51 protein-coding genes and 1 riboswitch (1 of these 52 only partly in view) are annotated in these 56,528 nt (G+C 59.9%); of the genes, 24 read left to right on the top strand and 27 right to left on the bottom strand.

Features of this window, described 5'->3' with window-relative positions:
* Positions 1–70: 70 nt before the first annotated feature.
* On the bottom strand, positions 71–289 hold the full coding sequence (locus GWQ31_RS14290) for a DUF6500 family protein (RefSeq protein ID WP_005315999.1): 219 nt from the start codon (positions 287–289) through the stop codon (positions 71–73).
* A gap of 109 nt (positions 290–398) precedes the next feature.
* Positions 399–1,304: a 1,4-dihydroxy-2-naphthoate polyprenyltransferase gene (locus GWQ31_RS14285; RefSeq protein ID WP_275909649.1), complete on the bottom strand. Its 906-nt coding sequence runs from the start codon at positions 1,302–1,304 to the stop codon at positions 399–401.
* Between the two features lie 208 nt (positions 1,305–1,512).
* On the opposite strand from GWQ31_RS14285, the gene GWQ31_RS14280 reads away from it, so the two are divergent.
* The 7 genes from GWQ31_RS14280 to GWQ31_RS14250 all read left to right on the top strand — a co-directional run bounded on the left by GWQ31_RS14280 (position 1,513) and on the right by GWQ31_RS14250 (position 10,286).
* Positions 1,513–2,868: an isochorismate synthase gene (locus tag GWQ31_RS14280; protein WP_275909648.1), complete on the top strand. Its 1,356-nt coding sequence runs from the start codon at positions 1,513–1,515 to the stop codon at positions 2,866–2,868.
* Positions 2,869–2,904: 36 nt separating this feature from the next.
* The gene (menD, locus tag GWQ31_RS14275; RefSeq protein ID WP_275909647.1) at positions 2,905–4,623 is read left to right on the top strand and encodes a 2-succinyl-5-enolpyruvyl-6-hydroxy-3-cyclohexene-1-carboxylic-acid synthase; all 1,719 of its coding nucleotides are present in this window, start codon (positions 2,905–2,907) and stop codon (positions 4,621–4,623) included.
* Positions 4,613–5,371: a 2-succinyl-6-hydroxy-2,4-cyclohexadiene-1-carboxylate synthase gene (menH, locus tag GWQ31_RS14270; RefSeq protein ID WP_275909646.1), complete on the top strand. Its 759-nt coding sequence runs from the start codon at positions 4,613–4,615 to the stop codon at positions 5,369–5,371. Before menD ends, menH begins: the two co-directional genes overlap by 11 nt.
* A 187-nt stretch (positions 5,372–5,558) precedes the next feature.
* Complete coding sequence (menB, locus tag GWQ31_RS14265; RefSeq protein ID WP_197667351.1) at positions 5,559–6,407, top strand: 1,4-dihydroxy-2-naphthoyl-CoA synthase; 849 nt, start codon at positions 5,559–5,561, stop codon at positions 6,405–6,407.
* Complete coding sequence (menC, locus tag GWQ31_RS14260; RefSeq protein WP_275909645.1) at positions 6,407–7,336, top strand: o-succinylbenzoate synthase; 930 nt, start codon at positions 6,407–6,409, stop codon at positions 7,334–7,336. Before menB ends, menC begins: the two co-directional genes overlap by 1 nt.
* Positions 7,337–7,346: 10 nt before the next feature.
* Positions 7,347–8,753 carry an AMP-binding protein gene (locus GWQ31_RS14255; RefSeq protein WP_275909644.1) on the top strand — a complete coding sequence of 469 codons (1,407 nt, stop codon included), beginning with the start codon at positions 7,347–7,349 and terminating at the stop codon, positions 8,751–8,753.
* Positions 8,754–9,053: 300 nt separating this feature from the next.
* Positions 9,054–10,286, top strand: coding sequence for a winged helix-turn-helix domain-containing protein (locus GWQ31_RS14250; protein ID WP_265420690.1), 1,233 nt, complete (start codon positions 9,054–9,056; stop codon positions 10,284–10,286).
* A gap of 1 nt (position 10,287) precedes the next feature.
* On the opposite strand, the gene GWQ31_RS14245 is transcribed toward GWQ31_RS14250, so the two are convergent.
* The 6 genes from GWQ31_RS14245 to GWQ31_RS14220 all read right to left on the bottom strand — a co-directional run bounded on the left by GWQ31_RS14245 (position 10,288) and on the right by GWQ31_RS14220 (position 16,255).
* Positions 10,288–10,839: a fimbrial protein gene (locus tag GWQ31_RS14245; RefSeq protein WP_265420691.1), complete on the bottom strand. Its 552-nt coding sequence runs from the start codon at positions 10,837–10,839 to the stop codon at positions 10,288–10,290.
* Between the two features lie 11 nt (positions 10,840–10,850).
* Complete coding sequence (locus GWQ31_RS14240) at positions 10,851–11,879, bottom strand: fimbrial protein (protein ID WP_058394851.1); 1,029 nt, start codon at positions 11,877–11,879, stop codon at positions 10,851–10,853.
* Positions 11,880–11,883: 4 nt separating this feature from the next.
* The gene (locus tag GWQ31_RS14235; protein ID WP_058394850.1) at positions 11,884–12,615 is read right to left on the bottom strand and encodes a molecular chaperone; all 732 of its coding nucleotides are present in this window, start codon (positions 12,613–12,615) and stop codon (positions 11,884–11,886) included.
* A 10-nt stretch (positions 12,616–12,625) separates the two neighbouring features.
* Positions 12,626–15,157 (bottom strand): fimbria/pilus outer membrane usher protein, encoded by a 2,532-nt coding sequence (locus GWQ31_RS14230; RefSeq protein ID WP_345893588.1) that lies wholly within the window; start codon positions 15,155–15,157, stop codon positions 12,626–12,628.
* 67 nt (positions 15,158–15,224) lie between these two features.
* The gene (locus GWQ31_RS14225) at positions 15,225–15,614 is read right to left on the bottom strand and encodes a hypothetical protein (protein ID WP_275909656.1); all 390 of its coding nucleotides are present in this window, start codon (positions 15,612–15,614) and stop codon (positions 15,225–15,227) included.
* Between the two features lie 98 nt (positions 15,615–15,712).
* On the bottom strand, positions 15,713–16,255 hold the full coding sequence (locus tag GWQ31_RS14220) for a fimbrial protein (protein ID WP_034523670.1): 543 nt from the start codon (positions 16,253–16,255) through the stop codon (positions 15,713–15,715).
* Positions 16,256–17,143: 888 nt separating this feature from the next.
* A riboswitch (cyclic di-GMP riboswitch) is annotated at positions 17,144–17,230 on the top strand.
* A gap of 88 nt (positions 17,231–17,318) precedes the next feature.
* Here GWQ31_RS14220 and GWQ31_RS14215 point away from each other — a divergent pair.
* The 3 genes from GWQ31_RS14215 to GWQ31_RS14205 all read left to right on the top strand — a co-directional run bounded on the left by GWQ31_RS14215 (position 17,319) and on the right by GWQ31_RS14205 (position 22,077).
* Positions 17,319–17,651 (top strand): hypothetical protein, encoded by a 333-nt coding sequence (locus tag GWQ31_RS14215; protein ID WP_005316030.1) that lies wholly within the window; start codon positions 17,319–17,321, stop codon positions 17,649–17,651.
* Positions 17,652–18,159: 508 nt separating this feature from the next.
* Positions 18,160–20,907, top strand: a complete 2,748-nt coding sequence (locus GWQ31_RS14210; RefSeq protein WP_275909642.1) for a collagenase — start codon at positions 18,160–18,162, stop codon at positions 20,905–20,907.
* 171 nt (positions 20,908–21,078) lie between these two features.
* Positions 21,079–22,077: an ElyC/SanA/YdcF family protein gene (locus GWQ31_RS14205; RefSeq protein WP_275909641.1), complete on the top strand. Its 999-nt coding sequence runs from the start codon at positions 21,079–21,081 to the stop codon at positions 22,075–22,077.
* A 65-nt stretch (positions 22,078–22,142) separates the two neighbouring features.
* On the opposite strand, the gene GWQ31_RS14200 is transcribed toward GWQ31_RS14205, so the two are convergent.
* Both GWQ31_RS14200 and GWQ31_RS14195 read right to left on the bottom strand, forming a co-directional pair.
* The gene (locus GWQ31_RS14200; RefSeq protein ID WP_275909640.1) at positions 22,143–22,757 is read right to left on the bottom strand and encodes a superoxide dismutase; all 615 of its coding nucleotides are present in this window, start codon (positions 22,755–22,757) and stop codon (positions 22,143–22,145) included.
* A gap of 21 nt (positions 22,758–22,778) precedes the next feature.
* Positions 22,779–23,204, bottom strand: a complete 426-nt coding sequence (locus GWQ31_RS14195) for a hypothetical protein (protein ID WP_034523673.1) — start codon at positions 23,202–23,204, stop codon at positions 22,779–22,781.
* A 299-nt stretch (positions 23,205–23,503) separates the two neighbouring features.
* Between GWQ31_RS14195 and GWQ31_RS14190 the strand changes: the two genes are divergently transcribed.
* A complete protein-coding gene (locus tag GWQ31_RS14190) occupies positions 23,504–24,415 on the top strand; it encodes a triacylglycerol lipase (protein WP_162626240.1) in 912 nt (303 codons plus the stop codon).
* Positions 24,412–25,164, top strand: coding sequence for a lipase secretion chaperone (locus GWQ31_RS14185; protein ID WP_275909639.1), 753 nt, complete (start codon positions 24,412–24,414; stop codon positions 25,162–25,164). Before GWQ31_RS14190 ends, GWQ31_RS14185 begins: the two co-directional genes overlap by 4 nt.
* 258 nt (positions 25,165–25,422) lie before the next feature.
* Here GWQ31_RS14185 and GWQ31_RS14180 read toward each other — a convergent pair whose 3' ends face one another.
* From GWQ31_RS14180 to sgrR, 4 genes are all read right to left on the bottom strand, one after another.
* Positions 25,423–26,124 carry a hypothetical protein gene (locus tag GWQ31_RS14180; RefSeq protein WP_275909655.1) on the bottom strand — a complete coding sequence of 234 codons (702 nt, stop codon included), beginning with the start codon at positions 26,122–26,124 and terminating at the stop codon, positions 25,423–25,425.
* A gap of 46 nt (positions 26,125–26,170) precedes the next feature.
* Positions 26,171–26,566 (bottom strand): thioesterase family protein, encoded by a 396-nt coding sequence (locus GWQ31_RS14175; protein WP_005316053.1) that lies wholly within the window; start codon positions 26,564–26,566, stop codon positions 26,171–26,173.
* A 197-nt stretch (positions 26,567–26,763) separates the two neighbouring features.
* Entirely contained in the window at positions 26,764–28,941 is a 2,178-nt protein-coding gene (gene katG / locus GWQ31_RS14170; RefSeq protein WP_275909638.1) for a catalase/peroxidase HPI, read from the bottom strand.
* A gap of 192 nt (positions 28,942–29,133) precedes the next feature.
* Entirely contained in the window at positions 29,134–30,810 is a 1,677-nt protein-coding gene (sgrR, locus tag GWQ31_RS14165) for an HTH-type transcriptional regulator SgrR (RefSeq protein ID WP_275909637.1), read from the bottom strand.
* Positions 30,811–30,910: 100 nt separating this feature from the next.
* Here sgrR and GWQ31_RS14160 point away from each other — a divergent pair, with 100 nt between their 5' ends.
* The 3 genes from GWQ31_RS14160 to GWQ31_RS14150 all read left to right on the top strand — a co-directional run bounded on the left by GWQ31_RS14160 (position 30,911) and on the right by GWQ31_RS14150 (position 33,257).
* On the top strand, positions 30,911–31,087 hold the full coding sequence (locus tag GWQ31_RS14160) for a hypothetical protein (RefSeq protein ID WP_005316058.1): 177 nt from the start codon (positions 30,911–30,913) through the stop codon (positions 31,085–31,087).
* 164 nt (positions 31,088–31,251) lie between these two features.
* On the top strand, positions 31,252–32,520 hold the full coding sequence (locus GWQ31_RS14155) for an aminotransferase class I/II-fold pyridoxal phosphate-dependent enzyme (protein WP_125597458.1): 1,269 nt from the start codon (positions 31,252–31,254) through the stop codon (positions 32,518–32,520).
* 110 nt (positions 32,521–32,630) lie between these two features.
* The gene (locus GWQ31_RS14150) at positions 32,631–33,257 is read left to right on the top strand and encodes a glutathione S-transferase family protein (protein WP_275909636.1); all 627 of its coding nucleotides are present in this window, start codon (positions 32,631–32,633) and stop codon (positions 33,255–33,257) included.
* A gap of 142 nt (positions 33,258–33,399) precedes the next feature.
* Here the strand turns inward: GWQ31_RS14150 and GWQ31_RS14145 are convergent, their stop codons facing one another.
* A complete protein-coding gene (locus tag GWQ31_RS14145; RefSeq protein WP_275909635.1) occupies positions 33,400–34,575 on the bottom strand; it encodes an iron-containing alcohol dehydrogenase in 1,176 nt (391 codons plus the stop codon).
* 196 nt (positions 34,576–34,771) lie between these two features.
* Between GWQ31_RS14145 and GWQ31_RS14140 the strand changes: the two genes are divergently transcribed.
* Positions 34,772–35,353 (top strand): hypothetical protein, encoded by a 582-nt coding sequence (locus GWQ31_RS14140; RefSeq protein ID WP_111589188.1) that lies wholly within the window; start codon positions 34,772–34,774, stop codon positions 35,351–35,353.
* 206 nt (positions 35,354–35,559) lie between these two features.
* Here the strand turns inward: GWQ31_RS14140 and GWQ31_RS14135 are convergent, their stop codons facing one another.
* The gene (locus GWQ31_RS14135; RefSeq protein ID WP_005316072.1) at positions 35,560–36,012 is read right to left on the bottom strand and encodes a hypothetical protein; all 453 of its coding nucleotides are present in this window, start codon (positions 36,010–36,012) and stop codon (positions 35,560–35,562) included.
* A gap of 472 nt (positions 36,013–36,484) precedes the next feature.
* On the opposite strand from GWQ31_RS14135, the gene GWQ31_RS14130 reads away from it, so the two are divergent.
* Positions 36,485–37,957: a C69 family dipeptidase gene (locus GWQ31_RS14130; protein ID WP_275909634.1), complete on the top strand. Its 1,473-nt coding sequence runs from the start codon at positions 36,485–36,487 to the stop codon at positions 37,955–37,957.
* Between the two features lie 62 nt (positions 37,958–38,019).
* Here the strand turns inward: GWQ31_RS14130 and GWQ31_RS14125 are convergent, their stop codons facing one another.
* Genes GWQ31_RS14125 through GWQ31_RS14115 form a run of 3 tightly spaced genes read right to left on the bottom strand, consistent with a single transcriptional unit; the run spans position 38,020 to position 39,596 of the window.
* A complete protein-coding gene (locus tag GWQ31_RS14125) occupies positions 38,020–38,766 on the bottom strand; it encodes an SDR family oxidoreductase (RefSeq protein ID WP_113720784.1) in 747 nt (248 codons plus the stop codon).
* A gap of 42 nt (positions 38,767–38,808) precedes the next feature.
* Positions 38,809–39,054 (bottom strand): DUF3624 domain-containing protein, encoded by a 246-nt coding sequence (locus GWQ31_RS14120; protein WP_275909633.1) that lies wholly within the window; start codon positions 39,052–39,054, stop codon positions 38,809–38,811.
* Positions 39,051–39,596, bottom strand: coding sequence for an N-acetyltransferase (locus GWQ31_RS14115; protein WP_011899119.1), 546 nt, complete (start codon positions 39,594–39,596; stop codon positions 39,051–39,053). The genes GWQ31_RS14120 and GWQ31_RS14115 overlap by 4 nt, the downstream gene beginning before the upstream one ends.
* Before the next feature lie 188 nt (positions 39,597–39,784).
* On the opposite strand from GWQ31_RS14115, the gene GWQ31_RS14110 reads away from it, so the two are divergent.
* A complete protein-coding gene (locus tag GWQ31_RS14110; protein WP_005316090.1) occupies positions 39,785–41,227 on the top strand; it encodes a RimK family alpha-L-glutamate ligase in 1,443 nt (480 codons plus the stop codon).
* Positions 41,228–41,251: 24 nt separating this feature from the next.
* The gene (locus GWQ31_RS14105) at positions 41,252–41,788 is read left to right on the top strand and encodes an MgtC/SapB family protein (RefSeq protein ID WP_275909632.1); all 537 of its coding nucleotides are present in this window, start codon (positions 41,252–41,254) and stop codon (positions 41,786–41,788) included.
* Between the two features lie 55 nt (positions 41,789–41,843).
* On the opposite strand, the gene GWQ31_RS14100 is transcribed toward GWQ31_RS14105, so the two are convergent.
* From GWQ31_RS14100 to GWQ31_RS14090, 3 genes are all read right to left on the bottom strand, one after another.
* On the bottom strand, positions 41,844–43,460 hold the full coding sequence (locus tag GWQ31_RS14100) for an alpha-amylase family protein (protein ID WP_275909631.1): 1,617 nt from the start codon (positions 43,458–43,460) through the stop codon (positions 41,844–41,846).
* Between the two features lie 149 nt (positions 43,461–43,609).
* Positions 43,610–45,577: a TonB-dependent copper receptor gene (locus GWQ31_RS14095; protein ID WP_096117789.1), complete on the bottom strand. Its 1,968-nt coding sequence runs from the start codon at positions 45,575–45,577 to the stop codon at positions 43,610–43,612.
* A 244-nt stretch (positions 45,578–45,821) separates the two neighbouring features.
* Positions 45,822–46,079 (bottom strand): DUF2442 domain-containing protein, encoded by a 258-nt coding sequence (locus tag GWQ31_RS14090; protein WP_005316103.1) that lies wholly within the window; start codon positions 46,077–46,079, stop codon positions 45,822–45,824.
* 258 nt (positions 46,080–46,337) lie between these two features.
* Between GWQ31_RS14090 and GWQ31_RS14085 the strand changes: the two genes are divergently transcribed.
* On the top strand, positions 46,338–48,302 hold the full coding sequence (locus GWQ31_RS14085) for an LTA synthase family protein (RefSeq protein ID WP_275909630.1): 1,965 nt from the start codon (positions 46,338–46,340) through the stop codon (positions 48,300–48,302).
* A gap of 64 nt (positions 48,303–48,366) precedes the next feature.
* Here GWQ31_RS14085 and GWQ31_RS14080 read toward each other — a convergent pair whose 3' ends face one another.
* Complete coding sequence (locus tag GWQ31_RS14080) at positions 48,367–48,837, bottom strand: Lrp/AsnC family transcriptional regulator (protein WP_021138960.1); 471 nt, start codon at positions 48,835–48,837, stop codon at positions 48,367–48,369.
* Positions 48,838–48,996: 159 nt separating this feature from the next.
* Between GWQ31_RS14080 and GWQ31_RS14075 the strand changes: the two genes are divergently transcribed.
* On the top strand, positions 48,997–49,515 hold the full coding sequence (locus GWQ31_RS14075; RefSeq protein ID WP_275909629.1) for a cyclin-dependent kinase inhibitor 3 family protein: 519 nt from the start codon (positions 48,997–48,999) through the stop codon (positions 49,513–49,515).
* A 15-nt stretch (positions 49,516–49,530) separates the two neighbouring features.
* Here the strand turns inward: GWQ31_RS14075 and metA are convergent, their stop codons facing one another.
* Positions 49,531–50,475, bottom strand: a complete 945-nt coding sequence (gene metA, locus GWQ31_RS14070) for a homoserine O-succinyltransferase (protein ID WP_021138958.1) — start codon at positions 50,473–50,475, stop codon at positions 49,531–49,533.
* A gap of 145 nt (positions 50,476–50,620) precedes the next feature.
* Here metA and GWQ31_RS14065 point away from each other — a divergent pair, with 145 nt between their 5' ends.
* A complete protein-coding gene (locus tag GWQ31_RS14065) occupies positions 50,621–51,859 on the top strand; it encodes a DUF3391 domain-containing protein (protein ID WP_021138957.1) in 1,239 nt (412 codons plus the stop codon).
* 58 nt (positions 51,860–51,917) lie between these two features.
* A complete protein-coding gene (locus GWQ31_RS14060) occupies positions 51,918–53,081 on the top strand; it encodes a CinA family nicotinamide mononucleotide deamidase-related protein (protein WP_275909628.1) in 1,164 nt (387 codons plus the stop codon).
* A gap of 44 nt (positions 53,082–53,125) precedes the next feature.
* Here the strand turns inward: GWQ31_RS14060 and GWQ31_RS14055 are convergent, their stop codons facing one another.
* The 3 genes from GWQ31_RS14055 to GWQ31_RS14045 are packed head-to-tail and all read right to left on the bottom strand — an operon-like array spanning position 53,126 to position 56,113.
* Positions 53,126–54,220, bottom strand: a complete 1,095-nt coding sequence (locus GWQ31_RS14055) for an ABC transporter permease (protein WP_099991514.1) — start codon at positions 54,218–54,220, stop codon at positions 53,126–53,128.
* Positions 54,217–55,146: an ABC transporter ATP-binding protein gene (locus GWQ31_RS14050; protein WP_021138954.1), complete on the bottom strand. Its 930-nt coding sequence runs from the start codon at positions 55,144–55,146 to the stop codon at positions 54,217–54,219. The genes GWQ31_RS14055 and GWQ31_RS14050 overlap by 4 nt, the downstream gene beginning before the upstream one ends.
* Entirely contained in the window at positions 55,139–56,113 is a 975-nt protein-coding gene (locus GWQ31_RS14045) for an HlyD family efflux transporter periplasmic adaptor subunit (RefSeq protein ID WP_275909627.1), read from the bottom strand. Before GWQ31_RS14045 ends, GWQ31_RS14050 begins: the two co-directional genes overlap by 8 nt.
* A 288-nt stretch (positions 56,114–56,401) precedes the next feature.
* Here GWQ31_RS14045 and GWQ31_RS14040 point away from each other — a divergent pair, with 288 nt between their 5' ends.
* Positions 56,402–56,528, top strand: partial view of a FapA family protein gene (locus tag GWQ31_RS14040; protein WP_338144690.1) — the 5' end (the start) only. Its footprint extends 1,541 nt past the window's final position; the window shows 127 of its 1,668 coding nt (coding positions 1–127); the start codon lies at positions 56,402–56,404; its stop codon lies beyond the right edge, outside the window.

Raw genomic sequence — 56,528 nt, 5'->3', positions numbered from 1 at the left:
GAACGACGGGGTGACAACGCCATATGCAGGCAGGGCTCCTTCTTGGAGCCCTGCTTGTTTCATCCCTGCCCTACTTGCTCCCCTCGACCAGCTGGAGGATCTTTCTGGCCTTCTCGAAATGGTCGAGTCTGTGAGTCTGGATCCACCAGGTCGCCGCCTCCATCAGCAAGTCGGGGTCATCATTTCTGTTGGCGAAAAACGCATAAAAAGAGAGCCCGACCGTCTCCCCCTTCTGCGCTATTTTCTGGCGGCAAACCTGGATGATTTTCTGTTTGAGTGACTCGCGCATAAGCCGTTCTCCTGTCTGACTGGTGACGTGCCAACAAGTCGCGTCAGCACACAAAAAGGGCTCCCGCATCGGGAGCCCTTTTCACATAAAAAAACAAGCAAGCATCCCATCAGGAGAGCGCCAACCCGATGGAGAGCAGCAGACTGAACAGGAAGGCGCTGATGGCGGTCTTCTTGAGGGCACCGGTCAGCACCTCGCCATCGTAGCTTTCACGCAGGGTGCGCGCAGCATCGGTGAGGGGCTTCATGGCAGGCAGGAAGATCCAGGGCCAGAAACTGGCGGGCTGGGTCAGCAGGAAGGCGATGGTGCTGACCAGCGCCGCCCCCAGCAACAGCCAGTGGTAGGCGATGGCACGGTTGCGACCCAGCCGCACCGCCAGGGTGATCTTGCCGCTGACCGCATCCGTCTCTATATCCCGCACATTGTTGATGTTGAGCACGGCGGTCGCCAGCAGGCCGCAGGCAGTGGCCGGCAGCAGCAGATCCCACGCCAGTGTCTTGGTAAACAGATAGTAGGAGCCGAGTACCCCCAGCAGACCGAAGAAGAGGAACACCGAGATATCCCCGAACCCGCGATAGCCGTAAGGAGTCTTGCCCACCGTGTAGGTGATGGCCGCGACTATGGCTACGCCACCCAGCACCACGAAAGTGAGGATCTGCAGCCACTGATCGCCAAAGGCGCAACCCAGCAGAGAGAGGCCGCTCATCACGGCAGCCAGGGCGGTCAGCCCCATGGCCACGCACATCTGCTTTTGGGTGATGAGACCCGAGACCACGGCACGCTGGGGGCCAATCCGCTCGCCATTGTCCGCACCGGATACCGCATCCCCGTAATCGTTGGCCAGATTGGAGAGGATCTGCAGCAGTATGGCGGTCAGCAGGGAGAGCGCCATTATGGTGCCATCGAAGGCCCCACGACTGGCCGCCAGCCCCGAGCCCAGCAAAATGGAGGAGCACGCGAGCGGCAAGGTTCGCAAACGCGCCGCCAGCAACCAGATAGAGAAGGTATTTGTCATATTGTGATGGCCAAACAATCAGATATTGATCGTGTTAAGGGTTATCGAACTGGATTTCGGTATACTTGGCACCTCGGGAGGTAAGCTCCCCGGGCGATTTACATGGACGAATGGGCAGATAATATATAGGAATAATCGCTCCTTTGGCATAAACCAACGGCATCCTTCTGCAGGATTGACCGTCACTATCGGCTCATAGACGAAATCCATGTTGGCTCAGACCCATATCAAGCAACAACTGGACGCCCTGCGTCACAGCAACGCCAGCGGCTTCGTCCGGCTGCGCGTAGCGATCGAGGTCGGCTCCTTTCTGGGCTGGCTCGCAGCGCAGACTCTCTATCCCCGCATCTATTGGCATGCCAGAGGGCACGACAAGCCCGAGTATGTGGCGCTGGGCTGTATCCGCGAACTGACCCGTCCACAAGACATACAACAGGTCTGCGAGCACGCCAACCAGCCCCACGACGACAGCCCGCGCTACTACGGCGGGCTGGCGTTCGATCCCGCCCAGCCCGGCTGGCAGGGATTCGGCCCCTGCCGTTTCGTGCTGCCCCGCATCGAGCTGGTGCGCCGGGGCGAGAGTGTCAGTCTTTGCCTCAATCTCTGGCTACCGGAGCAGCAAGCAGCGGCCGAGTTCGATGACGAAATGCTGGCCGCCGAAGCAGCGCTTGATGCCCTGCTGCCGGAAGCGCCGCTTTCCCCCTTGCTGCGGCGCGACTGGCAACGCCAGGATTGCCCCGGCCCGGCCCAGTGGCAGACGCTGGTGGAACGGGTCACAGCCCCCGATTTTCAGGCGCACACCCCCAAGGTAGTGCTGTCACGGGAGAGCCGTCTCACCCTGGATGACGCAAGGACCGATGCCACACATGATGCCGGCAATGCCGTCTCCCCCTGGGCCCTGCTGGCACAGTGGGCACAGCATGCCCAGGACTGCTTCCACTTCGGCTTTCAGTTTTCCCCCGAGCAGAGCTTTATCGCCTGCTCCCCCGAGCGGCTCTACCGCAGGGAACAGGATCATCTCTTCACCGAGGCACTGGCAGGCACCATACGCCGCTCCGGCGACGAAGCGACCGATGCGGCCCTGGCCGCGGAGCTGCTGGCCGACAGCAAGAACCGGCTGGAGAACAGGCTGGTGCATGCCGACATCCTCAGTCGACTGGCCCCGCTCACCACGGGTGCCAGCCTGACCGAGCCGCGCATTCTGAAACTGCGGCTGTTGCAACACCTCAAGTGCGACATAGAGGCCGAACTCAAGCCTGGTGTGTGTGACTGGCAACTGCTGGATGCCCTGCACCCCACCCCCGCCGTGGGCGGCGCCCCGCGCGAAGCCGCTCTGGCCTTCATCCGCGAGTTCGAGCCCCATGATCGTGGCTGGTATGCCGGTGCCTGCGGCATGTTGAGCCGGGAGACCTCGGAGTTCTCCGTCGCCATCCGCAGCGCCCGCGTCACGGCGCAGACAATCACACTCTATGCCGGGGCTGGCATAGTGGCGGGATCAGAACCCACCGCCGAGTGGGCCGAACTCGACAACAAGATCGCCAATGTGCTCTCCCTGCTGGGATAGCGTTTTCTCATCGACCCCTCATTCAGCGAGAGCCTCATGTTTGCCAGTCAACATGCCACCTTCAATCACGTCTGGTCTTCCCTCTTGCTGGAAGAGCTCTATCGCCTCGGTGTGCGAGACATAGCGCTGGCCTCGGGCTCACGTTCGGCACCGCTCACCATGGCCGCGGCCGCCCATGCCGGCTTTCGCCGCCACCTCCATTTTGACGAGCGGGGCCTGGGGTTTATGGCGCTGGGGCTGGCCAAGGGCAGCGGTCGACCTGTGGCGGTGATCATGACCTCGGGCACAGCGGTCGCCAACCTTTGGCCCGCCGTGGCAGAGGCGCAACTCACAGGCGTGCCGCTCATCATTCTTTCGGCCGACCGACCACCCGAGCTTATCAACAACGGCGCCAACCAGGCGATCGATCAGCAGGGGATCTTCGGTCGCTACCCCGTCTATCAGCAGAACCTGCCGAGCCCCACCCCGACCATACCCGCGGCCTTCGTGCTGAGCTCGGTGGGTCAGGCGCTGGCCCAGCAGGCTCTGACTCCCGGACCTGTCCATTTCAACTGCATGTACCCCGAGCCCCTCTATCCCGGCGATGAGTACCTGGATTTTTCCGGCTATCTGGCCCCTCTCGGCGACTGGCTGCATTCAGGCGAGCCCTGGAGCCCCTGGCAGCAGAATGAGCAGATCTGTCCCCGCCAGCCCGATTGGGCGGCCTTGCAGGGCAAACGCGGCATCATAGTCGCGGGACGCATTCAGGATCCTGCCCAGGCGCAGGTGGTGGCCGAGCTGGCCGAGCGCCTCGGCTGGCCGCTGCTGGCGGACCTGCAGAGCCAGATCCGCTTCGATGCCCGCAACCTCATCCACATGGATCTCGCCCTGCAAAACAGCTGTTTCGTGGCCGAGCTGGCCCGCGCCGAAGTGTTGCTGCAATTCGGTGCCCGCCTCATCTCCAAGCGGCTCGGCCAGTTCATCAAGCAGCACCCCTGGCAGGATTACTGGCTGGTGGACCCGCAGCCGGCGCGACTCGATCCCGATTACCGGCTGCGCCGCCGTCTGGTGTGCGAGCCCGCCGCCTTCGCCGCAACCCACAAAGTGAGCACTCGCCACCTGCCCTGGCACCGGCTGGCGGAGCGCCAGCAGAACGCCACCCGCCAGATCCGCAGCGCTTGCGATCGCTTCTCCGAGCTCGGTGTCTGTCATCGGCTGGGCAACCTGATTCAAGGCCAGTTGTTTGTCGGCAACAGCATGCCGGCCCGGCTGATGGACATGCTCGGCGAAGCGGGCAAGGGGCCGAGCCGGGTGATGACCAACCGCGGCGCCTCCGGCATCGATGGCCTCATCGCCACCGCCTATGGTTTTGCCCAGTCGAGCGAGCAGCCAACGACCCTGTTGATTGGCGATCTCAGCGCCCTGCACGATCTCAACAGTCTGGCCCTGCTCGGCAAATCGAGCCGGCCGCTGGTGGTGATCCTGCTCAACAACGACGGCGGCAGCATCTTTCGCATGTTGCCGGTGCCCACCGGCGATCGGCTGCTGGAGACCTACTACTGCCTGCCCCACGGCCTGCACTTCGAGCACGCCGCCGCCATGTTCGGCCTCCATTATCGGGCGCCAACCACGCTGGCTGAATTCGAGCAGGCCTACACAGCAGCCCTGAAAAAACCGGCGTTGGAAAAGAAAGTAACCCTGATTGAAATCAAGGTACCGAGCAGCGAAGTCGCCGAGGATCTCAAGGCACTGGGGGCGGCTATTCGTGGCCTCTAACCCCAACGGCCAGGAACAGCCTCTGGTACTGCTGCACGGTCTGCTCGGCGATGGCCGCGACTGGCAGCCAGTGATCGAAGCCTTGCCTGGAATAGCTTGCCACGCGCTGGATCTGCCGGGCCACGGCAGCCATCAAGGGGTGAGTGTGACCGGCTTTGAGCAGGCTCATCAGTGGCTCTGTGATGCGCTAAAGGCACTCGGCATCGAGCAGTACCGACTGGCCGGCTATTCGCTGGGCGGGCGGCTCGCCCTCTATCATGCCAGCCAATCCCCTGCCGGATTGCAGGCCCTGCTGCTGGAAAATTGCCATACCGGCCTGCCGATGGCCGAGCGTGCCGCTCGCATCGAACACGACGAGTACTGGGCCCGGCGCTTCGAGCGCGAACCGCTGACAGAAGTGCTGGCCAACTGGTATCAACAGGGAGTCTTCGCCGACCTCGACGAGGCCGCTCGCGCCCGCCAGATAGCCGGACGCCTTGGCAATCAGGGCCCGGCCGTCGCGACCATGCTGCGCGCCACCTCGCTGGGCCAGCAGCAGGATCTCGCGCCCTGGCTCGTCAGCACCCGGTTGCCGGTGACCTGGATCTCCGGCAGCCGGGATCACAAATTCCATCAACTGGCTTGCCAGTTGGTAAAGCAGGGCTGCAATATCAATCACTTGACCCTGGATGGCGGCCACAATCTGCACGCCAGCCAGCCCGAGCGCTTTGCCTCGTGCCTGCGCGACTGGATTGCGAGTACGCCATAAAACGGCATGACACCCTTTACCCGAGCCGGCGTCGCGGGCTTATCACCAACAAGAAAAAGAGAGTGCACATGATTGAAGCAATGACGAAAGCGGGACTGTATACCCTCGTCCAGCATGACGATATTGCTCAACTCCATTGTTCAACTCTGCTCTACCAGATCAGAAGGAAAAAAACATGATTGAGGCAATGACGGAAGCGGAACTGTACGCACCTGTCGAGTGGCGCGATTGCTCCGCCGGTTACGAGGATATCCTCTATCACAAGTCCGGCGATGGCATTGCCAAGATCACCATCAATCGCCCTCAGGTACGCAACGCCTTCCGCCCCCGCACCGTCAAAGAGATGCTGCAGGCACTGGCCGATGCCCGCTATGACGATCATATCGGCACCATCATACTCACCGGCTTCGGCGAGAAGGCGTTCTGCGCCGGTGGCGATCAGAAGATCCGTGGCGACTACGGTGGATACCAGGACGACGAAGGCACTCACCACCTCAACGTGCTCGACTTCCAGCGTGACATCCGCACCTGCCCGAAACCCGTGGTCGCCATGGTGGCCGGTTACGCCGTCGGTGGCGGCCACGTGCTGCACATGATGTGCGATCTCACCATTGCCGCCGACAACGCCCAGTTCGGCCAGACAGGTCCGAAAGTCGGCTCCTTCGACGGCGGCTGGGGCGCCTCCTACATGGCCCGCATCGTCGGCCAGAAAAAGGCCCGCGAGATCTGGTTCCTGTGTCGCATGTACGATGCCCAGCAAGCGCTCGACATGGGGCTGGTCAACACAGTCGTGCCTTTGGCCGAGCTGGAGCGCGAAACCGTGCGATGGTGCCGCGAGATGCTGCAAAACAGCCCGATGGCGCTGCGCTGCCTGAAAGCGGCCCTCAACGCCGACTGCGATGGCCAGGCCGGCTTGCAGGAGCTGGCGGGGAATGCCACCATGCTGTTCTACATGACCGAAGAGGGTCAGGAAGGGCGTAACGCGTTCAACGAAAAACGTCGTCCCGACTTCTCCAAATACAAGCGGAATCCCTGATGAAACTCGCTCTCTATCGCTACCAATTGCCTTTTACCCAGCCCCTGACCTTTCACGGCAAGGTGGAGGTGGCGCGAGAGGGCCTGCTGGTTCGCATCGACAAGGGCTGGGGGGAAATAGCCCCCCTGCCCGGTTTCTCCAAAGAGACGCTGGCCGAAGCGCAAGCCGAAGCGCTCGCTTGTCTGGAGCAACTGGCTCAGGGACAGCCCATCTCGCCCCTGCTGCCTTCGGTGCAATTTGGGTTCGACTGCGCGCGCCGGATCTGGCCTGAACAGACCGCCACCCTGCCCGCACCCTATCCCCTTATTCAAGGTTCCCCCCAGGAGCTGCTCAAACACTGGAAGGACTGGCTGCACCAGACCCCCAGCAAGGCCAAGCTGAAAGTGGCCCGTTACCCCATGCGCGACGAGCTGGCGCTGATCCGCCTGCTGTGCGATCGCATCCCCACTCTCAAGCTGGTGCTGGACGCCAACCAGGGCTGGACCCGTGAGGAGGCCTGGGCCTTCTGTGGTCACCTGGATCCGAACCGGATCGAATATCTGGAAGACCCTTGCGCCAACTTTGACGACATCGCCTTCGTGGCGAACCGCACCGGCATGCCGGTGGCCATCGACGAGCTGTTGGCACAAGGCAAACCCTGGGAACCCATCCCGCAGCTGAGAGCCCTGGTGCTCAAGCCCATGCTGCTCGGTTCTCTGGCCAACAGCGAAGCCCTGGTGGCCCGTGCCCGCGAGCTGCGCCTGAAAGTGATCGTCTCCTCCTGTTTCGAGTCCGGTGTCGGCCTCGGCCAGCTTGCCCGTCTCGCGGGTGAATGGGCGCCGGATCAGGCACCGGGCCTGGACACCAAACGCTGGCTGGCAAGCGACCTGCTGGATACCCAGGGCAAACCCGACCTGAGTCTGCTGGAGCCCCTGTTTCATCGTGACTGAAGGGGCCTGCATGCTGCCGACATCTGACCATCACTCCCATTTAGAGCCATGCCCGGTGCGCCACTGGGCACAAGCCGCGCCCCACCGGATCGCCATCCACACAGCAAGCCCCCTCAACTACCAGCAGCTGGATGCAAGGCTCAACAGCCTGTGCCTGCAACTGGAAGGGGCCGGCTTGAAAAGCGGCGACCGCCTGGCTGCCGTGGTGCGCGGCGCCCTGCCAGACGTCTTGCTGGCCTGGGCCTGCGTGCGCAGCGGCATCATTTTCTGCCCGCTCAACCCCGCCTTTCCACTGACCAGACAGGCCGCACTGGCGCGGCAGCTGGATGTTACTGCCTTCTGGTCGGCCGATGAAATTCCGGTGGGAAGTGGGTGCCCACTGCGGCTGGATTTCAGCACAGAAGTGGCGGCTACCGAGCAACCCTGGCCACTCGCGCCTGCCCAGTTGAACAACATGATCCTCACCTCGGGCTCTAGCGGCGCACCGAAAGCCGTGGTGCATCGTCTCGCCAACCACCTGGCCTCGGCGCGAGGCTCAGCCTCCCTGATCCCGCTGGATGAGGAGTGCGGCTGGTTGCTCTCCCTGCCGCTGTTTCACGTCGGCGGCTACGCCATCCTGTTCCGGGTCTTTCTGGCAGGGGCCAGCCTGGTGCTGGACGATCGCAGTCAGCCCCTCAAGGCGCGCCTCGAATCCCAGCCCATCACTCACCTGTCGCTGGTACCGACCCAGCTCTGGCGGCTGATGGCTGAGGGTTTTGACCCCGCTCGCACCCGCTTGCGCGAGCTGTTGCTCGGTGGCGCCGCCATCCCGCAGCCGCTGGTTGCTCGCCTCGCGGCCATGGGCTTCACCCCCAAGTCGAGTTACGGCCTCTCCGAAATGGCCAGCCAGGTCTGTACCGGCCTGCCGACCACTGCGGGCCTGGTTGGCAAACCGCTGCCGGGGCGCGAAGTCTGCATTCAACAAGGGGAAATTTGCGTACGCGGTGACACCTTGTTTGCCGGTTATTTCCTGGAGGGCGTACTGGAGCGACCGCTCGACGAGGCTGGCTGGTTTCACACCCGCGACAAGGGGCATGTCACCGCCGACGGCGAGCTGGTGGTGGAGGGGCGGATCGACAATCTGTTCATCTCGGGCGGGGAGAATATACAGCCAGAGACCATAGAGCAGCGGCTGGTGGATCACCCTGCCGTGGCCCAGGCACTGGTGGTGCCCATACCGAGTGAGGAGTGGGGGCAAAGACCCGCCGCCTTCATCGACTGGCATGGGGAACCTGTGCCCTATCCGGAGCTGGCCGCCTGGCTCAGGCAGACATTACCCGGCTTTATGGTGCCGGACCTCTGGCAACCCTGGCCGGACATGGGCGGGGCTCTCAAACCACAGCGAAAGCTGTATCAGCAGTCAATCTTCAAGCAATAAACCGCCATACGACAAGATCTGGCACAACAGATCCATCCGATCCGCACCGTATTCAACAAAACTCGCGAACGAGGCCAAAAACATACTCAGGCTGCAGGCTAAGTGAGAACGATTACATAAACGGCCATCTTTTTGAGTGTTTTTTGAACCAAATTAATAACCTGTAGTACCATACCCGCTGCCAGGCACCTCAATGGAAACCTAAATAATTGATAATTAAAGATATTGTAGTTTTTTCATTATTTGAACAACTGCCACATGATGGTAAAATGCACTCCTTGGCGGTAAGACGAGTCACACATGAGTAACAAAAATTATAAAATTGCAGAGGATATTATTTTCTCCGCTGCAATATTCAAGCTCTCAAAGGGAGAAAGAGACATCAAGCTCAGCAACAAGGAAGCAGAGCTACTCGAAATGCTGTGTGATGAGGCAGGCAGTGTCATTGCCAGAGGCAAGCTGCAGGAGACCTTGTGGCCAAATCAGGACAATACCGATACCAACCTTAACCGTCAGATCCTCTCTCTGCGCAGAAAACTGGAATCCATTGGTTTACTGGACGCAATCGATACTATTCCGAGAGTCGGTTATATCTTCTGTGCACCGGTTGAGATCAGCGGAGAAGAAGAGGAAACGGTAGCTACTGATAACATAGTGCCAACGCCTGCAAACATGCCACAACCAAGACGACAATATAGCCGTAGACGATATGACCGCTATTTCAGTCCAAAACGCATCATGCTGTTTGCATTGATCATGGTATCTATTACCTCATTGGTGATATTAATTTACCACTATACCAATGCCAATACCCTGAGAACGATCAATCTCAGCCATGTATCTCTTTATATGACCAGTGATACAGAGCAAACCCTGAAATTGAAGATAGAAAACCTGAAACCCCTTGCTCAGCGCATCCCTCATTATGAAGATGAACATGTTTCCATTCTCATCGGAAAGGAAGCTATCAGCTACTTTTCCATTGACAATAAAAACAAACTTCTGTCAGAAAATATTTTCCTGTTGAGATCGGGCCACCCTGTCATGGAAGAGTTGCAATGTGTCGTAGCAACGATGGCGTTGCAGGGAAAGAATGTTTCCCACAATTATTATAACAATCCACATACCGTTGTCAGATACCATAGCAGCTGCCTGGCGCCAGAGAACTGGGTAGAAATAACCAGAAAGAGCAAGATGATTGTCACCATGAACAGAGAGATTGTGGTAGCGACCGTGATTGCAACCGATCATAAGGGACAGACACTGTTCAACCTGGATTCCGTCGGGGATGTAGAGCGTGATGATGATGATATTGCGGTCGAAATAAAGAATACCATTGTCAACTTCATTGACCAGAAAGCACTCATCAATAATAGCATGGTCGCTACTCTGGTCGCAGCCTTGACGCCACCAAAACAGAAGGCGCTGTTCATCCAACTGCCGGGTGGAATATATTTATCCAGCTATATGGGGGGCGTTCTCTCCTGGCCCAGCAGAGAAAACTTGAAGGTCATCCAGCGCAATGACCCTTGAGTTATTCATAGGCAACAATGAAATTGGCCACGGCGGTATAATCGCCAGGTTTGATATTCCTTGCGGCGATGGCATCCGGGTGGCCTTCAACCCGAGCGAAAAAATTCAGCTCATTCTCTGTTGAATTGCCCAGCACATAGCCACGGGAAGGAGTACCCAAATCCAGCGGGGATTGAGTGACATCATACAACCGGATACCCGCCCCCTTGGCAGAACCTGCGGAAAAAGCCAGAGCACCGCTCATCTGCTGATCTGCCGAACCGCTGAAGGTCACCTTGGCCATACGGAAGATGCCTGGCTTGCAGTTGGTCAGGCGGATAACAAAAGGCACCTGGGCCCCGGCACCGGCTGAATAGAGTTCCCTGACGTCAACTACCCCCATGTCGACCGACTGATCGGCTGACTCGGGTGATACCAGGCATGGCTGGTCAATAATTCGGCCATGAAGATGAAGTGTATTGCCCAATAACTCCAGGTCTTCACCCGCTCGTGGTGCAGCCATCACTGCCAGTGACGGGCAAAGCAACAACCCTATCCAGAACTTCCTGAACATGTGACTTTCCCTCACTGAAATTCGGCAACGATAGTTGCTGTGGCGTAAAAATCACCCGCGGCTATATCTGCACCAACCGGTGATATAGGGGCAGCAATGAATCCCCAATCGCCAATATTACCTTGCATGGTGACGGGGTAAAATTCATTAAGCCTTAATGCGGAGCCATCCAGTTGCTTGAACTTGATTCCCAAGTTATTAATGACCTGTCCACCTTGATAGCCATCCTTGGTAGTCCGTAAATAATCCTGACTAAAAGATGTGGGTTTTCCAGAAATACCAAGGTTGATCTTCAAGGCATCACCTTCGAAAGCTCCCCCTTCACAACGGAAGGTCAAAGGGAGCGTTTTTTCATAATTACTTCCATCCAGTCCAGTACCAGGTAAATCCCCAAACTCCACTTCTATCGTCTGACCGCCATTGATTACACACTTCTCTGGCACATAAAGAATTGTCGAATTAATGACAATTCTAGACATGGCTATGTTGTTGAAATCAGAAGAGGTAGCACCCAGTCTACCGAACATTTCCACTACCTGCCGATCTGAAATCTGAACGCCATTGATAATTTGCTTTCGGACTCGGAAAGTAACTCGCCCTTTGCTGCCACTCTCAAAATTAGTTATCCGAGTCTCTCGACCTTGGGTGCAAGAGTGATTTGGGTAATCATTACTTTCATTTGGGAAAGGAGCCGCTACATACTTCTTTTTCCAGCCGGCTATCCATATTTCAACCTTCATATCAAGAAAGTCATTCAGTTTTACAAATCCATCACCCACCTGAGGTAGACCATTACTCATGACCGCCTTGTAATACACCGGTGAGCTAGGAATGCTTCTATCGGGACAAGTAACAGTTCCTGCATACTGTCCTCCCAAATTCCACTCAAAAGCTCTTGTCTTGTAGCCAGGCTTGTTTTCAATATCCTCTTTACCGAGATCAACCCTGTATTCATGATCCCCATCAGGAATGACATAACCATTTGCCAGCGCTGTGCCAGCAAACAGCAAAAAACCGGAGCAAAAAACGGAACGTAACATAACCTTACTCGCTCTTCATGGCTTTACAGGCATTGCCGACACACTGGTACTTGATATCCATATATCCGCCGTAATCGTTTACATAGCTGATGATGAATTCACTGCCCAACGTCTCGGGGATCTTGGCATCCAACTCTGATTTGGGGGCCACCATAAAGGCAGAGAAGCCTTTAATGGATGTTTTCTCTTTGCCCTTGGGATGGGCCAGGCCGACATAGGTGACGTAGTAAGGGGTCGGGTTATTGACCTTCAGGGTTGTGCCCTGCTTGGTGATCGTCACTTGATCCTGCCAGACGGCACCACGCTCCGGGAGGATAGCCTCGGGGCGGTAGAAGAGCTTGATCTTGGATTGCACGGCAATCTGCATGACGTTGCTCTTCTCGCTCTTGGGCGGGATCTCGCGCAGGTTGAAGTAGTAGATAGATTCGCGATCTTTTGGCAACGTCTCGATCGCAGGCACGGAAGCGATCCTGACAATCGACTTCTGATTGGCATCCACCCGCTGCACTGGCGGCAGCACCACGAAAGGCGAAGCGATCTTCTGCCCCTGGGCATCTTCAATCCAGGCCTGCGCCAGATAAGGCAGCTTCTGATTTTCGTTTTTGATGTTGAGACTGATGGATTTGGCGCCACCAGGATAAACGGCGCGAGTACGATCCAGCACAATCGCGGCACTGACGTTTAGTGACGTCATACCCAGTACGGCCAGACAGGTAAAAGAGAGCAGCTTTTTCATCGGGTTCCCATTACTTACAAGTGAGCGTCTTCATCGACAGATCGGTTACTTCGTGCGGTGCCGCTATCTTGCACTGACGGGCACCACCCCAGGAAAGTTCAAACGATTCATCCGGTTTTACTCCCGCCAGATAGACAAGGCCATCCTCATCCACGACGGAGAGTACCCGTCCGGCGTCATTGACGACGGTCGCACCGAAGGGCGGATAGGAACCATTGGGCAGCCTGACGCTGGCCAGCAACTTGAAGCCTTGGGCAATTTCAAAGGCATTATACCCAATCGCACCTTCCGTCAGGGTTCCCTGCTTGATGGCATTCATGGCATCTATGTCATCGCTCAGCTGGTCCACGTCGATACGGGTATCGCTCTTGCGATAATCGGTCATATCGCTGATCACGGCCACGCCAAACCGGTTCGTTACCGCACGCCCATTATTGAAAGAGACATCGGCGACCTTGCCGGTATCGACCATCATGCGGGTTCCTCCACGTCGGGTCGCCTGATGCAAGGCGGCGCCATGTTCGGTCGCCGTCAAACCGCCCCGCATGCTGGCACCGACCGAGGTGTATTCGCTCTGTACGCTGTAGGCATTGAGGCTGACGGCGCCGATGTCACTGTTGTGGTTGTAATAACCTCGCGCTACCGCATGACCATTGCTCTGCACCCCAGCCCCCAGCTGATAGGTATCATCCGGTCGGCTGTAATCCTGATAGGTTGCCAGGTGGGTGACCTTGCCGTTGGAAGACTGCACGCTGTATCCCGCACTCTTCCTGTCCCCGATCGGCATGCTGACCGTCAGCATGACACTCTTGTCATCCTCATAATTCTCTGTCTTGGTCTTGTAAGCAGACAAATAGAGAGAGACATCCTTGAAACTGCCAATATTCACACTCTTGTTGATGGACAGGCCGTAACGATCTTCCGCATCGTGATTCCAATAGGTTCTATGGGTGTAATCCATATACATGGTCAATGCCTTGGCGGCATCATCAGCCCAGAATGTCTTGTTGGCAGTAATGGTATATAGCTCTTTATCACCCCAGGTATTGTAATCATCACTCGAGGCAACGCTATTATTTTCCAGTCGATCCTTGTTACTCAGAAACTGCGACATTGTCATGAAGTTGTGTTGCGAGAAACGATAACCCGCAAAGGTGATGGAGCTGTTGTATTCATCGAACTGCTTGGCATAGTTCAACCGAAATGACTGGCCAATCTTGGTAGATAAACCCGGTAATTTCGCAATGGATTGGGTCAAGTCAGCAGAAATAGCACCGAATGCATACAGGTCGCGCCCAATCCCCAGGCCCATGGAGTTATATTCACCAGCAACCAGACTACCACCATAAAGAGACCAGGAGTTCGCCACCCCCCATGAGAAGTCCCCCGTCACAAAACCAGGACCATGGATATCGTGAGCAGAGTCACCCAGTTCTGATGGGGCGCCGACCGAGATGTTGTAGCGAACATACCCTGGCCGGGTCAGATAAGGCACGGTTGCCGTATCCACCTGAAAAGAGCTGACGCTGCCATCCTGCTCTTCCACCCGCACATCGAGACGACCACGCACAGAACTGTCCAATCCCTGAATACGAAATGGGCCGGCAGGCACGTTGGTCTCATAAATGATGCGGCCAGACTGGGAGATGGTGACTTTGGCGTTGGTCTTGGCGATGCCGCTCACCTCGGGGGCATAGCCTTGCAAGCTGGGCGGCAACATGCGCTCATCATTGGCCAGATTGACACCTGTATAACGAAAACCATCGATCAATTGGGAGTTGAGCTGTTGTTCGCCCACGGTCAGCTTGGCGGCCATGGTCGACAGAGGGCGGTATGCGTAGAGACGGTTAAGCTCGGCTGACGACCGCTCGTCATCCCCCCAATAAGCGCTGGCCTGGTAATCGCCACGCAGGCGCCAGGGACCGTAGTTCGCCCCCAGGGTACCGTAACTGCTGAGGTTGCTGCTGGAGTAGTCGCGCCCTTCATTGACCTGGGCATTGAGGTTGTAATCCAGCATCAGACCAGTGACGCCGACGTCCCACTGCTCGGGCGGAATCCAGTTGGGGTCACTGTATTTCAGCCAGGCCTGGGGGACGGCAATCCTCAGCAAGCCGTTACCAATATCATTGGAGATGATGACGCCATCCAGCGCCAGAAGGTTGGCACACTGACCCTGATGCCAGCTGTCAATCTTGGCAATGGCCTCATCCGTCAGCGCCATCCTGGGGACAAGATCCTGAGGCAAGCAGGCAACACCGCCCTTTCCCTTGCCGTCTTCCACTTCATAAAAAGGGATTTTCTGGAGTGGCAGCTTGTTCTTGTTGACCTCAATCTCAAGATAGTAATCACCCGGCAGGATATAACCTTCATCTGCAAACTGGGAAAGGTCTATCTTGGTTCGCTCGTCCAGATCAAGCGCATCAATATTAAACTCCGTTTCTGCCAACGCGTTATTTGCCACTGCCAACAGGCAAGGCGCGCATAGCATAAAAGCCATTTTTAGATAATGTGTTCTAACAGAGTTTGATGTTGAAACGCTCATATATTCACTCTAGGGGTAACATAACGGTCTCACATAATGAGGTATCTACACTAAGCAATCGGGTTGCTTACATATAATTGAGTTCAAATAGGGCTGTATTGCTCGGATAGAACAGCACACCATTATTCACCCTCAAATCAAGTTCCATATCACGGTTGACAATATCGGAGACAATAAAGTACTCCCCAGATACCTTGTGATACTTCCCATCACTGACAATACCCAGTTCATCATTCATGACACCATGAACAGACATGGATATAAAAGGCAGTGAGGTATCAGCTCGCCCTTCTATCTGACAACCACTGACTTTCAGTACTCTGTGGTTGGCTTGTTGCTGGGGAGTTTTTCTTTGTTCATCCAAAGTGCAGCCTGACTCGGCCAACCCATCCGTTACTTCATTTGCATACGTAGGCATTGCCATCATCACAACCTGCAACACGACTGGCACAATCATTGGAGTTTTCATGGTAAAGGCACGATGTGGGGGAAACCATGTGTGAAGTTGTGGTGGTTTGCACCACCACAACCCGTATCACACGTTAAGGCAGACTATTACTCGTAGGAGAGAGTAAAGTTGGTCACTGCAGTGAAAGCACCGGCAGTCAGCGGGTTGGCAGTCTGGTCGGCATAGCCTTTCAGCACGGCGCTGAAGGGCAGCTCGTTATCACCGTTCACCAAGCCAAAGGCGGAAGTCGGGGTACCCAGTACGATCGGGGCGCCGCCCGGAGCTGTCATCTTGATACCAGCACCAGCTGCCTGGCCGCCACCGATAACCAGCAGGCTGGAATCGACAGGATCTTTGGCGCCGCTGAAGGTCACTTTAACAGCATCTTCATCAGGGGTGATTTCACAGTTCAGCAGCTTGATGCTGAACGGCTTGGAGTTGGACTCACCACCTTTGACCAGCTCTTTGGTGCTGATCTGGCCCATTTCAACAACCTGGTCAACAGACTCAGGAGCAACAGAGCAAGGTGCATTGATAATTTCACCGTTAAAGGTGACTTTACCTGAACCAGCACCGCCGGCAGCAACAGCAGAGCCGCACAGCAGCATGGAACCAACACCCATAGCAACCAAAATTTTATTAGCGTTCATTCTTTATACCTACATTAACGTGTGTTTTATCTCATCACCTAAACCATGCTGGAGTCACAGTGTTAAATAATGAGGCGATATGCCACAAAGCTACTCTGCATGACTTTTTCTTCATTAAGCCGGTGAAGATATGAGCCAGACCATCAGTTGCTCTGTGTATGTACAATTTTATCAAGCCAAGGTAGAAGACCGTATCAAAGGCAGTTCCCGCTACCTTTTATATCTGCACGAATACATATCCATGTAAGCCGTGTAGAAATACTGCTTTCAACCTTTGCTTGGGAAACAAATTAACGACGTATTTGATGCACATCAAATACATTTTGATTTTTATAAATCTCTTTTTAAACACTTTACAATCAAGAACTTACAACCACATCAGAACACATTAAAATAACAAAACACCATTGCCAGCACTGCATTGAACATTGCCAATCTTAAATTAACCAATAACCCAATCACACCACAAACCAAATTAACAAAAAACCAACATTGAGGCACAATAAATATACTCTTCTGGCCATGTTTCTGATCACGCCCAGGCAATCAGACAATCAGACAATCAGACAATCAGACAATCAGACAATCAGACAATCAGGAGTATCTGACGCTGACTGTGATGCACAAGAGGTCACACCTTGCTCACGGCAGGAGTGATGTTCAAAGTTTCCATGCAAAACAGCACTGGCTTTAAAACATCCGCAGTTGTTGGCTCACTCTTTACAGGAAGTCATAACTATTAATTTAATTGGAAGGAAATAAAAAATCATCAATATGGGACAGGCATATTTCCCCACCAATACTAATCGGCACTTGTGAGGTGTGACTTATATCCCATCTTTTTTTATAGCGATTGATTTCTCAAAGTGGGGTGTTATCATCTGGACATAGAGTAAAGGGCAAACCGATCGAAAGGTCGGGACGCAAAGCCACCGGTCTAAGGGTGTAGATACCTAAGACAGCGGAGCTGCCATCTGAGAAGAGTAATGTCATGATCTGAATGCCATTCTCTTTGATTGCGTTGCCCTTTTCGTACAACGACATGTGACGAAAAGGACATAAAATGAACACTTGCATCCCCTCCACCGGTTCTGTCCGCAAAAGCATTATCCGTTGCGCCTCCTCAGCCGCCACCGCCTTGCTGCTTGGCGCTGCACTGTTGCCCGCTACCGCATCGGCTTACGATGGCACTGTGACCCTGACTGGCACCATTTATGAATCACCCTGTGACTTTTCTGACAACAGCGTGACCTGCTATTCCGGCGCACAGCGCCAAACCTTGGATTTGGCCAGCCTGCGACAAACTGGCAGCCTCAACGCCATCAATGGCACCCTGAATTACAAGCTGTCAGAAGGCAGCAATAGCATGGCCATAGTGACCGTCAGTTACCTCTAGTTTCCTCCTGAGCCTGGCTCAGGATTGCTTGAGGATCAGGGCCGGCATACCGATTGGTTTGTCGGCAGCCTGCCTTGGCCACTGGCAAAGCAACCTCTGTTACCTTTGTGTCGCGTCCCTCTTGTCAGTCTCGGTTGCCCCTCTGCTCCGAATCCTCTCGATCTGTTTCCACTCCCTTTCACCCTTTCCTGGGTCACAGCGTCATGGCCACATAAACGCCTGGCGACCGCCAGTACAGAGCCTCCATACCATTCGGACATGAGGCACACCTGCCCACGGCACAGCAAACCTCAAACGAGAGCTGGATCACATTCACAGCGTGGAGGCTTAGATCCCCCCCAGATGGCAGATGAGTCCTTGCTATCACTGCAGCCCCCTATGAGACTCAATTTATTTTGATAGATGCTAAATAAATGATTTATATGGCCTGATTGGTGAGTTGATACCCTTTTGGAACTGAGTACATTGCCCGCGATAACCACGCAGACTCTCATCCAAAGGGATAAAAATGAACAATCTGGGTACAAGGTTGCTGCTTCTGGCAGTACCGGGCCTGCTCGCCACCTCGGCGCTGGCCAATTACTCCCCCACCGACTGGCAAGCATATCGGCTGAACGGTGAATCGAGCCGCCAGCTGAGCGATCGCGTCACTGAAGTCACCTACGAGCTCAGCGCCCGCAATGACGATGCCCCCTATCAGCAACTGCGCGTCTATCGCCGCTTCGACTGGAACGATAGCGATCTCAGTGCACTGGCGGAGCAAGCCTGCGGCGAGCCGCAGCTCAGGATTGAGCAGGGCTGGCAGATCCGTTACCTCAGCTGCGAGCAGGTGGTGCCGGCAGGCAAGGCCATCCCGGCCAGCAGCTATGACTATGGTTACGGCCTGGAGCAGGGCCGCTGGGAGCCATTGACCGGCACCCCGACCGCACCGCGCCAGGATCGTATGCCGCTGGCCGAGCGCATCATACTGGGTCACAGCGAGCAGGAGCTGGATCGCTGCGAGCTCAACGCCCAGGGCCGCTGCGCCGAGCAAGTTTGGCAATATCAGCCACAAAACTGGCAGCAACTGAGCGTGCTGGAAGAGACCCCCAACGAGCGGGATGGCCGCCTCGAGCAGATCTTCTTCCGCCTGCAACCCGTGCCAGGCAGTCAGGCCGCCAGCCAGGTGAGCGAGATCCATGTCTGGCGCAAGTACAGCTGGCAGCTGGATGAAACCAGGGCCCAGCAGGAGTGCGATGAACCCCAGATCCGCCAGGAAGGGGACAAGACCATCAGCTATCGGGTTTGCCGCCAGACCCTGCCCGCCGGCAGTGAGGTGCAGGTAGTACTGAAAGACACCGGCTATCAATACCCGGTCGGTGGCAGCGAATGGCAGACTCTGCCGGACACCGACGAGTGGCAAGAGAGCCGGGTGCTCAATCGCCCCATAGTGCTGGCCAGCAAGGAGGAGCAGCTCGACTGCCGTCGCGCCGATGGCCGCGCCTGCTCCGAGCCGGAGCAACCGGGCACGGATCTGCTGGATGCCGATGCCGCCAGGATAGTGCAGGACGCCAGCGGCCAGCCCGCTCCCGTCTGGCAGGAGAACTATGGCCACGATGACACCAAGCTGCTGGCCGTGTCCCGCGGTATCCAGAGCCTGCTGGCGGCCAATCAGCCCGCCCATCCGGCCATGAAGCTGTTGCTGGAATACGTGCGCGCCCACAACTATCACAACTACGGCAAGCACAAGGAAGATGGCCCGGCCGCCGCCGAGGCACTGGCTGAAGCCCTGACTGCGCTCGGTGCCCATCCGCTGCTCTATCCGGAACAGGCCAGCGATGAGGTAGGAGCCGTCATGGGTGCCTGGAGTATCGCCCTGCATGGCCAGTTCAAGAGCCCGGCGGTGCAGAACCGGTTCGGTACCCTGCTCGGCCAGTTCAACCAGATGCTGGCTTACAGCACCCGCCACGCCAGCGAGATCAATGGTCAGCATGCCTGGGCAACGGGTCTGTTCGATCTGCTCAACTTCCTCGACTTCGCCAGTGACTACAGCGATGCCTTCGCCGCCGATTTCCGCCAGCAGGATGGTGAGCTGCGCAAACAGCTGCACGCCCTCGGCATGAGCGAGCTGTCGCTGTGGCAAGGACGGGATGGCAAGGATCTGTTCCTGCTCAACAATGTGTTGGATGCCTATACCCGCCTCTACCGGGTCACCCGTTATACCCGTCCCGACGAGAGCGAAAACTATCGCAAGCTGCTGGATGGTTCAGTCATCGACCTCATCCGTCATCACAGCCTGATCCCGGGTGGCCAGCAGAGCCAGGATCTGCTGGAAGACATGTCACTGACCCTCTCCACCTACTATCTGACCTACACGGACCGCACCAGCGAAGCCTGCATCAGCGGCGAGTTTGCCGGTCTCTGCACCCCGATACGGCTGGAGGATGTGCTGCCGTTCGAGCACACCTGCTCGCCGACCCTGCGCCTGCGGGCCCAGGAACTGAGCCAGGATCAGGCCGATGGCATCTGCCGCGAGCTGGGCGCCGAGGAGCAGCAGTTCCATCAGCAGATGGAAACAGGCTGGCAGCCGGTGGCGGATGACAACAACGAGGCACTGGAGCTGGTGATCTTCAACTCCTCCGCCGACTGGAAACGCTACGGCGGCGCCCTGTTTGGCGGTGTCTCTACCGACAACGGCGGCATCTACATCGAAGGAGATCCGGCTCGCCCCGGCAACCAGGCCCGCTTCTTCGCCTATGAGGCTGAGTGGAAGCGCCCCGCCTTCCAGGTGTGGAACCTGCGCCACGAGTATGTGCACTATCTGGATGGCCGCTTCAACCAGTACGGCAGCTTCGGTCACTACCCGCTCAATCGCACCACCTGGTGGTCGGAAGGGCTGGCGGAGTTCATCGCCCACGGTCAGTGCTTCGCCCGTGGCATGGATAATGTGGCTGGTCGCCCGGCGGCCGAACGACCGAGCCTGGCCGACATACTGCACCTGGATTACGACAAGGGGGGCGAGATGGTCTACTCCTGGTCCTATACGGTGCATCGCTTCCTGAACGAGACCGGCCGCGGTGCCAGCTGGCTTGCCATGGCCCAGGCCCTGCGCAACCCGGATCAGCAGCAGGCGATGAGCGCCTTCGAAGCCGAGCTGGATCAGTTGATCGCGAGCGACAGCGAGGCCTACCAGAGTTGGCTGAGCCGCGATCTGCTGCCCTGGTGGGAGGCCAACAAGGAGTCTGACGAGTGCAAGGCCAACGACTCCTCCCACTGAGGGTGAGGCGTTAGCGACAGAGGGCAGCCACGGCTGCCCTCTGTTTTTATATGAGTACTTTATATGGGTGAGGGATCAAGCGGTTAGAAGACAGCCAGATGCGACAGCCTCTGCCCGAGTGACACCATAGGCAGTTATCAAGCCTGACGCGCAGCGGCAACTTGTAATAGAATGACCCTCTGTCTCCTCCTACTTCAGACCCGAACTGCACCGCGCATGAAGAAGTTTGCCAAGATCCTCCTCGCCTGCTTTTGCCTGTTGCTGGTAGCTGCCGCCATGCTGCTGGGCTACAGCGAGTGGACCGTCTCGGACACCCGCCACTACACCTATGACGATGTCGATGCAGTGCCCTACAACAGGGTCGCCCTGGTGCTCGGCACCTCCAAGTACCTGATTGGCGGCAGTTCGAATCACTACTTCAAGTACAGGATCAAAGCCGCCGCCGAGCTCTACAACAATGGCAAGGTAGACTACATACTGGTCTCCGGTGACAACGCGACCGTCCAGTACAACGAGCCACGCCAGATGCGACGCGCCCTGATCCAGGCAGGCATTCCGGCCAAGGTGATCTACAGCGACTACGCCGGCTTTCGTACCCTGGACTCCATAGTGCGCGCCAAGGAGGTGTTTGGTCAGGCCCATTTCACAGTGGTGTCGCAGGCCTTTCACAACGAGCGAGCCATCTTTATCGCCCGCCACTTCGGCATCGAGGCCGTCGGCTTCAACGCCAAGGATCCCAGCGCCTATCAGGGTATCAAGACCCGGGTGCGCGAGGTGTTTGCCCGGCTGATGGGGCTGCTCGACCTCTATGTTTTGGACAAGGGACCCAAATTCCTCGGTGAGCCCATCGTCATCGGCGGCCCGGTTCCCTGTCTGACATTGAGTACCCTGGGTATGAACCAGCCCTGCCTGCCTATTCCCCCTGTGACGCAGGACAAGCAGCCGCGCGACAAGGCCGCTCCCGCCGTCAATGCCGCCAGCTCGGCCGCGGCGACCAGTGCCGCATCGACCACGAGCGCAGCAGCAACGACTGGTACATCGCCTGCAACCAGTGCTGCCACAGCGACCAGTTCGTCGGCTGCAACCAGTGCATCGGCTGCAACCAGTTCAGCCACATCGGCCAGCTCGTCGCCTGCAACCAGTGCAGCAAGCGCCAATCCAACGCCCTGACCAGACAAAAAGAGACCCGCCGGATAGCGGGTCTCTTTTTGTGAATGGAACAAGACGCTAGCAGATCAGGCCAGCGCCTGCCGGTAACGACGTTCCACCTCGTCCCAATCGATCACCTTGTAAAACGCGGCTATATAGTCGGGACGCTTGTTCTGATACTTGAGGTAATAGGCGTGCTCCCACACGTCCAGCCCCAATATGGGCGCATGGCCCAGCATCAGGGGACTGTCCTGATTGGCGCTGCTCTCCACCTGCAATTTGCCCTCCTTGTCGACCACCAGCCAGGCCCAGCCGCTGCCGAAGCGGCTCAACGCCGCCTGGGTGAAAGCCTGCTTGAAAGCATCCAGCCCTCCCAGATCCCGCTGGATCGCCTCCGCCAGCTCGCCAGTCGGCTCACCGCCGCCTTGCGGGCTCATCACCTGCCAGAACAGGCTGTGGTTGGCATGCCCCCCCCCATGATTGCGCACCGCCCCCTGTACTTTGACCGGCAGGCTGCCGAAGCGGGCGAGCAGCTCATCCACCGGCAGGGCGGCCAGCTCGGGGAACGCTTCCAGTGCGACGTTGAGGTTGGTGATGTAGGTCTGGTGGTGACGACTGTGGTGGATCTCCATGGTCAGCGCGTCTATGTGGGGTTCCAGCGCATCGTAGGCGTAAGAAAGGACTGGCAGGGTATGGCTCATGATCACCTCTTTTTATTGTGATTAATGCAGTTGATGGGCGGGCTCGGCGTGGCACAGGCACTGACCGAGACAACGCTGAATGGCATCCTGAGTGCCGTGCTTGCGCACGAAGGCGATCAGCTCGGTATGGGTGCTGCGGGTATGGCGCAGAGCCGCGGCCCGCAGTGGGCTCGGACAGGCGGGGGACTGGCTGGTAGCAAGCAGGCAATCGTGGATGTGGCACAGCAGATCGGCTGCGCGGTCCGGCAGCGTCATGGCGATCAACAGGTCCGCCAGATTGTGGTGAGCCACCACCAGGGCAGCCACTGCCTCGTCTGCATCGTGCCAGAAAGAGAACTGCTGGCGAGCCAGCCACAGCGCCTGCTGATAGTAGGAGAGTGCCTTGGCGTACTCGCCGGCATCGAAATAGCGATTGCCACTCAGGGTCTGCTGCTTCCAATGCACCATGCTGCTGTCCGAGTCGGTTGTCCCGACCCATCCCTTCACCCAGGTTCCTGTCATGATCCCCGCCACTCAAATGATAATAATTATTATTTAACTTATGTGGTGGCCGAATACAAGGGATACTTGATCTTCGCTGGCCTGACGCCCTCTCCCCTCCTGCCCATATGGGTAGGGCTTTTTTGAATCTGTCTGTTTAGTGATCACTTGCACAGATGCAACTGGCCGGGTTGGTCATGCTGGCGGGTACTGGCATGAAGCCGGTGGCTGTCGGATGGACAGCCTATTTCACAAGGATGATGACGATGAAAAGATGGCTATTGGTGCTGCTGTGCGCCCTGCCCATGCTGGGTCAGGCGGCAGGTTATACCCAGACCCGTTACCCCATGGTGCTGGTGCATGGATTGTTCGGCTTCGACAAGCTGCTCGGGGTAGATTACTTCTACGGTATCCCTCAGGCCCTGACCCGGGACGGTGCCCGCGTCTATGTCGCGCAGGTCTCGGCTACCCACAGCTCGGAACTGCGCGGTGAACAGTTGCTCAAGCAGGTACAGCAGGTGCTCGCCATCACGGGTGCTGACAAGGTCAACCTCATAGGTCACTCCCACGGCAGCCCCACCATACGTTATGTCGCCTCTGTCGCCCCGGAGCTGGTCGCCTCCGCCACCAGCGTGGGGGGCGTCAACTATGGCTCCGAGATAGCGGACCTGGTGCGTGCCAACGTAGCCCCTGGCTCGATAGCCGAGAAACTGGCGGTCGCGGCCGCCTCGGCACTCTCTGGTGTCATCTCGCTGCTCTCCGGCGGCAGCCAGCTGCCACAGGATCCTCTCGCCTCCCTCGATGCGCTCACCAGTGCGGGAGCCCAGCGCTTCAACCAGCGCTACCCCGAGGGGCTGCCCAGCCAGTATTGTGGCGAAGGGCCACTGCGCGCCGCCAACGGCGTCTACTACTTCTCCTGGAGCGGGCGCGGCAGCATGACCAATGTCCTGGATCCGGTGGATCCTGCGCTGGCCCTCACCAGCACCTTTTTCAGCGAGCCCAATGACGGCCTGGTCGGGGTATGCAGCAGCCACCTCGGCAAGGTGATCGGCACCGGCTACCGGATGAACCATCTGGACGAGGTCAATCAGTCGTTTGGCATCCATCACCTGTTTGATACCGATCCTGTCACCCTCTACCGCCAGCACGCCAACCGCTTGCAGGGTCTGGGGCTATGAAGCGATCCCTCCTTCTCGCCCTGCCTCTGGGTGGAGCCTTCTTGCTGGGGGCCGCCCTGTTATGGCCCGACCCGCCGCCGAGTCTGAATGCCGCCCCCGAACAGGGAGCCCTGCGTCATCAGCTGGCCCAACACCTGGAACAGGGCGAGGCTGACGCAGAGAACCCACTGCTGGCCCGCTACCAGGTTTTTCTGGCGGCGGAGGGCCGCCTGACGGTGCCGACGGATCCGGACCTCGCCAGCCTGCAGCAGCTGTTTGACCAGCGTGAACAACTGCGCCAGCAGAGCTTCACCCCGGCCGAGCAGGATCAGCTGTTTGCCGAAGACAGACTGATGGAGCAGTGGACCCTGCGCCGCAAGGCGCTAGCCCAGGCGAGCGATGCCGACAAGAAGATGCTGGCCGGTGAACTCGAACTCTGGCTGACGGAGCAGCCCCAATGGTTCAGAGAAGCAGAGGTCAACAGCCGCCTGCTCGGCGAGTTGCAGACGCTGGCGCAATTACCCCCTGCCGAGCGGGAAGCCGTGCTGCTGGAGCAACTGGGGCCAGAGGCCGTGGATCGACTGCATCAGCTGGAACAGAGTCAGCAAGGGTTCGAGCAGCAGCTGGCAGGCTATCTGGCCGAGTTCACCCCTTTGCCCGCCCTTGATCGGGCCGAGCAGCAACAGGAGATACTGGCGCGCTGGTTTCCCGCCGAGCAGTGGCGGCGGGTCGAGGCGCTGACCCGACTGCGGCTCGAAAAACAGCCATAAACAGCAAGGGGGCCGCGATGGCCCCCTTGCTTCATTCTGCAACCGCACTCATTGTCGCTTGTTGGCCCTCGGCAGTGGCTGCCTGGTTCAGGGGAATAAACCACAACGACAAGGGGGCCCTGACGGCCCCCTTGCTTCATGCTGCAACCGCACTCATTGTCGCTTGTTGGCCCTCGGCAGCGGCTGCCAGGTCCAGGGGAATAGAGTACAACGACAAGGGGGCCCTGACGGCCCCCTTGTTTCATACTGCAACTCTACTTATTGCGGCTTGTTGGCGCCGGGCAGTGGCTGCCAGGTGAGACGGGTCACCTGGGTGCCTTGCACATCGCACTTGAGGTTCAGATCCTGCCAGCCCTTGTCCTGGCGCAGGGAAACCTCTCCTTCGATGCCCGATTCACTCACCTTGAGCGTCTTCTGCTCGAAGGTCACCTTGTCGCCCCTGGCCAGATCCATCAGCTTTCCGTTGCAGAGCCAGTGGGTGAGTTCGGTGCCTTTCAGCTTGACGCTGCCACTGCTGACTTTCTCCTCAGCCGGGCTGATGGCAAACAGCCTGGCCAGGTCAGCAGATCGCTTGGTGAGCCAGGCTTCACGCTGTTGCATGCTTATTTTGCTGACGAACTCGGCGGGCTGTCCCTTGTTATCAAGCCAGTGGGTCAGCTTGCCTTGCTCATCGAAGGCAAACTGGGCGGCAGGTTCTCTGACCCCGAACAGCTTGCCCCCCTTGAAGTAGTAACGGCTCTCCCCTTGCAGCTTGCCCTGCTCGTTCATGATGGGCACGGCTATGATGACGGGGGTGCCATCGATCCAGGCCTTGATCTCCACACCGTCATGACTGAACAGCCGGGTGTCAAGGGCGCTCTCGGCACCCCGGTCGATCAGGGTGAACTGCTCCGCAAGAGAAGCGGCCAAAGAAGGTAGGGAACAGAGTCCCAGTGTCAGAGCAGTCACTGTGTTGCGCATTATGTTCCTGTGCATGGTTTTCCTGTGGTAGGCCAACAGGCCAAGGTTAACTCTCTATCAGCCAGGCCCGCAGCGCTTCCCTGTGCTTGTCACTCAAGGGCAGGGATTGGCGGGTCTGATAGTCAAAATGGATCAGGGTCGTTTCGCCGGTGACGGCCAGCTCACCGCCCTGCCAGGCTTCCTGCCAGAGCGTGAAGGAGCTGGATCCGATGCGGCGCACCCCTGTGTTGATCGATACCTGCTGACCATAAAACAGCTCGCGTTTGAACTGTACCGTATAGCCCGCGATGATCAGGTGCCAGTTATGCACATCCAGCTCGGGAGAGAAGATGCGAAACAGGGGATCCCGCGCCGCCTCGAACCAGACCGCCGGCACCGTATTGTTGATGTGGCCGAGGGCATCTGTCTCTTGAAAACGGGGTTGGATCTGCATTTCCAGCATGGGCGACTCCTTGTCAGCAGGGGCTTGGCAGCTAGCCATCATCAATGAATCAAGATGTTACCTGATATCCAGTCCAAAAGGACAGGGGCTACACTGCTCCCCGGCACTGGCCAATCTCTGTCGCAACCCCAGGCAAGCCTTGGCTCAGGACAAAAAAAGACCCCGCACACCGGGTGTGCGGGGTCGTCGGGTCAGCCTTAACTCACCAGATCAAAGCGGTCCGCATTCATCACCTTGTTCCAGGCACTGATGAAATCGCAAACGAACTTCTCCTTGTTGTCATCTTGGGCATAGACCTCGGCGTAGGCACGCAATACCGAGTTGGAGCCGAACACCAGATCGATCCGGGTCGCCGTCCATTTCACCTTGCCGCTCTTGCGATCGCGCACTTCATACAGACGCTCTCCCGACGGGTGCCAGGTGTTGGCCATGTCGGTGAGGTTGACGAAGTAGTCGTTGGTCAAGGCCCCTTCCCTCTCGGTAAAGACACCGTGCCGGGTGCCGCCATGGTTGGTACCGAGCACTCGCATGCCACCTACCAGTACCGTCATCTCATGGGCCGTCAGACCCATCAGCTGGGTACGATCCAGCATCAGCTCCTCCGCCGTGACCGCATAGTCCTTCTTCAACCAGTTGCGGTAACCGTCGGCCAGCGGCTCAAGCACGTCGAACGACGCCACATCGGTCTGGGCCTGACTGGCATCACCACGACCCGGGCTGAAGGGGACTGTCACCTCGACACCGGCGGCCCTGGCCGCCAGCTCAACACCCAGGTTACCGGCCAGCACTATCACATCCGCCACGCTGATCTGGCTGGCGGCGGCGATGGGTTCGAGCACCTTGAGCACCCGCGCCAGCCTGGCTGGTTCATTGCCTTCCCACTCCTTCTGCGGGGCCAGCCGGATACGGGCACCGTTGGCACCGCCACGCAGATCCGAGCCCCGGAAAGTACGGGCGCTGTCCCAGGCGGTACTGACCATATCGCTGATGGAAAGGCCGCTGGCGGCAATCCTGGCCTTCACCGCAGCCACGTCATAATCGGTACGCCCGGCAGGTACAGGATCCTGCCAGATCAGATCTTCAGCTGGCACATAAGGCCCCACATAGCGGCTTTTCGGCCCCAGATCCCTGTGGGTCAGCTTGAACCAGGCGCGGGCGAAGGCATCGGAGAAGGCCGCCGGATCAGCGCGGAAACGCTCGGCGATCTTGCGGTACTCGGGGTCGAACTTCAGTGCCATGTCGGCGTCTGTCATGATGGGGTTGTGGTGAATGGCAGGATCTTCCACATCCACCGGCTTGTCCTCTTCCCGTATATTGACGGGCTCCCACTGCCAGGCACCGGCCGGGCTCTTTTTCAGTTCCCACTCGTAGTTGAACAGCAGATAGAAGTAACCGTTGTCCCAACGGGTGGGGTGGGTGGTCCAGGCCCCTTCAATGCCGCTGGTCACCGCATTGCGACCAATGCCGCGCTGGGTTTTGTTGAGCCAGCCCAGCCCCTGATCCTCGACAGCGGCACCTTCCGGCTCGGGCCCGAGCAGCCGGGCATCCCCATTGCCGTGACATTTGCCTACCGTGTGCCCCCCGGCCGTCAGGGCGACCGTCTCTTCGTCATCCATCGCCATGCGGGCAAAGGTGACCCGCATGTCCTTGGCGGTTTTCAGAGGATCAGGATTGCCGTCGACCCCTTCCGGGTTGACGTAGATGAGCCCCATCATCACTGCCGCCAGCGGGTTGTCCAGATCCCGCTCGCCAGAGTAACGGCCACCAGGCTTGCTGCTCGGTGCCAGCCACTCCTTCTCCGCGCCCCAATAGATATCTTTCTCGGGGTGCCAGATATCCTCGCGGCCGAAGGCGAAGCCGAACGTCTTGAGCCCCATGGACTCATAAGCTACGGTGCCGGCCAGAATGATCAGATCGGCCCAGCTGATCTTGTTGCCGTACTTTTTCTTGATGGGCCACAGCAGACGCCGGGCCTTGTCCAGGTTGGCGTTGTCAGGCCAGGAGTTGAGCGGAGCAAAACGCTGATTGCCGGTACTGCCACCACCACGGCCATCGGCGATACGGTAGGTACCGGCCGAGTGCCAGGCCATGCGGATCATCAGGCCGCCGTAGTGGCCCCAGTCTGCCGGCCACCAATCCTGGCTGTCGGTCATCAGGGCGGTCACATCCTGCTTGAGGGCGGCCATGTCGAGCTTCTTGAGCTCTTCCCGGTAATTGAAACCGGGCCCCAGCGGATTGGTCTTGGTGTCGTGCTGATGGAGAATGTCGAGGTTGAGGCTCTTCGGCCACCACGCCATGTTGGCTTGCTCGCCGGAGGTAGTACCACCGTGCATGACCGGGCATTTTCCTTGGGAACGTTCTGAATTGTTGCTCATCTTTTTCCTCATTTGCTCTGCTTTCCATAACCTGAACCAGCATGGCACTTTGGAATTGAATGTCCAATGAACTGCGACCCGCCGACCCATAGTAAAAACGGCAATTAAAACAGGATGATAATCTGCCGGAAGAGCACCTTGCAGGTACAAGGTGAGGCGAGACAGGTTCAACCCGCCACATAAGCATCGTCCTTACTCGGGGCGAAGCCAGGCACTGCGAAAATCAAACCAGCCGAGGGCCGTCATGCGCACCCCGTGCACACCGACCCGGCTCTCCAGCTCCAGCCAGTGGTGGAACAGGGGCACAAACCAGCCCTGTTGCTGCACCCGGGCCAGCAAAGCGCGCGGGCCCGGATCCTCACCGCTGGCACGCCACCGGGTCAGGCCCTGCCACAAAGCATGCTGACTGGCCCACACCTTGTGCAGCAGCGGCGTGCCCAGCAGCCAGGCGTAGGGGGCGAAGGCATGCTCGTGCTCCAGATTGAGGGTGCCGAGCCAGAGATCCACATCCTCATCCACCCCGCTCACCCAGCGGCCGTAATCCAGGGTGCGAACCTCCAGCCGGATCCCCTGTTCTGCCAGCAGGCTGGCCATGGCGCCGGCACACTCGTTGAACTCCAGATGCTGATTGAAACAGGCCAGCACCAGCCGCGTCGGCAGTTGCTCCGGCGTTGGCAATGACGCAGGCAGGGCCTCGCGCCAGTGGGGCAACAGACCCAGCGCACTGGTCCAGCCCCGCTGCAACTCGGGGGCGACCCGTGCCATCAGGGCGATGGGGTTGAGCAGCTGGGCCAGCCAGTGACGCAGGGCGGGATCCTGCAAGGAGACGGATCTGTCGTCCTGCAGCAGGAAGTAGCAGCCGGATTCAAGCTCGGATTCACCGCGCATGCTGCCCAGTTCAGGGCTGTCACGTCCCAGCTGCAGGTGGGTCTCCAGCCGCTCCGCCAGCTCCGGCAGCATCCAGATGTCGATCTCGTCGAGCAAGGCACGCAGACCAAAGTAGTCGTCAAACGCCTCCAGACAAAGGTGGAGGGGATCGTTGGCGGTCACCTTGTAGGGGCCCGTGCCCACCGGCTGCAAGGCAAAGCCCGCCTCCCCCTTGAGCTCCCGCGGCAATATGGTCGCCACCGGTTCGGCCAGCAGATGGGGCAGCAGAGGATCCGGGCTGTCGAGATACAGATCCAGAGTGCGTGGCCAGGGGCTCTCCAGCCGTACCAGATGGGCGAACAGGGGGCGATCCCGCAGTGCCAGCAGACTCTCCATCACATCCTCCACCACCAGCTCGCGACCGTGGTGAAAGCGCACCACCGGCCGCAGATAGAAGCGCCAGTGACAGGGCCCCAGACACTCCCAGTGGTGGGCAAGATCCCCTTCGATTTCCCCATTTTCCTCATTTCGTCGGGTGAGACCGTTGAAGATCTGCCGGCTCAGGTGAATTTCGGAGCGACGCAGCGGATCCGTGGGCAGCAGCTGGGGCAGCGGCCGGTAGTAGGGCACCCGCAGGATCTGGCGCCCCTCCCGGGTGGCCTGGCCGAGCTGCTCGATCAGCAGCGGGGTAAGCAGATCCAGCCGACCTTCCGCCAGCCGCACCGCCTGGGCGAGCTGGCCCTGACTCAGCAGATCCCGCAGGCGGCGCCGGGTCAGACTCTCCTGGCTGTCGAGCAGAGTGAGCCGGGAGCGCCGTCCCCTGCCCGCCTCGGCTGACCAGCGGAGCCAGCCCTGATCCTGCATCCGCCGCAGCAGCAGGCGGGCGTTGCGCGGGGTGCAGCAGAGCAGGTCCGCCACTTCGGCGAGACTTGCCTCCCGCTCATCGCAGCCAAGCTGCTGGGCGAGTCGTTGAAACTGCTGATAGAGGCGACTGGTCGGCATAAAAGAGGAAATCCTGTTGCTATAAGTCATCAGTTTTTACTTCCTCATTTTAGCTCAATACTGCTGATGAACATGAGAGCCACAGCACAGGAGCATCATCATGAACCAGCAAAGCGCCCCCAAACCGAACCGGATCCAGCAAACCCTGCGTCGCTACTTCAAGCGGATCCTGCCTCGCCCGCTGACCCTGATCGAGGATCCCATGAGCCAGCTCAACCGCCTGATGCAGTGGGACATGCACCAGATCGATGACAAGGAGTATCGCCGCCGCCTCTGAGTGCAGCGTCAGTTGATCAAGAGCGAGGCACATCGTCAGCGGATGCCATTGCTTTACCGGATTGGGTGGTTTACATCGCCGCTGAGCCTGATAGATTGGACGTCTATCCATCTATAACTGCCCAGCTGTCACTGCGACAAGCAACATCCAACAAGGAGTGTGTGATGAAAGATGCGACCCTGGCCCTGCACCACGGCTTTTCCAGCGATCCCACTACCAAGGCGGTCGCCGTGCCCATCTACCAGACGGTGGCCTACGAGTTCGACAGCGCCCAGCACGGGGCGGATCTGTTCAATCTGGCGGTGCCGGGCAACATCTATACCCGCATCATGAATCCCACCAACGATGTGCTGGAACAGCGGATGGCCGCGCTGGAAGGGGGCATCGCCGGGCTGGTGGTCTCGGCAGGTTCCGCCGCCATCACCTACGCTATCCAGGCGCTGACCGCCGCCGGTGACAACATAGTCTCCACACCCCAGCTCTATGGCGGTACCTACACACTGTTCGCCCACATGCTGCCGAGCTTCGGGGTTGAAGTGCGCTTCGCCAGGGATGACAGCGCCGAGGCCATCGCCGCCCTCATCGACGACAAGACCAAGGCGGTCTACTGCGAGAGCATAGGCAACCCGGCGGGCAACATCGTCGATCTGGCCGCCTTCGCCAAGGTGGCCCACGCCCGTGGCGTGCCGCTCATCGTCGACAACACTGTCGCCACGCCGGTGCTGTGCAAACCCATAGAACACGGCGCCGATATAGTGGTGCACAGCCTGACAAAATATGTCGGCGGTCACGGCAACTCGCTGGGCGGCGTCATCGTCGACTCGGGCAAGTTCCCCTGGGCGGATAACGCCGAACGCTTTCCCCAGCTCACCCAGCCCGAACCCTCCTACCACGGGGTGGTCTATACACAAGCCTTTGGCCCCGCCGCCTTTATCGGCCGGGTACGGACAGTGCCGCTGCGCAATACCGGCGCGGCGCTGGCACCCATGAACGCCTTCCTGCTGCTGCAGGGGCTTGAAACCCTGAGCCTGCGCATGGAGCGCCACGTGGACAACGCCCTTCAGGTCGCCCACCACCTCAAGCATCACCCGAAAGTAGCCTGGGTCAGCTACGCCGGTCTGCCGGGGCACCCCCACTATCTGCTGGCGGAGAAGTACATGGGGGGCCGGCCGTCGGCCATCCTTTCGTTCGGCTTGAAGGAGGGCTATGAGGCGGGGGTACGCTTCTACGATGCGCTCAAGATCTTCAAGCGGCTGGTCAATATCGGCGACGCCAAGTCGCTGGCCTGCCACCCCGCCTCCACCACCCATCGCCAGCTGAGCGAGGAGGAACAGGTCAGGGCTGGGGTCAAGCCGGAGATGATCCGCTTGTCGGTGGGGATAGAAGCGATCGAGGACATATTGGCGGATCTGGATCAGGCGCTGGAGGCCTGAGTCAGCCAACAAGAGAGCGGGCACTGCCCGCTCTCTTGATTTCTCCATGCCGGTGAACCAGTCACCTCGCCGACGCGTATATCGACTCCTGCCACCGAATCGAGGTTCCAATGATAATCCTGCACCACCTGAACAAATCCCGCTCCCAACGCATTATCTGGCTGCTCGAAGAGCTGGGCTTGCCTTACCAGATCAAGGCGTACCAGCGCAACGCCACCACCTTTCTGGCGCCACCCGAGCTGAAAGCCATCCACCCCCTCGGCAAGTCGCCTGTCATCGAGCTGGAAGGACGCGTGCTGGCGGAATCCGGCGCCATCACAGAGTACCTGATTGCCCGCCACGCCCCCGAGCGGCTGGCGCCAGCTCAGGATAGCCCCGACTACCCCGAATACCTGCAGTGGATCCACTTTGCCGAGAGCTCCGGCATACTGCCGCTGCTGCTCGACATGTTCGTGCGCAAGGATGGCAGCCCGATGCGCTTCCTGCCGGACTACGCCAAAGCGGAGTGCGCCAAGGTGCTGGGCTATCTAAATGCGGTCTTGAGCACTCGCCACTATCTGGTGGGGGACCGTCTCTCCGGCGCCGACATCATGAACTCCTTCCTTGTGGATCTGCTGGCCCAGGGCGGCCAACTGGCACACTTCCCGCACCTGCAAACCTACTGGGAACGCCTCAATACCCATCCGGCCCGCCAAAAAGCAGCTGTGCTGGAGCGCGAGCTGGATCTGGGCGCCTGACCCTCTGCCTTCAGCGCCTCACCCCGGAATGCAAAACGCCCCGACAATCGGGGCGTTTTCTTTTCAGCTCGTCAGCCAAATGATCAGAGTGCGTGGGAGAATATCCGCGCCACTATTATTGCCCGGCACTTGCACCTCAGACTTAAAGAGCGTGGGAAAGGATCCTGGCTACCTTGTCCGGATCTATGTCCTGCTGCTCCCCGAGCGCGGTCAGGCCGAAACGCTTGAGGTTGGAGCAGATACCTGGGATGCAGCTCTCACTCAGACCGTAGTCGGCGAGACGGGTGCCCACCCCCATCTGCTGGAAGAACTGCTCGGTGCGGATGATCGCCTCCTCGATGCGCAGCGCCTTGTCCTCCCGGCTCGAATGCCAGACCCGCTCGGCGAACTGGGCCAGCTTCTCCTGCTTCTGGGCCGCCTGCTCACGCAGCAGGGAGGGCAGCACCACCGCCAGACTCTGGGCATGATCCAGCCCGTGCAGCGCGGTGAGCTGGTGGCCGATGGCGTGAGTGGACCAGTCCTGCGGTACGCCGCGGCCGATGAGACCATTGAGCGCCAGGCTGGCGGCCCACATCAGGTTGGCGCGCACCTGATAATGGGTGGGATCCACCAGGGCTTTGGGGCCGTTATCCACCAGCACCTGCAGCAAGCCTTCCGCCAGCCTGTCCTGCACCTCGCCCCCCACAGGGAAGGTGAGGTACTGCTCAATGATGTGGACGAAGGCATCCACCACCCCATTGCCGATCTGGCGGGCGGGCAGGCTGTAGGTGGTGGTGGGATCGAGCACGGCAAACACAGGTTGCACCAGCGGATTCATGAAGGAGAGCTTGGCCTCCCCCCGACTCACCACGGCGGCGGGATTGCTCTCCGAGCCGGTGGCGGGCAGGGTCAGCACGCAGCCCAGCGGCAGGGCCGCCTTGACGGGCGCCTTGTGCAGCAGTATCTCCCAGGGATCCGCCCCCTCGAAGCAGGCCGCCGCGGCCACGAACTTGGTGCCATCCACCACGGATCCGCCGCCGACCGCCAGCAGGAAGTCGATGCGCTCGCGCTTGACCAGATCCACCGCCTCCATCAGCTGATCGTACTGGGGGTTGGCGCCAATGCCGGGGAACTCCAGCCACTCCCGGCCTGCCAGCGCCTGGGTCAGCTGGTCATAGACGCCGTTTTTCTTGATGCTGCCACCGCCGTAGAGCACCAGCAGGCGACTACCTGCCGGGATCAGGTCGGGCAGCCTGGCTATCTGGCCGTCACCAAAACAGACCCGGGTAGGATTGGCATATTGGAAGTTGTACACGGCAAAGCCCTCGGTTGAATGCATGCAAGGGGATTGTGCGCCCGTGGCTCCGGCAGGTCAAAAAACGGGAGCCGGCTATCAAAACACGCATTGCGTTCGAGTCCAGCAGGTTGGTCAGGCGCGGCTCTGCTATGGTCTGTCAGGAAGGCGGTGCCATGTGCCATCCGGGCCTGCATGCCCACCTCCTCTCATCCTCATTTCCCGTCATAAGGTCTGAAACATGAAATTGAAGCATGCATGGATTGCCGGTCTGCTCTCCCTATCGACCTGCCTGGTGCAAGCCGCCGAGGTGGTCACCGAAGTCGCGACCGCTCCGGGCAAGGCCAGTCTGGTTGAAGCCGTGACTGCCCAGGCGACGGTGACTGCCATCGACATGGCGAGCCGCAAGGTCAGCCTGAAAAATGACGCCGGTGAAGCGTTCGACATAGTCGCCGGTGAACAGGTCACCAACCTGCAAAACCTCAAGGTTGGCGATACGGTGGCACTGAGATACCTGCAGATGCTGGATCTGGAACTGCTCAAGGGCACGGCAGGCGTCAGACAGCGCGTCGTCGAGATGGATGCGGACAAGGCCGCCGCTGGCCAGAAGCCGGGGGCCGGGGTGGGGGTCAAGGTCACACTGTATGGGGACGTCATCGACGTCGACAAGGCGCAGCAGACGGTCACGGTCAAAGGGGTGGATCACACCCTGGTGGTCAAGGTGCACAACCCGGCGCAATTTGCCCTGATCGCCAAAGGGGATCAGATCAAGGCCGTCCAGACCCAGGCGGTGGGTATCGGCATAGTGCCCGAGAAAAAATAGCGCCTGAGAAGACATAGTACCGGAGCAGAAACGGGGCCGGGAAGGCAGCAGCCCCAAGAGCCCGTCAAAAAGGGAGGGACATCACCCCTCCCTTTCTCATTGTGATGTCATCATCCCTTCCACATGGGAAAGGCGGCGTCATTACCCGAGGCAACCCCTTGCCCCCGATGACCACAGATTGCCGTTCGAGTCGTGCAGGCCATGACTCAGGTAGTCTTGGTCTCTTCCTTTGGCTCGCTCTTCTTGCCGGTGAGGCGATCCATGGCATCTTGCAGCATGGTCTCCTTCTGCTCGTTCAAGGCCTTGCTCTGCTGCTCGCGCTCTTCGGCAGAGAGTTGCTTGTTGTCGGCGATCGCCTTGAGCTTCTCCTCTATCTCGTTGAACTTCTTGCGATCAAACCCAAGCGCCTTGTCCACCAGCTGCTGCATCATGCCACCCTTGTCCGAGTTCATGTCCAGCGCGGGCGGCAGCTTGCTGTTCTTGGCCAGATGCTCATAGGTGAGCGCCTGCTGCGCCTTGCTGGTCAGTCGCTGGGAGGAGAGGTTGACCAACTCCTCCCAGCCGCCACCCTGACCACTGTCGGCACCGCTGAGGGTGGCGAGGGCGCGGGAGTTGGACGCACTCTGGGCAAGTTGCTGGCTGTAGGGTTTGATATCCATGGGGACTCCAATCTGTATGCCGATCCGGCATGACGCTTTGGCTGATTCGATAACATGGGGCGCCAGGCCCCACCATTGTCAATTAAACCAGCAAGTTACAGGCCAACTTTCCAGATGGGGCCAAATCCCGCACTCAGGCTGGCGCCACGCCCATTGCTCGCCGCTGCCGGGCGTCAGAATCATGACTCCTGCGCCGCCCCGTGATGATATTGCGGCACATCTATCTACACTCGAACGCCTCTGCCAGAGAAAGCCAAGGATTAGCGCGCAGATCACAAAACAAACAACTGCAGAAGCCTACAATTTTGGCGCACGATAGAACCAGCAAGCAGTGTTATGGATGAAATGTTTGCGACATCAATGATCGGCAGACCAATCCACCGGCATACTTCCATGCCGCCATCGGCCTGCGGCAGCGCGCATCCCATCCCACCGCCTGACTTTCACTCACAGTTACACTTCGGGCAATCCCATGAAAAAACACACCTTGAGTCTCCTCTCCGCCACCCTGCTCACCCTGCTTGGCACCAGTGCCGACGCCTGCACCGGCCTTGTCGTCGGCAAGGGCGCCAGCGCGGATGGCAGCGTTATGATCGCCAGAAACGAGGATTTTGGCGTCAACAACTGGAACAAGTACCTGGCCTTCCGGCCGGCCCAGCAAAACGAGGGCAATAGCTGGAAGCTGGGCAACGGGCTGGAAGTGCCCATGCCCAAGGCCTTCCTCGCCTACTCCGCCATTCGTGACTGGGATGCCGCCACCAGCGACCCGGCCGGTAAATATTATGAAGAGCGCGGCATCAACGAGCTCAACGTCGCTCTCTCGGCCACCACCAGTGCCGAGGTCAACGACAGGGCCCAAAAAGCCGATCCGCTGATCGAGAAGGGAGTGATTGAAGCCATCATCCCCACCCTGATCCTGCCGCAGGCCAGGAGCGCCAAAGAAGGCGTCGCGCTGCTTGGCCGCTATGTGGAGCAATATGGCGCCGGTGAGGGCAACAGCCTCTATCTGGCGGATGTAAACGAGGCCTGGCTGATGGAGATTGGCTCCGGCCACCACTGGATCGCGGTGCGGGTGCCGGACGACAGCTACGCTATGGTGGCCAACGGCCTGCGCATCCACGGCGTCAATCTAGACAGCGCCGATGTGCTGCACTCGCCCAGGCTGCTGGAGTTCGTGCGCGAGCACAAGCTGCTGGATAACGCCGACCCCAAGGACTTCAATTTCGCCAAGGCGTTCGGGGTCATTGCCGACCCCTACAACGTGGATCGGGAGTGGCTCGGCCAAAAAATGCTGACCGCCTCCCACCAGCAGGCGACCCGGCAGGCGCAATATCCGCTGTTCATGAAGCCTGACTCCCCTATCGCCGTGCCGGACGTGGCCAGGGTGCTGAGCGCCACCTATGAGGGCACGCCGCTCGCTGGCAAGGCGGAGCGACCGATCCGCATCGATCGCCAGCTCGAATCCCACGTGATCCAGCTGCGCAAGGAGATGCCCAAGGAGCTGCAGGGATTGATCTGGCAGAGCTACGGCGTGCTGGCCGAATCTGTGATGGTACCGCTCTACAGCCCGCTGGAATCCTATCCCCTACCCTATCGCATCGGCAGCGACAGCTACTCCGATGATTCCGCCTACTGGCAGTTCCGCAGCCTGACAGCGCTGGCCAACACCAATCCGGACAAATATCTGCCGCTGCTGCGGGGCGTCTGGAGCAAGGAGAGCGCCAAGCTCTACAAGGAAGTAGCTGTGCTCGACAAGACCCTCAAGCAGACCTACGCCAATGACAAGGCCACCGCGCTCGGGCTGGCCGCCGACTACTCCTACGGCCAGCTGGAGCAGACCTACCAGATGGCCAAAGAGTTGCGCTACAAGCTGATGACGGATCTCACCAAGAGCACGGAGAAGAAGTATTCAGAGGAGGAGTTCAAGAAGATCATGAGCCTCTGACCGGCTCTTCAAAGCAAAGAGGCACCCTTGGGTGCCTCTTCTTGTTTCGTCAAACGGGAAGCTCAGCCACGGCTGATATGGAGCGGACCAAAAGTCTGGGCCACCGGCATTATCTCTATGCTGTTGATGTTGACGTGGGCGGGCTGCTGGCTGACCCAGAGCACTGTATTGGCGATGTCTTCCGGCTGAATGGCCTGCACCCCCTGATAGACGGTAGCGGCTTTGGCGTCGTCACCGTGGAAGCGCACGTTGGAGAACTCGGTGCCGCCACACAGACCCGGCTCCACGTTGGTGACGCGGATAGCGGTGCCCGCCAGGTCGGCGCGCAGGTTGAGGCTGAACTGTTTCACGAATGCCTTGGTGGCGCCGTAGACGTTGCCGCCCGGATAGGGGTAGGTGCCTGCGATGGAGCCTATGTTGACCACGTGGCCGCGATTGCGCGCCACCATGCCCGGCAGCAGCAATCGGGTGAGCAGGGTCAAACCGCTGATATTGGTGGCTATCATCTGCTCCCAGTCTTCGAGGTCCGCCTTGTGGGCGGGTTCCAGCCCCAGCGCCAGACCGGCGTTGTTGACCAGCAGATCCACTTCTTGCCATGCAGCCGGCAGGCCAGCGATGGCGGCTTGAGTCGCCGTCTTGTCCTGCACGTCGAATACCAGCGGCAGGAAGCTGTCACCCAGCTCATCGCCCAAGGCAGCCAGACGTTCAGCACGTCGGCCTGTGCCTATCACCCTGTAACCCGCGTTCACCAGCTGGCGGCTGATGGCCTCCCCAAAACCGGACGAAGCACCCGTTACCATTGCTATCATCTGAACCTCCATTGTTATTTATCTTGTTTAAACAAAAAAAATTCACTCATCATCCAGCTCGCGCCCCGTCGCTTTTCGCCAGATAAACACAGCCAGATGGAGCAGAAACAGGCCCGAGCCTCCCAGCGCGAACAGCAGGCCAGTGAGGGCATTGACCGAGGTGTCGGCACCAAACCACCACCACACCAGCCAGCCGATCAGGCCGATGACAAACGTCTGGATGGCGCAGACGGGGCAGCGCCCCAGCTTGGCCTTGATGGCGGTGGCAAGGCAGTCTTCACAACTCATCCTGAGCAGCCCGCCTTGCCGTGTTGCAAGGCTGCTTTACCGCCTATGCGGTGCTTGCGGGCCAGACCGCGCAGCTGACGCTCCTCGTCACCAATGAGTGACAACACCAGCCGGTGAGCATGCTGGTCTCGGCCATAGTAATCCGGCAACCTCTGCTGAGCCTTGAATCCCAGCGCCTGATAGAGGGCAAGCGCCTCTTCATTGGCATCGCCCACCTCGAGGCGCACAGCCCCCCAGCCAGCTTCGCGCCCCTCCCGGATCACCTGCTCCAGCAGACGGCGGGCCCAGCCCTGACGACGAATGGTCCAGCGGATGGCGAGAGTCTGGATCACCAGCCGATCCCACCCTCTGTGCTCCAGCAGGCTGAGATACCCCATCAGCTGTGACGTCTCATCCAGCAGCAGCAGGGTGCGCCCCTTGGCGTGGGTGAGCAGATAGTGCCAGCGGCTGCGGCCAAAGGCGACTTCGGGGGGAAAGCAGTAGCGTTCCAGCTTAACGATGGCGCCTAAATCATCGGTTCGGGCCGCGCGCACGGTCAACACAGGGAGTCCTTGTTCGGTTATTTATCTTCAGCACCAGAAATGCGACTTGTATCACAAGTTACCAAAGCAGAATATTAGGCACTGTAACCTCTTGTTTCCCCTCGCGCCATTGTCGTGCTTGTCGGTGCATCGAAGCCCACTGGGGATACTGCCATTCAAGGCAGTCCTTTCTGTGGAGCCGAAGAACTATGAGTACCTATGTCATCGTCGAAGAGCTGGGCGACTGGCCCTGCCATGCCGATTATCTGCTGACTGCCCGCACCTACCTGCAACACGGCGTGCCGACCACGGGCGGCAGACCCCGCATCATCAACCTCTGCCGCGATCTGGAGCACCTGAGCGCGGGCTACTACTGCTCCCTGCTGGCGCAGGCCAGGGGCCATCACTGTCTGCCGGGATTGCAAGCCATCAGCGTGTTGCAACCCCAGCAGCCGCCAGCCAAGCTGTGGCGCAAGGTGCAGGGCTGGCTGGCCCAGCAGAGCGAGGATCGCATTCGGGTGCGCGCCATCTTCGGTCAGAGCGAACAGAGCGAGCTGGCGGGGCTGGCTCGCTACTACTACGGCCTGAGCCAGTTGCCGCTGCAGGAGCTGACCCTCAAACGCGGTCGGCACGGCTGGTCGGTGCGCCAGCAACAAAGCCTGTCTCCGCTGGATCTGAGCCAGAGCGAGAAGGCACTGATGCTGCATCATGCCCAGGCGCTGGTTGGCGCCGGAGATGGGGAGCATGCGGCGCCGCTCTACCAGCTCGCCATCCTGGTGGATCCCGATGATGGCCGCGCCAGCAGCGATGCCCTGGCCCTCGACCGCTTCATCAAGGCGGCCGCTGCACAGGGGATCCAGGCCGAGATACTTGCCCCCTCCGCCATAGAGCGGCTGCCGGAGTTCGACACCCTCTGGCTGCGGGCAGAAACCGCCGTCGGCCACTACACCTTCGAATTTGCCCGCCGCGCCGAGCAGCTCAAGATGCCGGTGATCGACAGCTCCCGCGCCATCCTCGCCTGCAGCAACAAGCTCTATCTCTACGAGCTGATGGTGCGCAGCGGCGTGCCCATGCCGCCCACCATGGTGGTCACCCGCCGGGGCCGCCACCAGGTGGACGAGCTGGTGCAGCGGCTCGGCCTGCCGCTGATGGTAAAAGTGCCCGACGGTGCCCAGGGGCGGGATCTCGCCATGGCCAGCGATGAACAGCAGCTCGCTCGCCTGTTGGACGAGGGACTGGGTCGCTCCGCCCTGCTGCTGGTGCAGAGCCGGATCCCTGCCGAATTTGACTGGCGCATCGGCTTTCTCGACGGCTCGCCGCTGTTCGCCTGTCGCCGCTACCGCCCGGAACCTGGCAACCGCATCCGCCGCCGCAAACACCCCCTCGACATGAGCAGGATCGAGGCACTGCCGCTCACCGAGGTACCGGAGCGAGTGCTGCAAACAGCCCGCCGCGCCGTGCATCAGCTTGGCAACGGCCTGTTCGGGGTCGACCTGCGCCAGCAGGGGCGCGACTGCGTGCTGCTGGAAATCATCGACAATCCCTGGATACGTGGCGATATTGAGGACAGAGAGGCAAAGGACCTCTACGAGCGCCTGGCCAGGGCCTTCCGGCAACGGCTGGAAAACCGGGGGCAGAGCGCGGCAGGATAACAAGCATCGACAGCAGAGGTGATTATGATGACAGCGGATTGGTGGGACATAGCGCCCCTTGGCTGGGAGAACATCCTGGCCTGCCTGGTATGCGGCACCCTGGTGGGGCTGGAGCGGCAACTGCGCGGCAAGCCGGTCGGGATCCGCACCTCTTCGCTCATCATTCTCGGCACTTACTGCTTTCTCGCCATCGGTGCCGCCGTCAGCCCCCAGGGAGCCGATCAGGCACGGGTGCTGGGTCAACTCATCACGGGGATCGGCTTTCTTGGCGCCGGCGTCATGATGACCCGGGATGGTCAGGTACTGGGCGTCACCTCGGCTGCGACCGTCTGGATGCTGGCGGCACTCGGCGCCCTCATCGGCATGGAGATGCTGCACCAGGCCGTGTTGCTCACCGGCGTCACCCTGGCCATTCTGGTGGGGGTGGATTATCTCGAGACCAGCTTCAAGAGTCTGCGCTGCGGGGTGCACAACCGGCTGGAGAGCTGGCGCCACGGCAATAGCCATGCGCCTGACGCCAATACCCATCAGGACGAGCTTGGCAGCGGTATCGAGAAGTAACCCACCACAATGAACAAGGGCTCCAAACTGGAGCCCTTGTTGTTACTCGCCAGCCTTATTGCAACAGCAGGAAGCGACCGCTCAGCGGTGGCAAGTCCACCGTCACGCTGCTGCCACCCAGCGCCAGACTCTCACCGCTTTGCAGATCCACCAGGGCACTTCCACTGCGCAGTTTGCCGACCGGCAAGGCATAGCTTTGAGGCGTGGTGGAGACGTTGAGCAGGTAGACAATCTGCTCTGCCGCCGTCTGTTTGATGTCGCCATAAACGCTGCCATCGGCCACCAGCTTGACTCGCTCCCCCTGATAGAGGGCGGGATGCGTGGCGCGCATCGCCAGCAACTGGCTGAGCCACTGCTTGAGTTCGGCCTGATCGCTGCTCGGCACGAAACCGGTGACACCGGGCACCTTGCCATCGCTGCGGGCCACGTGATCGTCACAGAGTCCCTGCGCCGCGCAGTCGCCGCTCACCTGCTTGGCAAAGCCCGGTACCTCGTCGCCAAACTCCTCGCCGTAATAGAAGGTGATGGGGCCTGAGCGAGCCGCGAGGAAGCTGAAGGCCGCCTTGTGGCGCTGCCAGTAGTCCGCCGGATTGAAATTTCCCCGCTCCAGCAGGTCACCGAAGCGTACCAAATCGTGGTTGCCCAGCATCAGATTTGGCATGGCGTGGTCCGGATAGCTCTCTACCTTGTTCCAGCTGGCATCCAGCACGCTGGCTCCCTGCCCGCCCTTGCCGGACTCCTCCACCGCCAGCGCCTGTACTATGCCGTAGCGCAGCGGGAAGTCGAACGCCGAGGAGAGCGCCGGATTGTCGCTCGGGCCATAGGCCTGGGCCCGGATCTCGTCAGCACTCTTCCATACCTCACCCACCATGTAGCCCAGGGTGCCCCACTGTTGGCCCGCCGCCTTGCGTGCCGCACTGGCCTGTTCGACCTCGCCGCGAATGGCACGCCATTCGTCCAGCCCCAGCTGATAGGCCTGATCCAGTCGCCAGCCGTCGATGCCGTACTGTTCGACCCAGTAACGCGCCACCTCCTTGAAGTAGGCGAGGCTCTCGGGTTGGCTGTAATCCACCAGCTGACCGGGATAACCGGCACCCCCGCTCTTGAGCACAGGCTGGCGCCCCTCTGGCGACGGCTTGCTCACTCCCACCTTGTTGACGTGACCGAACACACCATCGAGGAAGACGTAAAGGCCGCGCTGGTGCGCCGCATCCACCAGCTGTTTGAGCTGGGCATTGCTGCCAAAGTTGGGAGCCACGGTGAAAAAATCACAGGCGAAGTAGCCGGTGGCATCCAGCTTGTCATCCCCCCCCTGACCCGCACAGGAGTCAAATACAGGGGTGAGCCAGATGGCGTTGACGTTGAGACTCTTGATGTGATCCAGGCTGTCGATGATCCCTTGCAGATCGCCGTTGTGCCCGGAGGGGCCATAACCGACGCCATAGTTGGCGGCGCTGTCGCCATCGACGAAAGACTCCACCATCACCTGATAGGTCCTCAGGTTGCAGGCGGCCTGGTCATTGCCATAACAGGCGCGGCTGGCCGAGGTCACCGGTGGATTGACCACGGGTGGCTGAGCCTCGCTGCTGGAGCCACCGCCCCCGCTGCCGCACGCCGTCAGGAACAAGGCGGCCCCGAGCAGGCCGCCATAGCGCAAACGTCCTTGTTTCATTGTTATCTTCCCGCTGTGGTGGTGCTGGCGCAGAACGCGCCACCCTTGAGGTCATGATACCCAGCTCACCACTGCGGGTCTGTGACTGAAAACGTTACCCGCTTCAGTCGGTTAGAGCCCCTCTGACTGACAGTTGGCACGTACCCGGTTCAAAGCACGCCGGCAGAGGCGAAGCGATAGTTGACTGACAGCCAGAAGGCGCGGCCCGGTTCGGGAATACGACCAATCTGCTCATACCCCAGCCCAGCCTGGCTGGCGTGTACCGACTTGGAGAGGTGCTCGTAGTAGAAGGTATCGAACAGGTTGTCGATACCGGCGGACAACTGCCACCCTTCGCTCACCTGCCAGGCACCGCTCAGGTTCATGGTGAAGAAACCAGGTGTCTCCCCCTGATCCTGACCGGCCACTGTGCCAGATCCCACATCTACCCTCTTCTGCGCCGCGACGGCGCGCCCCAACAGCGTAAAGCTCCAGTCCTCATCCGGCTGCCAGCCCAGGGCCAGCTTGCCATCGAGTGGCGGCATCTGGGCCAGCGGCTTGCTGTCGCTCTGGTTTTCGCCGTAGACCACTGCCAGACCACCATCGAGGCGCCACTGTTCGGCAAACTGCCAGCGCCCTTCCAGCTCGCCGCCCCGGGTCTGGGCCTCTATGTTGCGCACCTGGTTCGACTTGCTGTGATAGAGCAGGTAGTCCTTGATGTCGGCACTGAACAGGGAGAGGGTCAGATCCAGCTCGCGGCTGCGCAGGGCCAGCCCGGCATCCCACTGGCGGCTGCGCTCGGGGTTGAGGGTGAAGGGGACGCTATCCTTGCTGCGCTCCCAGTAATCCGGTGCCCGCTCGGCCTGGCCCCAGGCCAGATAGCTCGACCAGGCTGGCGACCACTGGTATTCGTAGCGGCCAAACCCGCTGTCGAGCACCAGCTTGTCGCTATAGAGGGTCTGATCGCCGGCGCCATATTTGGTGGTCTCCACCCGATCCTGACGATAACCCCCCTTGTAGCTATGGGCCCCCTGCTGGCGACCCAGCTCGCTGAACCAGCCTTGCTGTTCGAATCGCAAAGTACGCTGGCGAGGCTGGCTGGCGTAATCCACACCGCTGCGGGCCCTGTGCTGATCCCGGTTGGCATCGAGTCCGGCGGTCAACAACCAGTCGGCCGGCAGGGCGATATCGTTGGCCCAGCGGCCGCCGGTATTGCGACGATCCGGGTTGGAAAGCATCTTGATGCCGCTGTTTGGCCGCAGGCTGAAGTTGTCCATGATGTGGTCTATGTCGTTGTCCCACAGCGTCAGCTCACTGCGGCGCCACTGCTGGCTGATCGCCTCCTGCTTGAACTTGAGACCGAAAGACTCCCGGTCGAACATGGGGCCATCCATCATGCGATCCGCGTAGGCGGCGCGGGCGTTGCTGCGTTCGGCGGTCAGCTCGAGCAGGGTGTTGTCGCCCGGCGTCCAGCCCAGCTGGGCCGTGCCGTTTTCCCGGCGATAGAAGGAGCGCACCTTGTCGCCGTGACCATCGCGGTAGTCATCGCTGTCGGAGTGGGTGAACTGGCCGCGCAGATAGCCCTCGGGGGCGCCGACGGTGGCATCCAGCATCTGGTCGTCACGACCGGAACTGCCATACAGCGCCGAGGCTTCGGCCTTGACACCGGGAGCACTGAACTCGGGTCTGTCTCGCTCGAACAACACGGTTCCCGCCAGGGTGGCACCCTGCTCCAGGGATTGCGGCCCCTTCAACACCCGTATCCGGTCGAAAGATTGGGGAAATACATAGGCGGTGGGCGGGTCCATGCGACCGCCACAGCCGCCGGCCAGCATGCCGCCATCCATCTGCACGTTGAGGCGGGACATGCCCATCCCCCGCAGCACGGGATCGCCCCCCAGCCCCCCTTTGCGCACCATGCTCATGCCGGTGACGTTCTTCAGATAACCGGCGCCATCGGCGGCAGGCATGGGGGAGCCCGGCTTCTTGGGATCCAGGGTCACTTCCAGAGTGCTGGTCGGGCGGCTGGCGACCACCACCATGGGCTCCAGCCGTTGCACCTGCTCCTGACCGGCTGCGCCGTGGCAAGCAAGGCCCCCCACCAGCAAGGCGAGAGGGGTCCGCATAAAATGAGCCATGAACTTTCCTTATCTATCTGTTTATCTTGTTTTTTTAATCTCTACCAACAAACCTTTCTGCTGGGGAAAGGTTTGCCGTCTGGCCGCAAAAAAGGCCTGCGACCAAGATGTGGCAAGCCTTGTCAGGCGACGGCAAGAGAGGGTTGGCAAAATGTTGCGCAGGTTTTACCCAAATTGGATAGAGAAGGCAAACGGACAAACATTCCAGTTACAGGAATCTGGGGATGGCTCACAAAAAAGAGGGTTAGTTGAAGGCTTCCCGCTCATTGATGGGTTTGATCAGGTGATACACCTCGTGGGCCGAGAGGGTGCAGCCAGCAGGCCACTCCAGCTGATGACGGCGGTTGATGAAGACTCTGGCACAGCGCCGCTCCGAATCCAGCGCCGCAAACAGGGGCTGTGCACGCCAGGGGGCCAGATCCAGCGCTCCCGTGGTGCCGTCGGAGAGCACCACAAACAGCCGCCATCCCTGCAAATATTCCACATCGATAAAGACCGGCATCCCTTCGGCTCCGATTGAGAAAATTCGGCGCCATTATAAACAAGCCCCCAGCGCCGCTTTGCAGGACGGATCACACTTTTTCCAGCCATTTATGCTGTCTTCAATCCCTGCGTCTTGTCACATAAAACGCATAAATCGTGCCAGAACATCTCTTTTACCAGCACCTGATGCAACCTTTCCCCGAGCACAAGGTCATAACCCTGCAATATAAAAACAATGTGCCCGAGGACGGGTGCAAACAGGCTTGTAGGAACAACAATGACCACTATCAAACAATGGCTGGGACCGTTTTGGCCCATCGCCGTTTTTTCATTTATCGCGCTTGTCTCTCTCTCCGCCAGCCGAGTCGGCCTCGGCGTGTGGCAACTGGAACGGGTCGATGCCGTCGCAGGTTGGCCAGAGATGCTGCTGCAAGGGCTGCGGGTCGATATCGCGACCCTCTGCTGGATATGGGGTGTCCCCGCCATGCTGACCATGCTGCTGGCCGGGCCCCACGCCATTGGCCGGGCCTGGTTGCAGCTCATCAGGGTCTGGCTGACGCTGGGACTCTGGCTGATGCTCTTCCTCGAGATCTCCACTCCCTCTTTCGTGACCGAGTACGGCGTGCGGCCCAACCGCCTCTATGTGGAGTACCTCATCTATCCGAAAGAAGTGCTCTCCATGCTATGGGCCGGCCGCAAGGGTGAACTGCTGATCGCAGTGCTGTTCAGCCTGCTGACTCTGGGAGGAGGTTGGTGGCTGAGCGGTCGTCTGCTGCGCGGACTGAGCTTCCCCCGCTGGTATCTGCGCCCGGCCTTCGCCCTGCTCATTCTCGCTATCGGCTTCCTCGGCGCCCGCTCCAGTCTCGGTCATCGCCCTCTGAATCCGGCCATGGTCGCCTTTGCCAGCGACCCTCTGATCAATGCCCTCACCGTCAACTCCGCCTACTCGGTGTTTTTCGCCATCAAGCAGATGGGGGGCGAAGAGGATGCCAGCCAATTCTATGGCCAGTTGCCTCGGCAACAGATCCTCGACCTCATTCGCCAGGAGAGCGGCCGCGAGCTCCATGACTTCAGCTCGACGGCCCTGCCCAGCCAGACCTTCAACGAAGCCAGCTATAGCGGCAAACCCAAGAATCTGGTGATCCTGTTGCAAGAGAGCCTGGGAGCCCAGTTCGTCGGCTCCCTCGGCGGCCTGCCGCTCACCCCCAATCTGGATGCGCTCTCGCAACAGGGTTGGGCATTCGAGCAGCTCTACGCCACTGGTACCCGTTCGGTGCGCGGCATAGAAGCTGTGCTGACCGGTTTCACGCCGACCCCGGCCCAGGCCGTGGTCAAGCTAGGCAAGAGCCAGACCAACTTCTTTACCATCGCGGATCTGCTCAAGCAGCGCGGCTACGACACCAGCTTCATCTATGGTGGCGAGAGCCATTTCGACAACATGCGCAGCTTCTTCCTCGGCAACGGCTTCACCACCATAGTCGAGCAGAAAGACTTCAAGAACCCGGTATTCGAGGGGTCATGGGGCGCCTCCGACGAGGACCTGATGACCAAGGCAGACGAGACCTTCAAGGCGCTGCACAAGGAGGGCAAGCCCTTCTTCAGCCTGGTGTTCAGCTCCAGCAACCACGATCCCTTTGAATTCCCTGACGATCGCATCGCGCTCTTTGAGCAGCCCAAGCAGACCCGCAACAACGCCGCCAAGTACGCGGACTACGCCATCGGCGAGTTCTTCAAGAAGGCGAAGCAGTCCGACTACTGGAAAGACACCCTGTTTCTGGTCATCGCCGACCACGACAGTCGAGTTGGTGGTGACAGTCTGGTCCCCATCCCCCGCTTCCACATTCCCGGCGTCATCGTCGGTGACGGCATAGCCCCGAAGCAGGACCCGCGCATCGTCAGCCAGATCGACATGGCACCGACGCTGCTCTCCCTGATGGGGATAAGCGCCGACTATCCCATGCTGGGCAAGGATCTGACCCGCATGCCAGCCGACTGGCCGGGGCGCGCCATCATGCAGTACGACAAAAACTTCGCCCTGATGCGGGGCAAGGATGTGGTGATCCTGCAACCGGAGCGTCCGGCGCAAGGCTTTATCTACGAGAGCGCCACCGAGACGCTTACCCCGGCACCGCAACCGGATGCCATGAAGGATGCCGCCCTCGGGCTGGCGCTTTGGGGGAGTCTGGCCTACCAGAAAGGGCTCTACCAGACGGCGCAGGATACCCGGACAGTGCTGAACTGACCCCGCCAACGCAACAATATAAAACCCGCCAGTTGGCGGGTTTTATATTGGGCGAGACACGCCATCAGATATTGAGGAAACAGGGCAAGGAACGGCTGAATCTGTGCTCGAACACCAGCGAGGTTTCGAGGTGCACTACCTCTTCCCGTGAAGTGAAGTGATCGAACACGAAGTTGCGCAGGTGCTCGGTATCGGCGACGCAGAGGTGCACCAGAAAATCATCCTTGCCACCCATGTGAAACAGGCTGATCACCTCGGGCAACGCCAGTATGGCATCGCGGAAGGCATCGATGATCTGGCGGCTGTGTCGCGCCAGTTGCAGCGAAACCATGGCCTGGATATGGCCACCCAGCGCCTGATGATCCACTTCGCAATGTGCCCCCTTGAGCACCCCGTCCTGCTGCAGCTTGCGCACCCGCTCCAGGCAGGTGGACGGAGCCACCCCGACCAGGGCAGCCAGATCCTTGTTGGTCATGCCCGCATCGCGAAACAGATGGGCCAGGATATCCAAATCCAGTTGATCCAGGTTTCTCATCTTAACTCCTTGAACCGATCAATTTTTTAGACTCTGCCCGTAAACCGGGCCGAACACAACGCAGATTGACATAGAGGCTGCACCCCCTATGCTTTGGCGCACTCAGGATCCGGGGCCATGTCAGGCCCCCTCCCCCTTGCAGGCCTCATAAGGACCTTTATGTACTCGTCTCATCCCTTCTGGAGCCAGGAAGTGCCCCGCGTCGATGGCCAGTTACTGCTGACCCCCTGCCCCGGCACCCAGCAGGTACCGCTGCCACTGGCACTGGATCAGCTGAGGTTTGCCGGTGCCCACGGGGTAGTGACGCTCATGACCGCCACCGAGCTGGCAGAGCTGGATCTGGCGCACCTCGGTCGTCAGGTCGAGCAGGAAGGCATGCGCTGGTTCCACCTGCCCATCGAAGACGATCAGGCCCCCGATGCCGACTTCGAACACGCCTGGCAGCTGGCATTGCCACAACTGAGCGCGCTGCTGCACGATGGCAAGCATCTGGTCATCCACTGTCAGGGGGGCAGCGGCCGCACCGGTCTGGTCGCGGCTGCCCTGCTGATCTCCCTCGGCCAGCCACAACAGGAGGCCATGGCCGCCATCAAGGCCCACAGGCCCAAGGCCTTCACCCTGCCGGCGCATCGCCAATGGCTGGATGCCCTGGCCACGCGGCTGGATCAGGCCGACTGACCCTGACCGCTGGCCCTACTTGGGTTGCTGGTAGGTAAACACCTTGCCGATATCTTCCACCCGATAGCTGGTGAGCTGGTAGACGTAGTAGTTGAGCCAGTTGGAAAACAACAGATGGCCGTGGCTGCGCCAGCTGGCGCGCGGCGGCTGGGCCGGATCATTGTTCGGGTAGTAGTTGACCGGAATGACGGGGTCGAGCCCGGCCGCCAGATCCCGCTGATACTCTCCATCCAGGGTCAGCACATCGTATTCAGGGTGGCCGGTGACAAATACCTGACGACAATCCTTGGTGGCCGCCAGGTAGACCCCCGCCTCCTCGGACTCGGCAAAGATCTGCAGGTCGGTGTGGGCACGGATGAGATCCCCGTCGAAGGCCGCATAGCGAGAGTGGGGCGCCACGAACTCGTCGTCGAAACCACGCAGCAGCGGCTCGTTCTCATCGAGGCGATGGTGGCGATAGACACCGGAGAGCTTCTCGCCATGGGTCTGCTTCTCCATGCCATACAGGGCCTTGAGCGCCGCCTGTACGGCCCAGCAGAGGAACAGGGTCGAGGTTACGTGTTGATGGGACCACTCTATGATCTCGACGATGCGTGGCCAATAGACCACCTCCTCGAACTCAACCAGCCCGAGCGGTGCCCCCGTGATGATCATGCCGTCATAGTTGTTGCCACGAACCTGCTCGAAATCGTGATAGAAGTTCTCGAGATGGGCCTGAGGCGTGTTCTTTGACTCCCGATCGTCGATCCGCAGCAAATCCACGTCCACCTGCAGCGGCGAGTTGGAGAGCATCCGCATCAGCTGGATCTCGGTTTCAATCTTCTTGGGCATCAGGTTGAGGATCAACACCCGCAATGGGCGGATGTTCTGGGTGACGGCCCTGGATTCCGTCATCACGAAGATGTTCTCCTGCCCCAGCACTTCGGCGGCAGGTAACTGATCCGGGATCTTGATCGGCATGCTTACTCCCTGTACTGCATCGGTAAATATGTCTGGACATCCAGAAGCCTATAACAAAGCCACCCAACCTGTCATCAGATACCTTTTGTATTCACCCCCACCTTTGACTAGCATACGGCTCAGTGTGTCTCTCGCAGCCAAGACAATGACAGGTATCAAAATTTCCGTAGACCGACTGCAAGTCGGCAATTTCGTCTCTCTGCCACTGGGTTGGCGCGAACACCCCTTCCTGTTTTCCAGCTTCAAGCTCAAGAATGAAGAAGAGATAGAGTTGATCCGTCGGCTCGGGCTCAAGATGGTCACCATCATTCCGGACAAGAGCGATGCGCCGCCCAAGCCACTGAGCCAGATCCAGGCACAGCCTGCCGAGGTGCCGGACACCTCGCTGCGCCAAGCCGAGATGCAGCGGGATAAAGAGCAGCGCATCGAGCAGTTGCAACAGTATCGTCGTGATTTGCAGCAGTGCGAGAAGCAGTTCCAGCAATCCCTGGCGCAAGTACGCAGCGTCATGAGCAAGATCCAGTCCCGTCCCCTCAACGCCATCGGCGAGGCCCAGGAGCTGATCAACGCCATGACGGAGCAACTGCTGGCGGTGGATGAGATGGTGCTGCACCTGGTCTCCGACAGCGAAGATAGCAACAACCTCTACTTCCACTCCCTCAACGTCAGCGTGCTCAGCATGCTGCTGGCCAAGGAGTGCAACATGTCGGCCGACCAGATCCGTCAGGTCGGCATGGGCGCCCTGTTCCACGACATCGGCAAGCTGAAGATCCCGAGCCAGATACTGCGCAAGACAGAACCACTCACCAAGCCGGAGCAGAACCTGATGGCCCAGCATTCACGCTACGGCCTGGATCTGCTCAATCTGGCCAAGGATTTCCCCGCCGAGGCGAAAGGCATAGTGCTGCATCACCACGAATATCTGGATGGCAGCGGGCCCGAGGGGCTCAAGGGTGGGCAACTCGACCCGCTCACCCAGATGGTGTCGCTGATCAACGAGTACGACAACCTCTGCCACCTGCAGGCCAAGGTGCCCTACTCGGCCCTGAGCGGCCTCTACAAGCAGCGCAAGGCCCAGTTCAACCCTGAATACCTCAGCATGCTGATCCGGCTGATGGGCATATACCCGCCAGGCAGCGTGGTGCAGCTCTCCAACGGTCAGGTGGGGCTGGTAATGTCGGTCAATGCCTCCCGCCTGCTCTACCCTTCGGTACTGGTGTACGATCCGCGCATCCCTCGCCAGGAGGCTGTCATCATAGATTTGCAGCAGGCCGAGCTGTCCATCGCCAAGGTAATCCACCCCAAGCGACTGCCGCCAGCCGTGTTTGAATACCTCAATCCACGCACCCGGATCAGCTACTACTTCGAACAAGCCAAACCCTGATTGCCCCGGCCATGGATCATGGCGGTCCCAGTTCACTTCCCCAGCCCAAGGAGCCCCCATGCGTATCGAGATCATCAGTACCGGAGACGAGATAGTGACTGGGCTGGTGGTGGATACCAATGCCGCCTGGCTCAGCGCCCTGCTGCTGGATCAGGGCTGGCAGGTGCGCCGCCGCGCCACAGTGGGGGACAACCTCGCCGACCTGAAAACCGTGCTGCAGGAGAGTGCCAGCCGCGCCGACGTGGTGCTGGTATGCGGCGGTCTGGGCCCCACCGCCGATGACCTCACTGCGCAGGCGGCAGCCGAAGCGTTCGGACAACCCCTGACCCTGTTCCCTGAGTGGCTGGCCACCATAGAGGCGCGCTACGCCAGTCGGGGCCGCCCCATGGCGCAAAGCAACGCCAAGCAGGCCTGGCTGCCACAGGGGTGCGAGATCCTGGACAACCCGGTCGGCACCGCCTGCGGTTTCGTGGTCAGTCAGATGAACGGCCATGGCCCGTGTCAGCTCTTCTTCACCCCGGGCGTACCGTTCGAGTTCAAGCAGATGGTACGCGAGCAGATCTTGCCGCGCCTCAAACAGCTGGCTGGCGCGCAGACCGATACCGAGCTGCGCCGTTTCTACAGCTTCGGCATCTCGGAATCGGCCCTCTCGGACATGCTGGATGCGGCGCCCTGGCCGGCAGGCATAGAGCTGGGCTACCGCTCCGCCATGCCGCTCATCGAGCTGAAGCTTATCGGCCACGGAGCGACCAGGGCAGACATGGAGGCCGCCGAGGCGCGGCTGCTCGCAGCCATCCAGCCCTGGCTGGTGGGACGCGGGAATGACGAACCCACGCAGCAGATCCTGGCCCTGCTGGGAGACAAACCGCTGACGCTGCTGGAGGGGGAGAGCCGGGGTGCCCTGCTTGCGCTCTGCCACGACCATCCACGGCTGGAGGCTCACTACAGCCCCCATCTTGCCAGCGATCTGGCATTGCTGCCCGGCACCACAGTAGGCTTGCATCTGACCATAGGACAAGAGGGGGCTGACGGCGTGCCGCTGCTGCTCTGCACCCATGGGCAGCAGACCGGCCAGACGGTGAGGGTCAACCATCCGGACCCCGAGAGCCGACGCAAGATCCTCGCCTTCGCCGCCCTCGACATGCTGCGCCGCCACCTGCAAGGCTTGCCTGTGCTTGGCGACTACCTCACCCTGGCCAGAACGACGCAGCGCAGCAGCTAGGCATCAAACGCAGCTACCCGCGCAATCTGGCATCGGCGTACGCTTCAATCCAGACTCTTCTTGAACCTGTGGGCGGCCAGGGTCAGCACCAGCAGGGTGAACCCCGCCAGCCAGAGCACATCCGGCAGCAACTCCGACAGCTCCCCGCCCCGCAGCACTATGCCCCTGATCAGCCTCATGAAGTGGGTGGCAGGCAGCACCTCTGCAATCCACTGGGCCGCCACCGGCATCCCCTCATAGGGAAACATGAAGCCCGACAGCAATATGGATGGCAGCAGTATGAACACCGTCATCTGCATCGCCTGCAACTGGGTCTGTGCCAGAGTGGAGATGAGCAGCCCCAGGGTCAGGCTGGCGGCGATAAACAACAGGGTCGCCAGCAGCACCTGACTGAGTGCCCCGTTGATCGGTACGTCAAAGATGAAGTGGCCGAGCCCGAGTATGATGGCCACCTGGACCAGCCCCACCCCGATATAGGGCAGTATCTTGCCAAGCATCAGCTCCATTGAGCTGACTGGGGTCGTAATGAGCAGTTCCAGATTGCCGCGCTCCCGTTCGCGCACTATGGCCGCCGAAGTGAACATGATCATGGTCATGGTGAGGATCACCCCGAGCAGGCCGGGCACTATGTTGACCGCAGATCGCCTAGCCGGATTGAAGTAGAGCACAGTCTCGAAAGTGGGTGGTGCAGATTCAAGGCCCGGTTTCAGATCCGAGAGCGGCATGTTGCGAAGGCCGAGCAGGGCCCCGGCTATCATGGTATCCGAGCCATCCACCAGCCACTGCCCTGCCGTCTCACCGGCGCTGAGGCGGCGGCTCAAGTCAGGGGGCAGCACCAGCACGGCCCGCACCTCGCCCCGGGTCAGGGCGGCTTCGGCTTCCTGTATCCCCACGTAATGACGTTCTATGCGCACCACCTGACTCGCCTTCACCGCCTCCACCAGCAGCCGTCCCGGCACGCTCTGGCTCATCTCCACCAGCCCCACCGGTATGTGGCGCACATCCGTGTTGATGGCGTAGCCGAACAGCAGCAGCTGGATCAGGGGTATCATCACCACCATGCCAAACGTCAGTCTGTCCCGCGCCAGCTGCCTGAGCTCTTTCTGGGTAATGGCCCAGAGCCGTCGCAGACTGTTCATGCCCCTGGCTCCTGACCGGTACAGCTGACAAACACATCCTCCAGACTGGGCCTGACCAGCGCCATGGCGGCACCGGCCAACGCTGGGCAGGCCTGCTGCAACCAGGCAACCGGTTCAGCCAGCTCCTTGTCCACCAGCACCCGCAACCGCTGGCCAAGCTGGGCGGCGGATCGCACCTGTGTCAGCTGCAGCAACTGCTGCTTGAGCAACCGCAAGTCCCTGGTCTGCACTTCCACCACCCGGGTGCTCATGGCATCCATCAGCGCCTGTGGCGACCCCTGGGCCCGCACCTGTCCCGCCTCCATGATGGCCAGCGCATGGCAGCGCTCCGCCTCGTCCATGTAGTGGGTGGTCACCAGTATGGTGGTGCCCCCTTCGCTGAGATCGAACAGTTTCTCCCAGAAATCGCGCCGGTTCTGCGGATCCACCGCCGAGGTGGGTTCGTCGAGCAGCAACAGGTCCGGATGGTGGATCACTGCCGCCGCCAGCGCCAGCCGCTGCTTCTGGCCGCCGCTCATGGCACCGGCCCGCTGTCGCGTCAGCGACGTCAGTTCATAGGTTTCCAGCAACGCGTGCAGGCGCGCCGTCAGCGACTGGCCAGCCATGCCGTGAATACGCCCCATAAACTCCAGATTTTCCCAGGTCGTCAGCTCGTCATAGAGGGAGAACTTCTGGGTCATGTAACCGATCCGGCGCCTGAGCGCTTCAGCCTGTTTCGGAATGCTCAGACCCAACACCTCCACTTCTCCCGCCGAGGGCGTGAGCAGGCCGGTCAACATGCGCAGTGTGGTGGATTTGCCGCAGCCGTTGGGGCCGAGAAAACCGTGGATCTGCCCTCTGGGCACGCAGAGATCCAGTCCGTTCACCGCCAGAAAATCGCCAAAGCGCCGGCTGACCCCCTTGGCACGGATCGCCAGCTCACTCATGAGCGGACCTCTCATCGCCAGGATCGGCCTGCAGCGGCAAGCCGCTCGGCAGATCCTGCGCCCCGTCGGGCAGGTCTATCTCGGCCAGATAGACGAGTCGGGCCCTGTCCTGTTCGTTGAGGGCGTAGTAGGGAGTGAAAGCCGGTTCTTTCGAGATCCAGCGCAACCGGCCGGTGAGCGGCTCGGCCACCCCATCCACCACCACCCGCACCGGCTGGCCGATGTGGTAACTGGCGAGGGAGGGCTCAGGCACATAGACCCGGGCGTAGGGCGCCTGATCCGCCTGAATGGCGGCCAGCACGGCACCGACCGACACCCTTTCGCCGATATGATAGGGCAGGCTGTCGAGCCGGCCACTGCGAGTGGCAGTGATGGAGAGATCCGCCAGCTCCCGTTCGGCCAACGCTACCTCGGCACTGGCTGCCTGCAAGGCAGCATCGGCCTCGTCAATGTCTTCGCTGCGCACACCACGGGCCAACTTGTCGAGCTGTTGGCGGGCCCCATCCTGCTCTGCCAGCGCGCCGTCGCGCAGGGCGCGGGCCTTGTCGAGATCCGCCGGGCTGACCAGCTTCTGACGCACCAGTCGGTCGATGCGCACGAAGTTGCGCTCGCTCTCCCTGACATTGGCCTCGGCCTTGTCGAGATTGGCACGGGCGGCGGCAATGTCCTCCGGTCGCTCGCCATTGGTCATGCGGGCGAGGGCCGCGCAAGCTTGCGCCTCCCCGGCACGGGCACGGGCCAGCACCGCCTGCTGGCGGCGATCGTCCAGCCTTGCCAGCAGGGTCCCCTCCTCCACCATGCTCCCCTGGGCCACCGGCAAGGCCCGGATAATCTCGCTGGCGGTGGCGGTCAGCAGCACCCGATCCCGCTCCAGCGTACCGAGCGCCGTGGTAGAAACCTGTGGCTGGCAGGCAGTCAGCAGGCTAAACAGGCCTAAAGGCAACAGACAATGACGCAAGATCGACACTCCTCTCGTGACCTTCAATCTCGTCCCGATACAAAGCATTCCGGGACGCTGGGCCGGCACGTCTCTCACTGACAAGCCGGTTCCTTGAGTGGTCAGCATACCCGCTGTCATCCCTGATTTCCTCGCCCCAGCTCACCCATTTGTACTTAGCGCGTTGACCCAAAAAGAGAAATACCCGAATACTGCAGACCGGCGTGATGTTGATGACTCGCGTTTTTAATAAAAAGCCGATTAAATGGAAGCAAGTAGCGATCTCACTGGAGATCATGGCGAGAGTAAGGGATCCGGGTGTTAAGCAAAGAGTGGTTACTGTTATCAGCCGATATGGAATACGCCTGTCTGCGCATCGTGCCCGGGCTGACCAAACCCGTTTCGGAGAGCAACATCCTGGCGTTGTTGCAGGCCTCCAACTGTC

Origin of the sequence: Aeromonas sp. 2MA4, from assembly GCF_029237305.1 — a bacterium.
Taxonomy (GTDB): Bacteria; Pseudomonadota; Gammaproteobacteria; order Enterobacterales; family Aeromonadaceae; genus Aeromonas; species Aeromonas salmonicida.
This window is presented reverse-complemented; position numbering and strand designations above follow the sequence as displayed.

Excerpts from the sequence above, each read along its gene's own strand:
- GWQ31_RS14290 (WP_005315999.1), bottom strand. The coding sequence starts at position 289 with ATGCGCGAGTCACTCAAACAGAAAATCATCCAGGTTTGCCGCCAGAAA.
- GWQ31_RS14285 (WP_275909649.1), bottom strand. The coding sequence starts at position 1,304 with ATGACAAATACCTTCTCTATCTGGTTGCTGGCGGCGCGTTTGCGAACC.
- GWQ31_RS14280 (WP_275909648.1), top strand. The coding sequence starts at position 1,513 with ATGTTGGCTCAGACCCATATCAAGCAACAACTGGACGCCCTGCGTCAC.
- menD (WP_275909647.1), top strand. The coding sequence starts at position 2,905 with ATGTTTGCCAGTCAACATGCCACCTTCAATCACGTCTGGTCTTCCCTC.
- menB (WP_197667351.1), top strand. The coding sequence starts at position 5,559 with ATGACGGAAGCGGAACTGTACGCACCTGTCGAGTGGCGCGATTGCTCC.
- menC (WP_275909645.1), top strand. The coding sequence starts at position 6,407 with ATGAAACTCGCTCTCTATCGCTACCAATTGCCTTTTACCCAGCCCCTG.
- GWQ31_RS14255 (WP_275909644.1), top strand. The coding sequence starts at position 7,347 with ATGCTGCCGACATCTGACCATCACTCCCATTTAGAGCCATGCCCGGTG.
- GWQ31_RS14250 (WP_265420690.1), top strand. The coding sequence starts at position 9,054 with ATGAGTAACAAAAATTATAAAATTGCAGAGGATATTATTTTCTCCGCT.
- GWQ31_RS14245 (WP_265420691.1), bottom strand. The coding sequence starts at position 10,839 with ATGTTCAGGAAGTTCTGGATAGGGTTGTTGCTTTGCCCGTCACTGGCA.
- GWQ31_RS14240 (WP_058394851.1), bottom strand. The coding sequence starts at position 11,879 with ATGTTACGTTCCGTTTTTTGCTCCGGTTTTTTGCTGTTTGCTGGCACA.
- GWQ31_RS14235 (WP_058394850.1), bottom strand. The coding sequence starts at position 12,615 with ATGAAAAAGCTGCTCTCTTTTACCTGTCTGGCCGTACTGGGTATGACG.
- GWQ31_RS14230 (WP_345893588.1), bottom strand. The coding sequence starts at position 15,157 with ATGAGCGTTTCAACATCAAACTCTGTTAGAACACATTATCTAAAAATG.
- GWQ31_RS14225 (WP_275909656.1), bottom strand. The coding sequence starts at position 15,614 with ATGATTGTGCCAGTCGTGTTGCAGGTTGTGATGATGGCAATGCCTACG.
- GWQ31_RS14220 (WP_034523670.1), bottom strand. The coding sequence starts at position 16,255 with ATGAACGCTAATAAAATTTTGGTTGCTATGGGTGTTGGTTCCATGCTG.
- GWQ31_RS14215 (WP_005316030.1), top strand. The coding sequence starts at position 17,319 with ATGAACACTTGCATCCCCTCCACCGGTTCTGTCCGCAAAAGCATTATC.
- GWQ31_RS14210 (WP_275909642.1), top strand. The coding sequence starts at position 18,160 with ATGAACAATCTGGGTACAAGGTTGCTGCTTCTGGCAGTACCGGGCCTG.
- GWQ31_RS14205 (WP_275909641.1), top strand. The coding sequence starts at position 21,079 with ATGACCCTCTGTCTCCTCCTACTTCAGACCCGAACTGCACCGCGCATG.
- GWQ31_RS14200 (WP_275909640.1), bottom strand. The coding sequence starts at position 22,757 with ATGAGCCATACCCTGCCAGTCCTTTCTTACGCCTACGATGCGCTGGAA.
- GWQ31_RS14195 (WP_034523673.1), bottom strand. The coding sequence starts at position 23,204 with ATGGTGCATTGGAAGCAGCAGACCCTGAGTGGCAATCGCTATTTCGAT.
- GWQ31_RS14190 (WP_162626240.1), top strand. The coding sequence starts at position 23,504 with ATGAAAAGATGGCTATTGGTGCTGCTGTGCGCCCTGCCCATGCTGGGT.
- GWQ31_RS14185 (WP_275909639.1), top strand. The coding sequence starts at position 24,412 with ATGAAGCGATCCCTCCTTCTCGCCCTGCCTCTGGGTGGAGCCTTCTTG.
- GWQ31_RS14180 (WP_275909655.1), bottom strand. The coding sequence starts at position 26,124 with ATGCGCAACACAGTGACTGCTCTGACACTGGGACTCTGTTCCCTACCT.
- GWQ31_RS14175 (WP_005316053.1), bottom strand. The coding sequence starts at position 26,566 with ATGCTGGAAATGCAGATCCAACCCCGTTTTCAAGAGACAGATGCCCTC.
- katG (WP_275909638.1), bottom strand. The coding sequence starts at position 28,941 with ATGAGCAACAATTCAGAACGTTCCCAAGGAAAATGCCCGGTCATGCAC.
- sgrR (WP_275909637.1), bottom strand. The coding sequence starts at position 30,810 with ATGCCGACCAGTCGCCTCTATCAGCAGTTTCAACGACTCGCCCAGCAG.
- GWQ31_RS14160 (WP_005316058.1), top strand. The coding sequence starts at position 30,911 with ATGAACCAGCAAAGCGCCCCCAAACCGAACCGGATCCAGCAAACCCTG.
- GWQ31_RS14155 (WP_125597458.1), top strand. The coding sequence starts at position 31,252 with ATGAAAGATGCGACCCTGGCCCTGCACCACGGCTTTTCCAGCGATCCC.
- GWQ31_RS14150 (WP_275909636.1), top strand. The coding sequence starts at position 32,631 with ATGATAATCCTGCACCACCTGAACAAATCCCGCTCCCAACGCATTATC.
- GWQ31_RS14145 (WP_275909635.1), bottom strand. The coding sequence starts at position 34,575 with ATGCATTCAACCGAGGGCTTTGCCGTGTACAACTTCCAATATGCCAAT.
- GWQ31_RS14140 (WP_111589188.1), top strand. The coding sequence starts at position 34,772 with ATGAAATTGAAGCATGCATGGATTGCCGGTCTGCTCTCCCTATCGACC.
- GWQ31_RS14135 (WP_005316072.1), bottom strand. The coding sequence starts at position 36,012 with ATGGATATCAAACCCTACAGCCAGCAACTTGCCCAGAGTGCGTCCAAC.
- GWQ31_RS14130 (WP_275909634.1), top strand. The coding sequence starts at position 36,485 with ATGAAAAAACACACCTTGAGTCTCCTCTCCGCCACCCTGCTCACCCTG.
- GWQ31_RS14125 (WP_113720784.1), bottom strand. The coding sequence starts at position 38,766 with ATGATAGCAATGGTAACGGGTGCTTCGTCCGGTTTTGGGGAGGCCATC.
- GWQ31_RS14120 (WP_275909633.1), bottom strand. The coding sequence starts at position 39,054 with ATGAGTTGTGAAGACTGCCTTGCCACCGCCATCAAGGCCAAGCTGGGG.
- GWQ31_RS14110 (WP_005316090.1), top strand. The coding sequence starts at position 39,785 with ATGAGTACCTATGTCATCGTCGAAGAGCTGGGCGACTGGCCCTGCCAT.
- GWQ31_RS14105 (WP_275909632.1), top strand. The coding sequence starts at position 41,252 with ATGATGACAGCGGATTGGTGGGACATAGCGCCCCTTGGCTGGGAGAAC.
- GWQ31_RS14100 (WP_275909631.1), bottom strand. The coding sequence starts at position 43,460 with ATGAAACAAGGACGTTTGCGCTATGGCGGCCTGCTCGGGGCCGCCTTG.
- GWQ31_RS14095 (WP_096117789.1), bottom strand. The coding sequence starts at position 45,577 with ATGGCTCATTTTATGCGGACCCCTCTCGCCTTGCTGGTGGGGGGCCTT.
- GWQ31_RS14090 (WP_005316103.1), bottom strand. The coding sequence starts at position 46,079 with ATGCCGGTCTTTATCGATGTGGAATATTTGCAGGGATGGCGGCTGTTT.
- GWQ31_RS14085 (WP_275909630.1), top strand. The coding sequence starts at position 46,338 with ATGACCACTATCAAACAATGGCTGGGACCGTTTTGGCCCATCGCCGTT.
- GWQ31_RS14080 (WP_021138960.1), bottom strand. The coding sequence starts at position 48,837 with ATGAGAAACCTGGATCAACTGGATTTGGATATCCTGGCCCATCTGTTT.
- GWQ31_RS14075 (WP_275909629.1), top strand. The coding sequence starts at position 48,997 with ATGTACTCGTCTCATCCCTTCTGGAGCCAGGAAGTGCCCCGCGTCGAT.
- metA (WP_021138958.1), bottom strand. The coding sequence starts at position 50,475 with ATGCCGATCAAGATCCCGGATCAGTTACCTGCCGCCGAAGTGCTGGGG.
- GWQ31_RS14065 (WP_021138957.1), top strand. The coding sequence starts at position 50,621 with ATGACAGGTATCAAAATTTCCGTAGACCGACTGCAAGTCGGCAATTTC.
- GWQ31_RS14060 (WP_275909628.1), top strand. The coding sequence starts at position 51,918 with ATGCGTATCGAGATCATCAGTACCGGAGACGAGATAGTGACTGGGCTG.
- GWQ31_RS14055 (WP_099991514.1), bottom strand. The coding sequence starts at position 54,220 with ATGAACAGTCTGCGACGGCTCTGGGCCATTACCCAGAAAGAGCTCAGG.
- GWQ31_RS14050 (WP_021138954.1), bottom strand. The coding sequence starts at position 55,146 with ATGAGTGAGCTGGCGATCCGTGCCAAGGGGGTCAGCCGGCGCTTTGGC.